This window comes from Georgenia sp. Z1344 (genome assembly GCF_049856295.1).
Taxonomy (GTDB): Bacteria; Actinomycetota; Actinomycetes; order Actinomycetales; family Actinomycetaceae; genus JB111.
In genome coordinates this window covers 115,344-173,014 of sequence record NZ_JBNDMZ010000011.1, presented here as the reverse complement: position 1 = coordinate 173,014, position 57,671 = coordinate 115,344, and the positions used below count along the sequence as shown (strand labels likewise).

Genomic DNA, 57,671 nt, shown 5'->3' with positions numbered 1-57,671 from the left:
GGCGCGGGCGCGCTCTGCGACGTCGGGGTCGATCGTCACCTCGTGTCGCATCTCCTCCAGCGCGACCCGGATGTTGCCGAGGTTGTTGCGCTTCATGTGTGGGCACAGGTTGCAGGGGCGGACGAACTCCACGCCGGCGGAGGCGGCGGCGATGTTGTCGCTCATCGAGCACTCGGTGATGAGCGCGACCTGGCGGGGCCGGCGGTCCTGGACGTAGTCGATCATCTGGGCGGTGGAGCCGGACATGTCGGAGACGTCGACGACGTCGGGCGGGCACTCCGGGTGGCTGACCACGACGACGCCGGGGTAGTCGCGGCGGACCTGGGCGATGTCGCCGGGCGTGAAGCGCTCATGCACCTCGCAGCGGCCGGCCCACGTGATGACCTCGACGCCGGTCTGCCGGGCGATGTTCTGGGCGAGGTACTCGTCGGGGATCATGATCACCCGGTCCACGCCGAGGGACTCGATGATCTTCACGGCGTTGCCGGACGTGCAGCAGATGTCGGACTCGGCCTTCACGGCGGCCGAGGTGTTGACGTAGGTGACGACCGGGACGCCGGGGTGCTGGGCCCGCAGGCCGCGCACGTCGGCGGCGGTGATGGACTCGGCCAGCGAGCAGCCGGCGCGCAGGTCGGGCACGAGCACGGTCCGGGACGGGTTGAGCAGCTTCGCGGTCTCGGCCATGAAGTGGACGCCTGCCAGGACGATGACGTCGGCGTCGACGTCCTGGGCCTCGCGCGCCAGGGCGAGGGAGTCCCCGACGATGTCGGACACCCCGTGGAAGATCTCCGGGGTCTGGTAGTTGTGCGCGAGGATCACCGCGTTGCGCTCGGCCTTGAGCCGCCAGATCGCCGCGACGTCGTCCTCCATCGTCGCCCACTCCACGCTCGGCACGGACCCGCGGACCCGCTCGTAGAGGGCGTCGGTGCTGATGCTGACCGTCGTCATGGTGCCTTCCCTGCCTGGTCGTCGGTGACCACTAGTGATGCTCAGACTGAGCATTAGTGATGCTCGAGGTGAGCATAACCAGAGGGGCAGCGCGGTGCAAACGACTCGGCGTCGTGTCGTGCCGCGGCATTCTCTGTGGCTCAGCGGGTTCGGGACGTGCCCACCGCCGCTCGTCCGGCCATCAGCCGTGCCGGCTCGGCAGATGGCTACGCTCGCGGCGTGGAGCTGACGGGCGAAATCGGGCGTGGGGTGTGGCTGCTCGAGCGCGTCGGCAGCTGGGGCAGGGTCGGGGGCTCCGCGGGAACCGGGTTCGAGGCGTACGCACGGATCCTGCACCCCGTCGACGCACGCCGTGTGGTCTCGCCGGACGCCGACGAGCCGGGCGAGCGCACGGCGATCGACGCTGCCCGGTGGACGTGGGCGGAGGTCGCCGCCCGCAACGGCCGGGTGATGCACCCGCTCGTGCAGTGGTGCCGCCTCACGGACGACGAGACGGCCCTGTCCTTCGCCGACGGTTGGCAGGTCTCGCCGAGTGTCGAGGGGATGCTCGAGCCCGACCAGCTCGCCGCCCTGACGGAGCATCTGAGGCTCTCCACCGCCGCTGCCGATGATGTGACCGCCGGCGTCTGGAACGGGTGGGGCGAGCTCCACGGCAACGGTGCCGTCTACGTGTTCGTCGACGCCGACGCAGACCCGGTCGAGAGGGCGACCGAGCGTGCTCGAGCTGAGGCGGAGCGGAGGGATTCCGTCTGCGCTGACGTCCGTCGCGCGGCGGTGTCGGGGCCGTTCCTCGAATGGCCGGGCCGGGACTTCCTGCTGTTCGGCACGAGTCTGACCGAGCTCGCCGACCTGAGGCGGGTGAGTGCCGGCGAGTGTGATCCGGGCTGGGGGATCGGAGGAGTGCTGCCCCAGCTGCTGTGGCCTGCGGACCGGTCGTGGGTGGTGGCGAGCGAGATCGACTGGGACTCGACGATCGTCGCCGGCTCCCGCACGCTCGTCGAGGAGATCCTCGCCGACCCGCGGTTCGAGGCGTACGAGGTGGACGAGGACTCGGACCTCACCTGGGACGGCGACACTCTCAATGCCGAGACATCCGCTCGTCGACCCGACCTATAAGCGCACAGGTAACGGCGTGACGGAGCGACTGGGTCCGGGGCTGACCGGAGCGCTTCGGCCGGACCGTGCAGGTCGCAGGCGTCAGCGCGAGCGGACGATCGGCAGCTTCGTCCCCGCGGCCTCGCGCTCGTCGAGGACCTCGCGGCGGAACCGGAACAGCTTGGCGGGACGCCCGCCTGTGGAGTGCTCCACCTCGCCGGTCTCCTCGACCAGCTCCTGGTGCTCGACCAGCCGGCGGAAGTTCTGCTTGTGCAGGTGGTGGCCGGCCACCGCCTCGACCGTGGACTGGAGGCGGCCGAGCGTGAACGACTCCGGGACGAGCTCGAAGATCACCGGCCGGTACTGGATCTTGGCGCGCAGCCGACCGATCCCGGTGGCGAGGATCCGCCGGTGGTCGCGGTCCATCGGCCGCCCGGTCACCTCCGGGTCGGCGCTCGCACCGGCCTCCGGGACGAGCCCCGCCTCGTAGAGCAGCTCGTAGCGCTGCAGCGCCATGCCCGGCAGCCACGGCTGGCCCTCCAGGCCGAAGGTGACGGCGCACCGCAGGCGCCGGCGCTCGGCCAGCTCACGGTCCGGCGGCTCGTCCGCCCAGCGGCTCAAGGCTGGCGCGAGGTGGGCGTCGACGAGGTCGTCGCCCGCGCGTCGGTCCTCCCAGGGGAAGTACTCCAGCCAGCTCACCCACGAGTCCGTGGGGGAGGCGACCGTCGTGAGCCCGAGGTAGGAGATCTCCAGGGCCGGGTGGGGCGCGCGCCGCCGGTCGGCGAACGTGTAGAGCTGCTCGACGTACCCGAGGTCGTGGCCGGTCTGCCGGGTCACCCACGAGCGCATCCCGGCCTGCATCGACCGGTGCTCGGTCTGCAGGGGCCCCGACGGCAGCCGTCGCCCGTCCTCGGTGGTCAGGGCCAGGGGTTCGCCGTCGTGCACCGCCGTGATGACGGCGACCAGCTCGGCCTCCACCTGCTCGGCCACCTCGGTCATAGACCCTCCCGTCGTCGGACCGGGACCATCATGCCGCCTGTGGAGACACCGGGGCGCCGTCGGCCCGACTGACCGTGCACCTGTGCCACCTGGTCGCATGTTCGCCGGATTGACGGAAGAGTGGCCCCATGAGCGACTGGAGCGAGCACGCGATCTGGTGGCACGTGTACCCGCTCGGGTTCACGGGCGCCCCGGTGCGACCCACCGAGGAGGAGCGCGCCGCCGTCGAGGCCGAGCCCGCCCACCGCCTGGGCCACCTGACCGCGTGGCTCGACCACGTCGTCGAGCTCGGGACCAACGGGCTGCTCCTCGGCCCGATCTTCGCCGCCGAGACCCACGGCTACGACACCACCGACTTCTTCCGCATCGACCCGCGCCTCGGGGACGAGTCCGACCTCGATGACCTCGTCGCCGAGTGCCGCTCCCGCGGGATCCGGGTCCTGCTCGACGGCGTCTTCAACCACGTGGGCCGCGCCCACCCGCTGTACGAGGCGGCGCTCGCGGCGGGCGAGGGCTCGACCGAGGCCGACCTGTTCCGCATCGACTTCTCCGGGGACGAGCCCGTCGCCGAGGACTTCGAGGGGCACGACGCGCTCGTCGAGCTCAACCACGCGAGCCCGGCCGTCGAGGACCTCGTCGTCGAGGTGATGACCCACTGGCTCGCCCGCGGCGTCGACGGATGGCGCCTCGACGCCGCCTACTCCGTGCCGAACGACTTCTGGGCCCGCGTCCTGCCGCGCGTGCGCGAGGAGTTCCCGGACGCCTGGTTCATCGGCGAGGTCATCCACGGCGACTACGCGGAGTTCGTCGTCGAGGGCACGGTCGACGCCGTCACCCAGTACGAGCTGTGGAAGGCCACGTGGAGCTCGCTCAAGGAGGGCAACTTCTTCGAGCTCGACTGGACCCTCCAGCGGCACGACGAGTTCCTCGACGCCTTCGTCCCGCAGACCTTCATCGGCAACCACGACACCACGCGCATCGCCAGCCAGGTCGGCCAGGACCGGGCGGCGCTCGCGGCCGTTGCGCTCCTGACGGTCGGCGGTATCCCGTCGATCTACGGCGGCGACGAGTACGGCTGGGAGGGCGTGAAGGAGGAGCGAATCGGGGGCGACGACGAGGTCCGCCCGATCTTCCCGCCCACCCCCGAGGACCCCGACGAGCTCGACCCGGTCCACGCGCGGATGCTGCGCACCCACCAGGAGCTGATCGCCCTGCGCCGGCGCCATCCCTGGCTGACGACGGCGCGCACCGAGACCGTCGAGCTCACCAACGTCCGCTACGTCTACGAACCGGTCGGCGCGGAGGGGGAGCGCCTGCGGGTCACGCTCGACATCGAGGGCGCCCCGTGGGCGGAGATCGCCGACGCATCGGGCGAGGTGCTGCTCGTCGTCGGTCGCTGAGACCGACTCCCGTCCGCGGAGGGCCTGTGCAGTATTCGCGTGATCGCAGTGGAAGCGTCCTCGTAGCCTGACGACATGCACGCAGCACTCCCGCACGCGGACTGGCGGCCGCTTGTCGCGGCGCTCGCCAACCCGCACTGCCGACTCGTGTTCGCACAGATCGTGGTCGGCGAGTCGCCGGACAGCATCGGCGCGGACCTCGGGCCGACACGGCGGCGGCGCACGATCGACGCTCTCGTACGATCCGGTCTCGTCCGCGAGGAGGCCGGCACGTTCGAGGTCTGCGGCGACGTGCTGACCGACGCCCTGGCAGCCGGTGCGCCGGACCGGCCCGCGGGCCCCGAGAGATTTCTCGACGGCGACGGTCGCATCGATCGCTACCCCACCGACCTCGATGAGCGCCGCGCCCTGCTCCTGCTCCTCGCGAGGAAGACGGTCGGCGAGGGTGAGGTCATCCCTGAGCGGGAGCTGACCGACCGGCTGACGGCGGTCACCGACGATCCGGCCCGACTCCGGCGCGAGATGATCGACCACGAGGTGATGGAGAGGACCCGGTCCGGGTCCGAGTACGCGCGAGTCCGCGACGACGGGCACGTGGATCCTGATGCGAGCGCGACCAGCGGAGCCACGGCAGGCGGCGTGAGCAATCAGGGCTCGGACGAGCCCTCGCGGTAGATCTTCGCTCCCGAGATGAGGCCGTCGGCGATGTCGAGGACGGCCACGAGCGCGGCAGTCCGTGTCTCGTTCTCGTGCGTCCACCGCTCGGTCATCTCGACGGCGATCGCGCGCCCACCGTCGATCACCCGATGCAGGGTCAGCCGGGGCCGCAACGAGCGCATCGCGCCCCGGAAGAACTCCTGGAGCTCCCCCGCCGGTGCCGAGTAGTCGCCGGTCACCCATGTGGCATCGGGCGTGAAGTCTGCGAGCAGGCGGTCCGCATCGCCCTCGTTGAAGGCGTCGACATGGCGCCGGGCCAGATCTTCGGCTGTCGTCATCCCGGAAATGTAGCTGCCGGACCGCAGGCGGCCCTGACCGGCGCTCCGCCGTCGCCGTCCTGCTGCTCCCGACCGCATTCTCGACGCAGGGAGGGCACGTGGAAGGATCAGCAGGTGAGTGCAGCCGGTGGAACCCCGAACCCGCACGACGTCGCACCCGACGACGTGCTCGAGGCCGGTGGCGCCACGTACCGCATCGGCCGGGCGAGCGCGGAGGACGTGCCGGCGATCGTCGACCTGCTCCGCGACGACGAGCTCGGCGCCACACGCGAGCAGCACGACCTCGCCGTCTACGAGCAAGCGTTTGCGGCCATCGACCGCGACCCGAGCCACTACCTCGCGGTCGTGAGGGACGGGGAGGGCGTCGTCGTCGGGGTCATGCAGCTCACGCTCGTGCCCGGGCTCTCGCGCGGGGGAGCGCTGCGGCTCCACATCGAGGCTGTGCGGGTGGGCGCAACGACCCGAGGATCCGGCCTCGGGCGCGCGATGTTCGCGTGGGCGCACGACTACGGCCGCAGCCGGAGCGCCCGCCTCGTCCAGCTGACGTCAGACAAGTCGCGCACGGACGCGCACCGGTTCTACGACCGGCTCGGCTACCGCGCGACCCACGAGGGATACAAGCTCTCGTTGGAGTGATGGGGAGTGGGAGAGGCGGTGAGGGGCAGGTGGTCCTGGCCGTACAGCAGACCCCCGCACGTCGACCGTCCTGCCGCTCCCAACCGCAATCTCGACGACGACGAACCGCAATCTCGACGACGACGAACCGCAATCTCGACGAGCACCAACCGCAGTCTCGACGACGGGGTGGGGGCGGCGCGTGGGAGGATCGAGCCGTGAGCACTCCCGGCGGACCCCAGAGCCCCGACGACGCCGACACGCCCGACGAGTCGGCGATCAGCGAGTCCTTCCCGACGATCGACGAGGCGATCTCGGCCGCGGAGGACGACGCCGACCCCGAGCTCGCCGAGCGCATGGCCGAGGCCCGCGCCGAGGACGACGAGCGCGAGGCCGACCTCCAGGTGGTCCTGCGCTCGGGCCTGTTCGGCGGGCCCGACGACGACGTCGTCCGCGAGATCGCCGGCGACGCCGGCCGGGACGCGGAGTTCGACGACGACTACGAGGAGCTGTTCGTCAGCGACGACGAGCGGATCGACCCCGACGACGCGCACGTCCCCGACGACGACCCCCACGCGCCCCACGACGACGACCTCCCCTCCGGCGGCCCCGGGTCCTCGGACAACCCGACCGGCGAGGGCACGCCCGAGGAGGAGGCCGCGCTCGCCGAGCTCACCGCGCAGATCCTCGCCCGCACCCCGGAGCACGCCCCGCAGCCGAGCCTCGAGCGCGTCCGCGAGGCGCTCGACCTGCTCGGCAACCCGCAGGACTCCTACCCGGTCGTCCACCTCACCGGCACCAACGGCAAGACCTCGACCGCCCGGATGATCGAGGCGCTGCTGCGCGAGCGCGGCCTGCGCACCGGCCGCTTCACGTCCCCGCACCTGCACACGGTGCGCGAGCGGATCGCCCTGGACGGCGCGCCGATCTCCACCCCGGACTTCATCTCGGCCTACCACGACGTCGCGCCCTACCTCGATCTCGTCGACGAGCGGAACGTGGAGAACGGCGGCGTCCGCCTCAGCTTCTTCGAGCTCCTCACCGTGCTCGGCTACGCCGCGTTCGCGGACACCCCGGTCGACGCCGCCATCGTCGAGGTCGGCCTCGGCGGACGGTGGGACGCCACCAACGTGGCCCGCGGTCAGGTCGCCGTCCTCACCACCATCGAGCGGGACCACATGCGCTGGCTCGGCTCCACGCTGACCGAGATCGCCAACGAGAAGGTCGGCATCATCGAGGAGGGCGCGACCGTCGTCGTGGCCCGGCAGCACGAGGAGGTCGAGGACATCGTCCTCACCGCCGCGGCCACCGCCGGCGCCCGCCTCGTCCGCGAGGGCACCGAGCTCGAGGTCGTCGACCGGGAGACCGCCGTCGGCGGGCAGGTCCTCACGCTGAGCACCCCCGCGGGCGTCTACGAGGGGATCTTCCTCCCGCTCCACGGCGAGCACCAGGCCCGCAACGCGCTCCTCGCGCTCGCCGCCGTCGAGCAGTTCTTCGGCGGGGCGGCGCTCGCGGGCGACGTCGTCGAGCAGGCCTTCGCCGGCGTCTCCTCGCCGGGTCGCCTCGAGGTGGTCCGCGCCTCGCCGCTCATCATCGTCGACGCCGCGCACAACACCGCCGGCGTCGAGGCCCTGCGGGAGGGGCTGGCCGAGGCGTTCGACCTCGAGCACGTCGTCGGCGTCGTCGGCGTCATGTACGACAAGGAGGCGGAGACGATGCTCGGCGAGCTCGAGCCCCTCCTCGACGAGGTCGTCGTCACCGACGCCGGCACCGACCGCGCGATGCCCGCCGAGGAGCTCGCCGAGATCGCCCGCGACGTGTTCGGCGAGGACCGCGTCCACCTCGTCCCGCGCCTCGACGCCGCCCTCGACCGGGCCGCCACGCTCGCCGAGGCCGACCAGGAGGAGATCGTCACGAAGACGGCGGTCGTCGTCGTCGGGTCCGTGGTGCTCGCCGGCCGCGCGCGCGAGGTCACGGGACACACGCGCGGCTGAGAATCCGTCCACCGCCGACCCGCGGGAGTGACGCCGCCCCCGCGAGGCGGCAGGATGGTGCCCACCAGCCATCGAGGGAGATGCCATGAAGAAGTTCCTCAACGACCCGGCCCAGTTCGTCGACCAGTCCGTGGCCGCGTTCGGTCTCGCCCACGCCGACATCCTCAGCGTCCACCCCGACCCCCTGTACGTCGTGCGCAACGGTGCGCCGGTCGCCGGCCGGGTCGGCGTCATCTCCGGCGGCGGCTCCGGCCACGAGCCGATGCACGCCGGGTTCGTCGGGGAGGGCATGCTCGACGCCGCCGTCCCCGGTCCCGTCTTCACCTCGCCCTCGCCCGACCCGATCGAGGCCGCGACCCGCGCCGTCGACTCCGGCGCCGGCGTCCTCCACATCGTCAAGAACTACACGGGCGACGTCCTCAACTTCGAGACGGCCGCCGAGCTCGCGGACGACGTCGAGATCACCACCGTGCTCGTCAACGACGACGTCGCCGTCGAGGACTCCCTCTACACGGCCGGCCGACGCGGCGTGGCCGGCACGATCCTCGTCGAGAAGATCGCCGGCGCCTCGGCCGCCCGCGGCGACGACCTCGCCACCGTCACCGCCCTCGCCCAGCGCGCCGCGGACAACGTCCGCTCGATGGGCCTCGCGCTCGACTCGCCCGTCTCGCCCAGCACCGGCGAGCACTCCTTCGACCTCGGCGACGACGAGGTGGAGATCGGCATCGGCATCCACGGCGAGCCGGGCCGCCGTCGCATCCCGATGACGACCTCGGACGAGCTGACCGACCAGCTCACCGACCCCGTGATCGAGGACCTCGCGCTGACCGGCGGCGAGAAGGTCGTCCTCCTCGTCAACGGCATGGGCGCCACGCCCGACTCCGAGCTCTACCTCATCTACGGCCGCGCCCGCGCGCGCCTCGAGGAGAAGGGCGTCGAGGTCGTCCGCTCGAAGGTCGGCAGCCTCGTGACCAGCCTCGACATGGCCGGCGCCTCGGTCACCGTCCTCAAGGTCGACGACGAGCTGCTCGCCCTGTACGACGCCCCGGCCACGACCGTCGCCTGGACGCAGGGCTGAACGACGCCGGTCCGGCTGCCTCGGTGGCCGGGCCGGCGCACCGGCGCGGGTCGCCCGCGCCCACCGACGACGCGCACGCGGCAGGACCCCTGGCGGGCTGCGCACACCGACGACGCACGTGACGACCGACCGGAGGAGAGACATGAGCACGCTGGGCACGGACTGGGCGCTGGACTGGGTGAGCAGGGCGACGGCGACGATCGCCGAGCACCGCATCGAGCTCATCGACCTCGACCGCGCGATCGGGGACGCCGACCACGGCGAGAACCTCGACCGTGGCTTCTCCGCGATCGCGCCGCGCTTCGAGTCCGGCCCGCCCACCACGGTCCCCGAGGTGCTCAAGGGGGTGGCCAGCACGCTGATGTCCGTCGTGGGCGGCGCGGCCGGCCCGCTCTACGGGACGGCCTTCCTGCGCGGCTCGAAGCAGATCGGTGAGGAGGTCGACGCCGCCGGCGTGGCCGCCTTCCTCGAGGCCGCCCTCGAGGGCGTCAAGGCCCGCGGCCGCGCGACGGCGGGGGAGAAGACGATGGTCGACGCCCTCGTCCCGGCCCTCGAGGCCGCCCAGAAGGTCGCGACCGACGGCGGGGACGCCGCCGCCGCGCTCGAGGCCGCCGCCACCGCCGCCCAGGAGGGCGCCGAGGCCACCGTGCCGCTCGTGGCCACCAAGGGCCGCGCGTCCTACCTCGGCGAGCGCTCCGCGGGCCACATGGACCCGGGCGCTCGCTCGACGGCGCTCATCATCCGGGCGGCCGCCGACGCCGCCGCGGCACAGGCGTCCTGATGGGCCGCGTGGCGCTCGTCGCCGTCTCGCACTCGAAGGGGCTGGCCGACGGGGTCGTCGAGCTCGCGGCCCAGATGGCGGCCGACGTGCGGGTCGTCGGCGTGGGTGGCACGGACGACGGCCGGATCGGGACGAGCTTCGACGCCGTCGAAGCCGCCGTCACCGACCTGCTCGACGACGCTGAGGTGACCGGGGTCGTGCTCGTGGCCGACCTCGGGTCGGCGGCGATGACGATCGACTCGGTCCTCGAGATGCACGACGACGAGCCCGTCCGGCACGCCTCCGGTCCGCTCGTCGAAGGCGTCGTCGCGGCCGCCGTCGAGGCGCAGGGCGGCGGGGACCTCGCGGCCGTGGCCGGAGCGGTCGCGGCTGCGGCGCGCAGCCTCGTCGAGAGTGCGGGTGGGGACGACGCGGGGCCGGCCGGAGCCGACGGGGCCGAGGTCTCGACCGGTGACTCCGACGACGACGCGGGCTCGGCACCCGCGGGAGACGCCGTCACGGAGACCGTCGTCATCGAGGACCCGATGGGCATGCACGCGCGTCCCGCGGCAGCCATCGCCACGACCGCCGCCGGGTTCACCGCGGCCGTGACGATCGACGGCGCCGACGCCCGCAGCGTGCTCGCCCTCATGGCGAAGAACATCAAGGCCGGCACCGAGCTCACCGTCCAGGGCACCGGGGCGGACGCCGCCGAGGCCGTCGCCGCCGTCGTCAAGGTGATCGCGGACGCCACGGGCTGACGGACGGTCAGCCGTCGAGTGCGGCGTAGACGATGAAGTTGTCCTCGAGCATCCCGGTCTCCGGGTTGAGGCCGTCGCAGGTGATGAGCCGGAGCTCGGGCCCCGGCGTGTTCCCGTAGACGTCGAGCGTGGGGAACTCCTGCTGGTAGAACTGCTCGGTCCGGTAGACGGTGAAGGTCGCCACCGAGCCGTCGTCCCGCGTGACCTCCACGGTGTCGCCGACCTCCGTGCTGGGCAGGTCGGCGAAGATCCCGGGGCCGCCCTCGCTGCCGTTGCGGTGCCCGAGGACGACGGACGGTCCGGCCTCGCCCGGGGTGGGCGAGTGGACGTACCAGCCGGCCGGCGACCCGAGGTTGTACGGCGGGACCTCGATGACCCCGTTGTCCTGGATCCCGAGGTCCATGACGTCGGAGTCGACGCCGAGGCCGGGGATCTCGATCCGGGCGGGCTCCGAGGCGGGTAGGGCGGCCGGCACGGCATCCTCCGGCGCACCGTCCTCGCCTTCCGCGCCCGCGCCGTTCGCGCCCTCGCCGCCGTCGCCCGGACCCGTCGACGGAGCCTCCGTCGCCGATCCGCTCCCGGACCCGGTGTCCGACTCGCTCCCGGGGGAGGGAGCAGGACCCGCCGACGCCGGCGGTGCGCCGGGGGTCGCGCCGTCGGTGGGCGAGTCCTGCTCCCCGTCCGGGGCGCTCGACGACGACGGGCCGACCGGGTCGGAGTACTCGGGCTCGTCGGCCCCCGAGCAGGAGCCGAGAGCCAGGAGCGCGGCCGCCGCGCAGGCCGTGAGGCCCACGCGGCGGCCGTGGATGCGAGGCATCGTCAGTCGCTCCTCGTCGCTCAGGCGGTGGCGGCGCGACGCTTGAGCGCCCAGGCTCCGCCGCCGACGACGCCCAGACCCAGGACGCCCGCGCCGATCGCGAGGGCGGCGCCGTCGTCGGACTGCTGCACCGGCGAGCCGGTGTCGGCCCCGCCGTGCGGCATCTCGCCGACCTGCGAGACCGTCACCGCGCCGCAGGCGGCGGGCAGGGTCGCCGCGAGGGGCAGCGCCGGGTCGAGCTCGCTCTGGGCGCCGGCCGCGGCGTCGGACAGGTTGGCGGGGTCGACGCCGTGGACGACCACGACGGCGGTCCCGTCCGCGAGGGCGGCCACGGTGTCGTCGTCGAGCTCGACGGTCCGCTCGTAGGTGTAGGACGAGCCGCCCGGGAAGCGGTCGACGGCGAGCCCCGAGTCAGGGCTCGTGTCGCCCTCGGTCGTCAGCGAGGTCGCGATCATCCCGTAGAACGGGTGTCCCTCCTCGACGTTGACGGCGTCGTCGCCGTTCATGTCCGCCTCGGGGCCGGGGCACACGCCCTCGGCGCCGATGTGGATGTGCTGGGCGTGCGGGAACGGGCCGTCCATGAACGTCTCGGCCGCGCCGGAGACGTTCATGGACACGGTCGCCTCGTGGCCGTCGAGCTCGAGCCAGAAGTCGCCCGTGGTGCCGCTGTTGTTGAGCTCGCCGAGGTGGGCCTGGCCGGACCACGTGCCCTCGGCGTGGCTCCCGCCGTCGCCGCTGCCGTCGTCGTGCCCGTCGCCGTGCGCCAGGGCGGGAGCCGCCGCCAGCGTGAGCGCGCCGAGCGCGAGGGCGGGTGCCGCCAAGAACTTCGTCGTTCGCATGATGAGCTCCTTCGTGTTCCGTCGATCGGACACTCAGGGTTCGGAGCGGGTGGGCATCCGGATGGGTCCGGATTCCACGCAGTTCTCGTGCGGCTCGACCGGGCGCTGCTCGCGTTCCTCGGCCTCGCCGGCTGACCACGCCCGGCCGCGCGGCGGGCAGCGAGCCTAGGATCGAGTTTCCGCCGACCCACTCAGGGAGCCCCCGTGCCCATGCCCGCCCTCGTCGCCTTCGACCTCGACGACACCCTCGCGCCCTCGAAGCAGCCCCTGCCGGACCCGATGGTCCGCGCCCTGGCCGATCTGCTCGCGCGCGTGCCGGTCTGCGTCATCTCGGGCGGCGACGTCTCGCAGTTCCGCACCCAGGTGGTCGAGCGGATGGCCGGCCACGACCTCACCGACCTCCACCTCCTGCCGACCTGCGGGACCCGCTACCTGCGGATCGAGTCCGGTGAGCTCGTGCAGGTCTACGCCAACGAGCTCGAAGCCGAGCTCCGCGCGGCCGCGGCCGGCTCCCTCGAGCGGCGCGCCCGCGAGCTCGGCCTGTGGGAGAGCGAGACGTGGGGGCCGATCATCGAGGACCGCGGGACCCAGATGACGTTCTCGGCCCTCGGCCAACGCGCCCCCGTGGACGCGAAGAAGGCGTGGGACCCGACGGGGGAGAAGAAGGAGCGGCTGCGTGCCGCCGTCGCCGCCGACCTCCCTGAGCTCGAGGTCCGCTCCGGCGGGTCGACGTCGGTCGACATCACCGCCCACGGCATCGACAAAGCCTACGGCATGACGCGGCTCGCCGAGCGGACCGGCATCGACCTGGCCGACATGCTGTTCGTCGGCGACCGCCTCGACGAGGGCGGCAACGACCGGCCCGTCCTCGACCTCGGGGTGCCCTGCCGCGCGGTCGAGGGCTGGGAGGAGACGGCCGAGCTCGTGACGTCCCTCGTGGCAGATCTGGACGCCGCCCGTCGCTCGGCCGGCTGACCAGCACCGCCGACTGCGCGACCACCACCTCCTGCCGATCCTGCCCGAACGGCCTACCGTGGACGCGGTTCCGACCGGGAGGGGTGACATGAGCACCGTTCGATCACCACGCAGGGCCGCGCTCGCCGCGGCCGCCGCCACCGCGCTCGTCCTCGCCGCGTGCGGCACGGGCGGGGACGACACCGACGCCGGGCAGGAGTCCGGCTCCGGCGGCGGGTCGGCGGAGTCCGAATCGGCCGACAACGTCGCGGAGAGCGTGGCACCGACCGAGTCGCTCGTCCTCGAGGGCGACGGCACCGCGCGCTCGGTCGCCGCCTCCGAGACCTACTTCGCCTCCTCGCCGATCGTCGTCCTCGCCCCCGACGGCGCACCCCGTTCCGTCGAGGCAACCTCCGCCGCCGTGCACCTGGGCGTCCCGGTGCTCGTGGACGGCGACGACGCCGCCGAGGCCGCCGAGATCGAGCGGCTGGGCGCATCGACGGTCGTCGCCGTCGGGCCGGTCACGGTCCCCGACGACGTCGACGTGGACGTCGCCGCCCCGGCCGACGACGCCGAGCTGGCCGCGCTCGTCGGCGGGCCCGAGCTCGCCGAGGTGGGCGCGGCCGACGCCGTCCAGACCGTCGCCGCGAGCGCCGACGAGCTCGCCGTGGCCGCCCACGACTGGGATCCGGCCGCGGCGTCGGACGCGTCCGAGGAGGGAGGCGGCGCACAGGACGGCGCCGAGACTCCGAGCGACGCGACCGACGGAGGCGCCACCGACGAGTCGCCCTCCGACGCTCCCGGCGAGACTGCGACCGACAGCGCTGACGGCGCCGACGCCACCGACGACGCCACGACCGACGGCCCCGCCGAGACCGGCGATCACGAGATCGTCACCCAGCTTCCCGACCTCGGCGACACGGAGCCGGCCGGGGCCGAGACCGTCGCGCTGGGTGGCGGGACGCTCGACGAGCTCGCCGTCGCTGCCACGGCCCGGGCGGCCGGTGCCAACGTCGTCGTCGCGAACGGGGGAGACCCGCGCGCGAGCGCGGCGGGCGTCGAGGCCGTCCATTCTCTCGCGAACGACCTCGGCCTGGCGTCCGGTGGGGAGAGCGACTCCGACGCGCCCGGAGAGTCGACGAGCGACGGCACGGGGACCGAGGAGTCGGACACCGGCGCGGACGAGTCGGCCTCGGACCCGTCCGGCCCCGGGGCGGAGGGCACGGACGCGGCGGGGCTCGTCGTCGTCGGGCTCTCTCCCGACCTCGGTGACGCCGAGCAGCTGAGGAGCCGCACCGAGTCGGCCGCCACTGGTGTCCAGCTCCCGGCCGGCGGGCAGCTCGTCCTGCCTGAGCCGTCCGGCGACCAGGCCGGCGCGATGTACGTCGCCCTCTACGGCAGCCCGGACGGGGCCGCCCTCGGCGTGCTCGGGGAGCAGGGGCCGGAGGACACGATCACGCGCGCCGAGGAGGTCGCCGCCGAGTTCGACGGGCTCACCGACGAGACGGTGGTGCCGACCCTCGAGATCATCGCGACCGTGGCCTCGAGCGAGGCGGGCGACGACGGCGACTACTCCAGCGAGACGCCCGTCGAGCGCATCCGACCGCTCGTCGACCTCGCCGCCGAGCACGGGATGTACGTGGTCCTCGACCTGCAGCCCGGACGGACCGACTTCGTCACGCAGGCGCGGTTGTACGAGGAGCTGCTGCTCGAGCCGCACGTGGGGCTCGCGCTCGACCCCGAGTGGCGGCTGAGGCCCGACCAGGTCCACCTCACGCAGATCGGTCAGGTGCCGGTCGAGGAGGTCAACGAGGTCGTCACCTACCTCGCCGACCTCACCGACGAGCACGACCTGCCGCAGAAGCTCCTCGTCCTCCACCAGTTCCAGGTGCGGATGATCCCGGACGTCGACCAGGTCGACCAGTCGCGGGACGAGGTGCGGGTGCTCATCCACGCCGACGGCCAGGGCGGGCAGGGCGACAAGCAGGCCACGTGGCGCACGCTGCTGGCCAACGCCCCGTCCGTGACGGCGTGGGGCTGGAAGAACTTCTACGACGAGGACACGCCGCTGCTCGGCCCCGATGGCACGATGGCGGTCCAGCCGACGCCGGACCTCGTGACCTACCAGTAGCCGCGCGGGACGGAGCGAGAGACCGCCTCACCTGTCGAGAGTGCGGCTCAGGACCGAGCTTCTCGTCGAGAGTGCGGGTCAGGCGGCGCCGTGGCCCTCCGCGACCTCCTCGCCCTCGGCCACCGGGCCCGGGGGAGTGCCGTCGCCGAACGGCCGCCCGCCGAGCGCCTCGCGGCCGTGCGGCGTCAGCCAGCTCCACAGGTCCGGCCCCTTCGGCACGATCCCGGACGGGTTGATGTCCGTGTGCACCTCGTAGTAGTGCTGCTTGATCTGGACGAAGTCGATCGTGTCGCCGAACCCGGGCGTCTGGAACAGGTCCCGGGCGTACCCCCACAGGGCCGGCATCTCGCGCAGCAGGTTCCGGTTGCACTTGAAGTGCCCGTGGTAGACGGCGTCGAACCGGGCGAGCGTGGTGAACAGCCGGACGTCGGCCTCGGTGATCGTGTCGCCCACGAGGTAGCGGCGCTCCGTCAGCCGGTCCTCGAGCGTGTCGAGGGCGGTCCACAGGCGGTCGTACGCGGCGTCGTAGGCGTCCTGCGAGCCGGCGAACCCGCACCGGTACACGCCGTTGTTGACCTCGGTGTAGACGTGCCGCATGACCTGCTCCATCTCGTCGCGGTGCTCCGCGGGGAGGAGGTCGGGCGCGCCGTCGCGGTGGTGCTCGGTCCACTCCGTCGACAGGTCGAGCGTGATCTGGCCGAAGTCGTTGGTGACGACCTGGCCCGTGCGCTCGTCGACGATCGCGGGCACCGTGATGCCGCGCGAGTAGTGCGGGTCGCGCGCGAGGAAGGCGTCCTTGAGGCGCGGGATCCCGAGGACGGGGTCGACGCCGCCGGGGTCGAGCTCGAAGGTCCACGAGTCGGCGTCGTGGGTGGGGCCGGGCTGCCCGAGGGAGATGACGCCCTCGAGGCCGAGGAGGCGGCGAACGATGACCGTGCGGTTCGCCCACGGGCACGCGCGCGCCGCGACGAGGCGGTATCGGTTCGGCTCGACCGGGAAGTCGCCCGAGTCGGGTGCCGGGTCGCGGACGATCCGGGTGGGGATGTAGTTCGTGTCCCGGGAGAACTCCTTGCCCGGGACGGAGTAGGTCCCGCCGGTGGAGTGCTCGGGACGGCTCTCGGACGGCTGCTCGCTCATCGCCCCAGCCTACGAGGGCGGGTCTGCCGGGGACGGGACGAGAGCAAGGGCCGGAGGACGCACGGCACCGGGAGACGACGAGAGCCGGGCGACACCGAGAGCCGGGAGACGACGAGGGCCGGGCGACGACGAGGGCCGCGGCCCGAGAAGCTCGTGCTTCCCGGGACGCGGCCCTCGACCGGCCCGACGGTTCGGTGTCCGAGCGCTACACGAGGCCCATGAGCTGCGGCAGCCACATCGACAGCTGCGGCACGAACACCACGAGGAACAGCATGGCGATGATCGCGAAGAGGAACGGCCACAGCTTGGCGATGACCGGCTCGATCCGGAGTCGCGCCACCCGGGCGCCGACGAACAGCACGTTGCCGACGGGCGGTGTGATCGTCCCGATCGACAGGTTCATGACGACCATCGCACCGAAGTGGATCGGGTCGATCCCGAACTCCTGCACGATCGGCAGGAAGACCGGCACGAAGATGAGGATCGCCGGCGTCGGGTCCATGAAGGTGCCGACGATCAGCAGCACGACCATCATCAGCAGCGACGGGAAGGCGCGCCACAGCACGAGCATCGCCTGGCGGAACGTCACCCGGTCCGCCGTCTTCAGCCTGCCCGGCTGGCGCACGGCATAGATCGCGACGACGATCATGCAGGCGGCAGCCCACAGGAGCCCCGGGATGAGGCCCGACATGAACAGCGCCGCGATCGACGTGCCGGAGACCAGCGAGTAGACGATGAACGTGTTCGACGGCGGGATGAGCATGCCGGACGGCGCGGAGGCGACGTTGACCGCAGCCGCGAAGCCGCGGTCGTACTTCTCGGCGACCATCCGGTTGTTCATCACGTTGCCGACGGCGGCGGCCGCAGCGACCGCGGCGCCGGAGACGGCCCCGAACATCGCGTTCGCCGCCACGTTCGTCTGGGCGAGCGAGGCCGGCATGCGTCCGATGAGCACCTTCGCGGCGTCCACGAGCCGCCCGGCGATACAGCCCGAGTTCATGATGACGCCCGCCAGCACGAACATCGGGATCGCGAGGAGCGGGAAGCTGTTGATCCCCGTGAACATGCGCTGCGCGGAGATGAGCACCGCCTGCTCGGAACCGAGGATCGGGATCGTCGCGAGGAAGGACGAGACGCCGATGACGACGGCGATCGGCACGGAGAGCACGATGCCGATGACGATCCCGCCGACGAGGATCAGGGCTGCGAGGGTCGTGGGGTCCATCACGCCTCCTTCGTCGGGCCGGCGGACGAGTCGCCGGGGGTGCCAGGACCGTCGGCCGCAGCGGCCGCGTCGTCGGACACGGACCGACGGTTGCCGGTGCCGTCGTCGGTGGGTGCCAGGACGATCGACTCGACCTCATCGGCACCGACCCGGACGTCGGGGTCGTCCTCGTCGGTGTGGTCGCCGTACGGCGCCTCGGCGCCGGTGGCGACCTGGAGGATGTAGTAGATCGAGTAGAACGCGATGAGCACGCCGGAGATCGGCAGCGCGAGGTACATCTGACCCAGCGTGAACGGCAGGGCCGACAGGTTCTGCAGCCACGCGTTGTCCGACGCACGCATCCCGCCCCAGATGAGGACGACGACGGCGAACGCCAGGACGACGAGCTGGACGACGATGGCCAGGACGCGCTCGGCGCCGCCGGGCAGCTTGCGGGCGAGGAACTCGACCGCGATGTGCCCGCGCTCGCCGAACACGAACGCCGAGGCGAACAGGCCGAGCCAGACGAAGGTCAGCCTGGCGCCCTCCTCCGTCCAGGTGGCGGGGTCGCCCAGCACCTGCCGGGTGAAGATCTGCCACACGAGGACCACGACGAGCAGGGCGAACAGCACCACCGTGATCCAGTACAGGGCTGTGTCGAGCACCCTATTGATGGCTCTCATGCGTCACCTCCTTCGGTCATGACTCGGCCTGTCCGGATCACTCGGCCGCTGCGCGCGCCGCGTCGTAGAGCTCGCGCTGCGAGTCGGTGGTGATGAACTCGTCGGCCAGGGCCTCGAGCGGCTCCGCGAAGGCGGCGTCGTCGACCTCGGTGAAGGTCGCGCCGCCCTCGGTGGCGCCGTCGATGGCCTCCTGCGTGGCGTCGGCCCAGAGCTGGGTGTGCTCCTCGTAGGCCGCGGTCCAGGCCTCGTCGAACGCGGCCCGGTCCTCCTCCGACATGCTCTCGAGCAGGTCGGTGTTGATGATGAGGTAGTCGAGGCCGACGAGGTGGTTGGTGTACGACCAGTACGGCGCCACCTCGTAGTGGCGCTGGGTGAAGTAGGAGACCTCGTTGTTCTCCGCGGCGTCGACGACCCCGGACTGCAGGCCCGTGTACAGCTCGCCGTAGGCCATCGGCGTGCCGTTGCCGCCGAGGGCCTCGGCCATGGCGATGTGGAGGTCCGACTCCTGGACGCGGATGTCCATGCCGGCGAGGTCCTCGGGCGTCTCGACCGGGCCCTCGGTCGTGTAGATCGACCGCGCACCCTGCGTGAAGCCGCCGAGGACGGTGAAGCCGTTGGACTCCTCGAGCGAGGTGTACAGCTCGCCCGTGATCTCCGGGTCGTGGATGACGTTCATCTGGTGCTCGACGTCGTCGAAGACGGGGGGGAGGTTGAAGGTGACGAAGTCGTCGTTGAGGTTCTCCAGCTGGGTGCCGGAGACGATCGCCATGTCGACGCTGCCGTCGGAGACGAGCTGGAGGGCCTCGGCCTGCGCGCCGAGCGTCTAGTTGGGGAAGACCTCGATGTCCCAGCCGTCGGTGTTCTCCTCGAGGTAGGTGCCGAAGTTGTCGAGCGCCACGTAGGAGGGGTGGTCCTCGGTCTGGTTGAGCGCCAGGCGCATGCTGGAGCCTGAGGCGTTCCCCTCCTCACCACCGCCGTCCCCGCCGCCGCACGCCGCCAGGAGCAGCGCGGCGCCCGCGGCGCCGGCCACAGCGATGACCGAGTTCTTGTGGTTTCTCGTGAGATGTCCGTCCTTGGCTCGGGGGAGACTCCGTCGTCAGACCCTGGGTGTGGCGTACCTTGCCGCGTCGTGCGTCCCGGGCGGGCAGCGATGCCGTGCCCCGATCGAAGGGGCGGCTGGCCGACGGAGGTGCAGCTGTTGTCGGTGGACGACATTCAGTCAGATCGACGGCGACGACGAACACCGGTTGCCACGAGTTGTCAGACCCGCGGCATCGACGGTATCGCCCCTCGACGGGCCCACGACGGTCACGCTCCCGGAGGACCTACGACGCGCGTGGACCGTCCGGTCGGTCAGGGCGCCGTGATCTGCGCGGCCAGGTGACCGGCGCCGTACCCGTTGTCGATGTTGACGACCGCGACCCCGGGGGCGCACGCGTTGAGCATGGCGAGCAGCGCGGCCACGCCCCCGAACGACGCGCCGTAGCCCACAGACGTGGGGACCGCGACGACGGGAGCCGCCACGAGGCCCGCGACGACGCTCGGCAGCGCCCCGTCCATCCCGGCCGCGACGACGATCGCCGCCGCCGAGCGCAGGAGCTCGAGCCGCCCGAGCACGCGGTGGAGGCCGGCGACCCCGACGTCGACGACGAGCTCGGTCCGACGCCCCAGGTGCTCCGCGGTGTGCCGGGCCTCGAGCGCGACCGGCAGGTCCGACGTTCCCGCACTGAGGACGACGACGAGACCACCCGTGGGCTCGGGCGGCTCCGGCGGCCACGCGAGGAGGTTGGCCTCCGCGTGGTGCGCGGCGTCCGGGAGCGCCTCGAGGACCGCGCGGGCGCGCGCGTCGTCCGCACGGGTGAACAGGGCACGGGTGCCGCGCTGCGCGACCTCCGCGGCGATCGCGGCGACCTGGCTGGGCGACTTCGGCCCGCACAGGACCGCCTCCGGGTAGCCCCGCCGCTCGGCCCGCTCGTGGTCCAGGTACGCGACGGCCTCGAGCTCGGGCCCCGGCCGCCACCCGTCGCCCCCGGGAGCGCGGTCGGAAGCCGGGGGTTCGACGTCGGGCACGCCGGAATTCTCGTCAGCGGCCATGGGTGACGTCGACGAGGGGGAGGGTGAAGGCGCCGGACTGGATGCCCCGCAGGTCGACGGCGGCGAACCGGAAGCCGGCCGCCGTGACGGCCGCGTGGACCTCGTCGTGGAGCTCGGCGGCACGGACGATCTCGTCGGCCGGGAGCTCGATGCGGGCGACCTCTCCGTGGTGCCGCACGCGCCCGTCGGAGAAGCCGAGCCGGCGCAGCGCGCTCTCGGCGGCGTCGACCTGCGCGAGCTTCTCGGGGGTGACCTCCTCGAAGTGCGGGATGCGGGAGGCCAGGCACGGCGCCGCGGGCTTGTCCGCCACCCGCACGCCGAGCTCGCGGGCGATTCGGCGGACGTCCCGCTTGGTCAGTCCGGCCTCGGCCAGCGGGCGGAGCACGCGGTGGTTCGTCGCGGCCTGCGCGCCGGGGCGGTCCGGGCGCAGCGCGTCGTCGGCGTTCTCCCCGTACGCGACGGCGGCCAGACCGAGCTCGACCACGAGCTCGTCGGAGATGCGGGTGAACAGCTCGTCCTTGCAGTGGAAGCAGCGGTCGGGCCCGTTCGCCCGGTAGGCGGGGTTGTCGCCCTCGTGGGTGGCGACCTCGACGACGCGCGCGCCGATCTGCCGCGCGGTCTCGTGGGCGGCCGTGCGCTCGTCGGATGCGAGCGACGGCGAGACGCCGAGGATCGCGACGACGCCGTCCGCGCCGAGGGTGCGCACCGCGACGGCGAGCAGCGTGGCGGAGTCGACGCCGCCCGAGTAGGCCACGCCGAGCGGGGCGTGGCCGGACAGGAGCCGGCCGACGCGCTCGACGTCGCCGGGCAGCAGCTCGCCGGCTCCGGAAGCCTCGCCGGCCGGTTCGCCGCCGGCGTCGCGGACTGTGGCGGACGGGACGGAGCTCGTCGTCGCAGGGGTGCTCATCGCTGGTCTCCCTCGTTCTTCGGCGCGCCCGTCGTCGGATGCGCCACGGTACCCATGACCGGCATCGTCACCGAGCCCGCATGCCTCACCAGCCTCGTTGCCACGGGTTGCCATCCGGTTGCCGCGCGACCGCCTCGGCGTCCCCGCTGCCTGACGGACACCGCCCGGCTACCGTGTGGACATGGAGAAGGAAGGGGTGCCGCCGAAGATCCCCACGATCTACGACGTCGCCGCCGCTGCCGGCGTGTCGCCGTCGACCGTCTCCCGCGCGCTCGCCCGTCCCGGGCGCGTGAGCGCGGAGACGGCGGAGCGCGTGCGCGCCGTGGCCGAGGAGATCGGCTACCGGCGCTCGGTGGTCGCGCCCGCGCTCGGTACGGTTCCCAGCAAGCTCTTGGCGATGGTGGTGGCGGACATCGGCAACCCGCTGTTCGTCGACGTCTTCCGGGGCGCCGAGGTGGCTGCCGGTCGCGCCGGCTACACCATGCTGCTGTTCGACGCCCGCGAGGCGGAGGCCCGCGAGCGCGCCGCCGCCGAGTCGTTCCTCGACTTCGTCGAGGGCTTCATCCTCGCCAGCCCGCGCATGTCCGACTCGGCCCTTCTCCGCCTCGCCAAGCAGCGGCCCGTGGTGGTCCTCAACCGGATCGTCAGCGGGTTGCCGAGCGTGCTGACCGACGGCGCACGGGGCGTGCGACGGGTGGCGGAGCACCTCGGGTCGCTCGGCCACACCGACGTGACGTACGTCGGCGGTCCGGAGGCGTCATGGGCCGACGGCGTGCGGTGGCGCGGTCTCCAGGAGGCGGGGGAGGAGCTCTCCCTGCGCGTGCGCCGGATCGGGCCCAACGAGCCCACGGTCTCCGGCGGTGAGATGGCCGTCGCGCGCTGGGCGCGGAACCCGGCCACGGCGGTGGTCGCGTTCAACGACGTCATGGCGATCGGGTTCGTCCGTGGCCTGCGGGCCCAGGGGCTCGAGGTCCCGCGGGACGTCAGCGTGGTGGGGTTCGACAACAGCCGCCTGGGCGCGCTCGCGACGCCCGCGATCTCGTCGGTGGCCTCGCCGCTCGCCCTCCAGGGCCGCACCGCCGTGGGCGACCTGCTCGCCATCGTCCGCGGGGCGCGTCCGCCGCAGCAGCCGGTCCTGCTACCGGTCAAGCTCGTACCGCGGGAGTCGACGGGTCCGGTCCCCGGCGGAGCGGTGCAGGTCGGGTGAGCCGGTCCGGTCATCCTGCCGGCGCGCGGAACGGTCCGGTCGGGTGACGCGGTCGCGTCAGCAGGTCGGTGCGGGTCGCTGGCAACATGTGGCCACCCGCACGCACCTGGCACTGCGGCGCCCATACTGAGGGCTGAGCACCGCAGAGTCGCCGAGGAAGGGACGACCCCTATGACCGTCAACGACACCACCGCGAGCGCGCAGATCGGGGTGATCGGGCTTGCCGTCATGGGCAGCAACCTCGCCCGCAACTTCGCGCGCAACGGCTACGCCGTAGCCCTGTACAACCGGACGACGGCGAAGACCGACGACCTCGTCGCCCAGCACGGTGGCGACGGGACGTTCGTGCCGTCGGAGTCCCTCGAGGACTTCGTCGCGAGCCTCGAGCGCCCGCGCAAGATGATCATCATGGTCAAGGCCGGTGGTGGCACCGACGCGGTCATCGAGCAGCTCATCCCGCTGCTCGAGGAGGGCGACATCGTCGTCGACGGCGGCAACGCCCACTACGAGGACACCCGCCGCCGGGAGAAGGCGCTGCGTGAGGTCGGCCTGCACTTCGTCGGCGCCGGCATCTCCGGCGGCGAGGAGGGCGCGCTCAACGGCCCGAGCATCATGCCCGGCGGCCCGGCCGAGTCCTACGAGACCCTCGGCCCGATCCTCGAGGCGATCTCGGCGAAGGTCGACGGCGAGCCGTGCTGCGTGCACATCGGCCCCGACGGTGCCGGCCACTTCGTCAAGATGGTCCACAACGGCATCGAGTACGCCGACATGCAGTTCATCGCCGAGGCGTTCGACGTCCTGCACTCCGCCGGCCTCACGCCCAAGGAGATCTCCGAGGTCTTCACGCAGTGGAACACCGGCGACCTCGACTCCTACCTCATCGAGATCACCGCCGAGGTCCTCGCGCACGTCGACGCCGCCACCGGCGCCCCGTTCGTGTCCGTCGTCGAGGACGCCGCCGAGCAGAAGGGCACGGGCCGCTGGACCGTGCAGATCGCGCTCGAGCTCGGCGTCCCGGTCAACACGATCGCCGAGTCCGTCTTCGCCCGCTCGACCTCGGGCCACGCGGCCCTGCGCACCGCTGCCCGCGCCGCGCTGACCGGGCCGCAGCGCTCGGCGGTCGACGCCTCCGAGCGTGAGGCCCTCGTGGAGAACGTGCGTCAGGCGCTGTGGTCGGCGAAGGTCGTCGCCTACGCGCAGGGACTCGACCAGATCCGCACCGCGTCCGAGGAGTTCGGCTGGGACGTCGACATCGCCGAGGTCGCGAAGATCTGGCGCGGCGGCTGCATCATCCGCGCCAAGCTGCTCGAGCGGATCCGCTCCGAGTACGCCGCCGGCAACCTCACCACCCTGCTCGAGGCCCCGTCCGTGGCCGCCGGCCTCGCCGACAGCCAGGACGGCTGGCGCGCAGCGGTCTCCCACGCGGTCGCCTCCGGCGTCCCGGTGCCGGGCTTCTCGGCTGCGCTCGCGTACTACGACACCGTCCGCGCCGAGCGCCTGCCGGCCGCCCTCGTCCAGGGGCAGCGCGACTACTTCGGTGCGCACACCTACCGGCGCAACGACCGCGACGGCGTCTTCCACACCGAGTGGTCGGCCGACCGGAGCGAGACCCAGCAGTCCTGACGAATGCGGGGAGAGTCCCTCACGAGTGAGGGGCCGGTTCCACGAGTGAGGGGACGGTCCTTCACGAGTGAGGAGCAGGTTCCACGAGTGAGGGGCCGATCCTTCACGAGTGAGGGGCCAGTTCCGCGAGTGAGCGGACGTCCTCCCGACGAGTGAGCGGGCTCAGGCCCGGCACGCACCGAGCGCTCCTCCACCTGACCACGGTGGGGGAGCGCTCGGTCGTTCGCGGGGAGCGTCCGACGGCGGCTCCTCGCCCGGGTGGGACGCGCACCTCGCGCAGGGGTTCGTCGTCGGGGGCCGTGCCGGCCAGGGACGGGCATCGTGCGGCCCGTCCCACGGTCGCCACGCCGGCCGTCCCGTACTGGTCGGCAACAGGCGGCAAGCGGGTGACCACCGCCGCGAGCCGGGCGATCGTCGACAGGTCGGTGAGGGGCAGCACCGAGGACGGAGCATCCCCCTCATCGTGCTTGCCGTGACCCCCGCGGCGAGGCAGGTCGACGACGACTGCAGGAGGAAACGATGTCCACAACCCCGAGGATGGGGCGGAGACGAGCGGCGATCGGAGCGGCGCTCGCCGTCCCGCTCACGCTGACCGTCGCGCTGGCCGGAGGAGCCGCCGCGACACCCGAGCCGACCGACGACGCGGCGGGCGACCAGGCACCCGCCGCCGAGCCGGCGCAGGAGCTCGAGCAGCCCGTGCTCGAGAGCCGGACCACCGAGATCATCGAGGTCGACGGGTACGAGTTCCGCGACCTCAACGACAACGGTGAGCTCGACCCCTACGAGGACTGGCGGCTCAGCGTCGCCGAGCGGACCGAGGACCTCGTCGGGCAGATGACGCTCGAGGAGCGCGCCGGGCTCATGCTCATCGACACGCTCAACGCGGCGTGCGTCGACGGCGTGCGCGGTGTGGTGCCGGAGAGCGGCACCGACTTCATCGAGAACCAGCACATGCACCGGTTCATCTTCCGCAACACGGTGACCAGCCCGGACGACGCCGAGTGCGGCGAGGCGGGCGGCGGCTTCAGCGCCTCCACCTCCGTCACGCCGGCCGAGGCCGCCGGCTTCACCAACGCGGTCCAGGAGATGTCCGAGTCCACCCGCCTCGGCATCCCGGTGCTGTTCAAGTCCAACGCCCGCAACCACATCGACCCCGACGCCCGCGCGGGCATCAACGAGTCGGCAGGCGCGTTCACCTCCTTCCCCAAGGAGGCCGGCATCGCGGCGGCGGCTCTCGGTGCCGAGGCCGCGGCCACCGGTGAGGACCCGAGGACGGGCGACATGTCCGTGGTCGAGGACTTCGCCGACGTCATGGGCGACGAGTGGGCGTCGATCGGGCTGCGCGGCATGTACGGCTACATGGCCGACCTGTCCACCGAGCCCCGCTGGTACCGCACCCACGAGACGTTCACCGAGGACGCCGAGCACGCGGCGGCGATCATGTCGACCCTCGTCGGCACGCTGCAGGGCGAGATCCCGGCCGACAGCGAGAACGGACTGGCGCTGAGCCCCGACACCCGCGTGGCCCTCACGCTCAAGCACTTCCCGGGCGGCGGCCCGCAGGAGCTCGGGCTCGACCCGCACTATGCGTTCGGCCGTGCGCAGGTCTACCCGCAGGGCCTCTTCGCGGCGCACATGCTGCCGTTCGAGGCGGCCATCGACGCCAGCGTCTCGTCGATCATGCCGTACTACGGCGTGCCGGTGGACGTGCCCGAGATCGGCAACGAGGACGAGGACTACCCGCTCACGGGCTTCGCGTTCTCCGACTCGATCGTCAACGGGCTGCTCCGTGACCAGCTCGGCTTCGGCGGCTACGTCAACTCCGACACCGGGATCATCAACGACCGGGCCTGGGGCCTCGAGGATGCCACCGTCCCCGAGCGCGTGGCGGCGGCCATCAACGGCGGCACCGACACGCTCTCCGGCTTCAACGACGTCCAGGTCATCATCGACCTCGTCGAGGACGGCCTCGTCACCGAGGAGCGCGTGGATGAGGCGGCCGTCCGGCTGCTCGAGCCGCTGTTCCGGCTCGGCCTGTTCGAGGACCCCTACGTGGACCCGGACGTCGCGACCGCCACGATCGGCAACGAGGAGAACCGCAAGGTCGGCCTCGAGACGCAGCGCGACTCGCTCGTGCTCCTGGAGAACCAGGAGACCGAGGACGGTCCCGTGCTGCCGCTGCAGGCGGACTCCGACGTCTACATCCTCGGTGACTTCACCGAGGAGACCGTCGAGAGCTACGGCTTCGACGTGACCGACGGCAACGTCGAGGAGGGCGAGGAGCGGCCCAGCGCCGCGGACAGCGACTACGTCCTCATCTCGATGACGGCCAGCGCCGACGGCTCGGACTACGTCAGCAACAGCGAGGAGTTCGGTCTCAACCCCGAGTTCGGCGTCAACCCGAGCGTCATCGACGGCATCCGCGGGCTCGACGGCGAGAGCCTCTGGGGCGCCTCCGACGCCTGCGTCACGCACGGCGCGGAGTCCTGCACCGACGACGGGCTGCGCTTCGGCGGCTCCTACCCCTGGGAGTCGATCATCCTCGACTTCACCGGCATGGAGGCCGCGGAGTCCTGGGAGGTCACGCCCTCGCTCGAGACCATCCAGGAGGTCATGGCCGAGGTCGACGACCCGAGCCAGGTCATCCTTCAGGTCTACTTCCGCCAGCCCTACGTCCTCGACGAGGAGAGCGGCCTGCGCGACGCCGGTGCGATCCTCGCCGGCTTCGGCGTCAGCGACACCGCGCTGATGGACGTCCTCACGGGCGAGCACGCGCCCCAGGGGCGGATGCCGTTCGCCCTCGCCGGGACGCCCGAGGCGATCCTCGAGCAGGACACCGACGCGCCCGGGTACGAGGAGACCACAGACGGCGCCCTCTACCCGTTCGGGTACGGCCTGACCTACGAGGACGACGACGAGGAGCCGGGTGAGCCGGTTCCGCCGTCGCCGGGTCGTGGGTTCTACCTCAACGACGGCTGGGACATCTGGGCGGACCACGAGTTCTCCTTCGGTCGCCCCGGCGACCAGGTGCTCGTGGGTGACTGGGACGGCAACGGGTCCGACACGCTCGCGGTGCGTCGCGGGAACGCGTATTTCCTGTCCAACTCGCTGTACGGCGGGAACGCGGACGTGGAGCTGACGTTCGGCCGCGACGGCGACACCGTCCTGGTCGGTGACTGGGACGGCGACGGCGTGGACTCCTTCGCCGTGCGGCGGGGCAACTCGTACTTCCTGACCAACTCGCTTGCGGGTGGGGATGCGGAGACCGAGCTGGATTACGGCCGCGCCGACGACGCCGTCCTCGTGGGTGACTACGACGCCGACGGCATCGACACCTTCGCCGTGCGACGCGGGAACACCTATTACGTGTCCAACTCGCTGAGCTCGGGCTGGGCGGACGAGGAGTTCGACTACGGCCGCGCCAACGACGAGGTCCTGGTCGGTGACTGGGACGGCAACGGGAGCGACACGTTCGCCTCACGTCGCGGGAACCTCTACCTGGTCTCCAACACCTTCGACGGTGGCTGGGCCGACCGCGAGGTCCGCTACGGCCGCTCGGGCGACGAGGTCTTCGTCGGCGACTGGAACGCCGACGGCAGCGACACCCTCGGGGTCCGGCGCTGATCCGACCTGACGGTCACGCGTGAGCGGGCCCTGCACCCATCAGGGTGCGGGGCCCGCTTCGTCGTCGTCGGAGGGGGTGGTGGTGAGGGGAGGTCTGCTCACTCGCCAGGCCGAAAGCCGCTCACTCGTGGCGTTCGTGGGTGGCGCGCTGGTCGAGCTTGGCGCGCGTCGACCACAGGCCGGCGGACGGGGTCGAGATGTAGAAGACGCGCTCGCCGTCGGGCATGGTGTTCCACCCGTCGACCATGACCTCCGGGTCGTACCGGGTCAGTGCCTCGTCGACGTCCATGTATCGGTACCCGACCCCCTCGATGTCCTCGCGCGTGAGCTTGCCCGGCGCGTAGGTGATGGTGAACCGGCCCTCGGACGAGCCGTGGGGGAGGTGCGCGGTCCCGTGGGGGATGTCCTGCATGTCGGCCTGGCTCTGATAGAGCTCGACCGCCTCGGACTGCGAGATGTAGCCGTACTTCCGGATGAGCGCGTCGACCTCGGGCTGCTCGCCGAACCGCTCGACGCCGGGGGCGATGACGAGGAGCTCCCCGCCGTCGGCGATGGCCATGCGCGTACGGTAGACGGCCTTGTTCGCCACCCACGTGGCCCGGAACTCGTCGGCCTGCATGACGGCGACGATCTTGTCGACCGGCTCGTCGAACTGGGTGATGTTCTGCTCCTGCGAGGCACGCGCGGCCTCGAGGTAGGTCTCGAGGTCGTCGCCGACGTAGACGCCGGTGTGCCGCAGCGCGCCGGAGTCGTCGTAGTCCATGACGACCTGGAGGTAGACGTCGGGCAGGTCGGCGAGGAAGTGGTCCTCGGCGTAGTTGAAGCACTGCCGCACGGGGGTGAGCAGGTTCCCGAGGTTGTTCTCGATGCCGTACACGGCCGAGGCCATGTGCGAGGCGCCGAGCAGGCGCTTTCCGCCGAGCCCGATGAAGTAGTTCTTGTTGTGGTTGGCGAACCCGAGGACCTCGTGGGGGACCACGTGGCCGACGTTGACCACGAGGTCCCACTGCTCGGTCACGAGCATCGTGTTGAGATCGACTGGCATCTCCCAGTCGACGGCGCCGCCGGTCGCCTCGCGCACGACCTCCGCCGGCACGGTGCCGACATTGGTGACCCCGTTCTTCCAGTCGTGCGCGTGGATGCGCTCCTCGGGGATCGAGCCGAACATCCACTCGTTGTCCTCGCGCGTGTGCGGCACGTGCTGCCCGAGGGTGGGGATGACGTGCACCTCGGCGCCGGCGGCGTCGAGCCGCTTGTACAGGTACTCCGTCATCCACCCCGTGCCGGAGTGCGCGCGCGTGAGGTCCGGCGGCAGCAGCAGCACGCGCCGCAGCTCGGCGATCGAGAGCCGGTCGACGGCCTCGTCGATCATGCGGTCGCACAGCTCCTCGATGCGCTCGCGGGAGAGGAACCGGGCTTCGTCCTTGAACCACGTCATGCGGGAGAGCATGGCCCGAGCGGCGCCCGTCGCGCCACCGGTTGGCAACGGTTGGCAACGTTGTGGCCATCCCCGTGGGTCTTCGGGACGATGCTGGCATGAGCGACGACGCCCACGACTCCATGCTCGCGCACCCCGACCGCCTGCTCCCCGCCGATCCGGCCGTGCGGGACGTGGCGCGACGCCTCTACGCGAGCACCAAGGACCTGCCGATCATCTCGCCGCACAGCCACGTCCCGCCGGCCTGGCTGGTCGACGACGAGCCGTTCCCCGACCCGGCGTCGCTGCTCCTCGTCCCCGACCACTACGTGCTGCGGCTCCTCCACGCGAACGGCGCGGAGCTCAGCGACCTCGGCCGCGGGCCCAACGGGCCGCTCGAGCTCGACGAGGCGGCGGCGCGCAAGGCGTGGCGCATCCTCTTCGAGAACTACCACCTCTTCCGCGGCACGCCGGTGAAGTACTGGTTCGACACCACGTTCGCCGACGTCTTCGGGATCACCGAGGCGCCGTCCGCGGCCAACGCCGACGCGGTCTACGACCAGGTCGCCGAGGCCCTGACCACGCCCGAGTTCCGCCCCCGTGCGCTGTTCGAGCGGTTCGGGATCGAGGTGCTCGCCACCACGGACGACCCGCTCGACGACCTCGCCGCCCACCGCGCGCTCGCCGCCGACCCGACGTTCACCGGCCGGGTCGTCCCCACCTTCCGACCGGACCGGTTTCTCGAGCCCGCCCGGGGCGACTGGCCGGACCTCGTCCGCCGCCTGGGGGAGTCCGCGGACACCGACACCGGCACGTACGCCGGGTACGTGGCCGCCCTCGAGGCCCGGCGCCGGTACTTCAGGGACAACGGGGCGGTCTCTTCGGACCACTCGCACCTCGACCTCGGCACGGAGCCGCTCGCGACCCCCGACGCCGAGCGGATCTACGCCGCGGCGCTGCGCGGCGAGGCCACGACCGACGAGGCGACGGCGTTCCGCCGCCACATGATGAGCGAGACCGCCCGCATGGCAACCGAGGACGGCCTGGTGATGACGCTCCACCCGGGCGTGCGCCGGGACCACGACGTCGACAACCTCGCCCGGTACGGGCACGACGTCGGCTCCGACATCCCCGTCTCAGTCGAGGTCACCGACTCGCTGCGCCCGCTGCTCGGGCGCTACGGCAACCACCCGGACCTCCACCTCGTCCTGTTCACCATCGACGAGACGGTGTTCTCCCGCGAGATCGCCCCGCTGGCCGGCTTCTACCGGTCCTTCTACGCGGGCGTCCCGTGGTGGTTCATCGACGCCCCGGAGGCCATCCGCCGCTTCCGCGGCGCGGTCACCGAGACCGCCGGGTTCTACCGGACGTCCGGCTTCATCGACGACACCCGGGCCTTCCTGTCGATCCCCACACGCCACGACATGTCCCGCCGGCTCGACGCCGCCTACCTCGCCGAGCTCGTGTCCACCCACCGCCTCACCGAGGAGGAGGCGGCAGCGACCGCCCTCGATCTCGTCACCACGATCCCGAAAAAGGTGTTCAAGCTGTGAGCGCTCGGCTCTCCCGCGGCCCGGAGCACCCGGCCGCCCCGGTCCGCCTCGTCCACGTGGGGCTCGGCAACTTCTTCCGCGCCCACCAGGCCTGGTACACCCACCACAGCCCCGACTCCGCCGACTGGGGCTACGCCGCCTTCACCGGCCGGAGCCCCGCCGCGGCCGAGGCGCTCGCCCCGCAGGGCGGCCGCTACACACTCGTCACCCGGGGGCCCGACGGCGACGAGCTCGAGGTGATCGATTCCGTCGTCGCCGTCCACGCCGCCGACGACCACGACGCGTGGCTCGGCTACCTGCGCGACCCCGACGTCGCCGTCGTCACCCTCACCGTCACCGAGGCCGGCTACCTGCGCGGCCCCGACGGCGGGCTCGACCTCGCGCACGAGGGCGTGGCCGCCGACGTCGAGGCCCTGCGCGCCGACCCGACCGCATCCGTCGGCACCGCACCCGGCCGCCTCGCCGCGGGCCTCATCGCCCGGCGCGCCGCCGGCGCCGGTCCGATCACCCTGCTGTCCTGCGACAACCTGCCGGGCAACGGCGAGGTCCTGCGCCGGGTCGTCACCGACCTGCTCGCGGCTCTCGGCGCGGACCCGTCGGTCGCCGAGGGGGTCGACTTCGCGGCCTCGATGGTCGACCGCATCACCCCCGCCGCCACCGACGACGACGCGGCCCTGGTCGAGCGCGAGCTCGGCGTCGTCGACGCGTCGCCCGTGACCACCGAGCCGTTCAGCGAGTGGGTCGTGGCCGGGACGTTCCCCGCCGGACGCCCGCGCTGGGAGGACGCCGGGGCAACGATCGTCGACGACGTCGAGCCGTACGAGCGGCGCAAGCTCCTTCTCCTCAACGGCGCGCACTCGCTCATGGCCTACGCGGGCCCGGTGCTCGGCCACGAGACCGTGGACCAGGCGTTCGGCGACCCGCAGGTGCGCGCGTGGGTCGAGGAGCTGTGGGACGACGCGTCCGAGACGCTCGACCTGCCGTCCGACGAGCTGGACGCCTACCGGGCCGCCCTGCGCGATCGCTTCGCCAACCCGCGGATGCGCGACTCCCTGGCCCGCATCGCGATGGACGGCTCCCAGAAGCTGCCGGTCCGTCACGTCCCCGTGCTGCGCTCCGCGCGCGAGGTCGGCCGCCTGCCCGGTGGTGCCGTCCTGGCCGTCGCCGCCTGGATCACCCACCTGCGCGGCTGCGGGGTCCCCGTCAACGACGTCCACGGCGACCGCTGGCGCGAGCTCGCCGCGGGACCGGCCGGCGAGGCGGTCGCCCACGTCCTCGGCGAGCTCGTCCCCGACCTCGCCGGTGACGACGAGCTGCAGGCCGCAGTCGCCCGCGAGCTCGAGGCGCTCGAGGCGCCCGGCGGTCCGGGCGACACCTCGGCGGGGAGGGGGACGACGCCGTGGGAGTGATCGTCGGCCTCGACGTCGGCACGACCGCGGCCAAGGCCGTCGCGGTCGACCCGGCCACCGGCTGGCGCACGGCCGCGACCGCCGAGTACCACCTCGCCTCCCCGCACCCACGGTGGCAGGTACAGGACCCCGGCGAGCTGCTCGGCGCCGTCGACTCGGTCCTCGCCCGGGTGGTCGCCGCGGCCGGTGACCGGACGGTCGACGTCCTCGGCGTGGGCACGGCCATGCACGGGCTCATCGGGCTCGACGACGGACTGCGCCCCGTCACCGACCTCATCACCTGGGCGGACACGCGCTCCCACGCGGAGGCGGCCGAGCTGCGCCGCGAGGGCCGGGCGGCGGGGCTGCTCGCCCGCTCCGGCACTCCCGTGCACCCGATGAGCCCGCTGACCAAGCTCATGTGGTTCGGCCGCAACGACGCCGCCACGCTGCACGGCGCCTACCGCTGGGTCGGCCTCAAGGACCTCGTCCTGCTCCACCTCACGGGCTGGGTCGTCACCGAGCTCTCCACCGCGTCCGCCACAGGCCTGCTCGACCTCACCACGCGCGACTGGTCGCCGGCCTCCCTCGAGCTCGCCGGCGTGGAGCGTGAGCAGCTCCCCGACATCCTCTCGACGACCGCGCTGCTCGAGGTCTCGCCCGACGCCGCGCGGACCACCGGCGTCCCGGCCGGCACGCCCGTCAACGTCGGCGCCACGGACGGGCCCCTCGGCAACCTCGGCACCGGAGCGATCCAGCCCGGCGTCGCCGGCATGTCCATCGGCACGAGCGGCGCCGTGCGGACCGTCGTGCCCGAGCCGCGCACCGACGAGCGCGGGCGCCTGTTCTGCTACGCCCTGACCGACGACGCCTGGGTGGTCGGCGGCGCCATCAGCAACGGCGGCGTGGTCGCGCGGTGGGCGGCGGAGAGCTTCCTCCCGCAGGCCGACGGCACGGCGCGGGATGCCGAGGCCCTCGCCCTGGCGGCCACCGCCCCGCCCGGCAGCGACGGCCTCGTCATGCTGCCCTACCTCCTCGGCGAGCGCGCCCCCCTGTGGGACCCCGACCTCACGGGCGCCTTCCTCGGAGTGCGGCACGGGCACGGCCGCCAGCACTTCCTCCGTGCCGCGGTCGAGGGAGTGTGCCTCCAGATGGCCGACCTCGTCGACGTGCTCGACGGCGTCACACCGGTCACGGAGGTCCGCTGCACCGGCGGGGTCTTCCGCTCCGAGCTGTGGCGCACGAGCATGGCGGGCGCGCTCGGGCGGCCGCTCGTCCCCACCGACGACGCCGAGGGCTCCGCCCTCGGGTCCGTGGCCCTCGCGGTCCTGGCCACCGGCCGCGCGGACGACCTCGCCGGCGCCCTCGCCCAGGTCGCGCCCCCGGGCGGGGTGGACGCGCCGGTCGAGGTCCCCGCCGAGGACGTCGCGACCTACGCCGACATGCGCGGCCGCACCCTCGACCTCCTGCGCGCCTACGGGGAGCTCGCCGAGCACCTCGGGGCGCTGGCCGGCGCACGGGGCTGACTCACGCGCGCATCGCGCGCAGCCCGATCCCGAGGCCGACGACCAGCGTGAGCACGGTCGCGACCACCCCCGTGGCGACGTCCCGGGACAGGAGGTCGCCGGCGGCGAGCGCCCGCTCGGCGTCGATGAGGTGTGTCAGCGGGTTGACGGCGGCGGCCCCCTGCATCCAGCGTGGCCCGTCCTCGAGCGGCAGCAGCATTCCGGACAGGAGCAGCAGCGGGAAGATCATCGTCTGCTGGATCGCCCAGAACATCCATTCCGTCGAGGCCGTGGCGACCCCGAGGGCGTAGGACAGCGACGCGAGCCCGACGGCGAACAACCCGAGCAGCACGAGGCCGAGCAGTGTGCCGACGACGTCCGCCCGGTAGCCGAGGAGAACCGCTACGACGAGGAGGACCGCGCTCTGGGCCAGGACGGGAGCGAACTCCTTGAGCGCCCGCCCCACGAGGAGGGCGGAGCGAGGGACCGGCGTGACCAGCGTCCGTTCGTGACTGCCGGCGTGGATCTCGAACTGGAGGTTCGAACCTGTCATCCCGACGCCGAACAGGACGATCATGCCGAGCACCCCCGGCACGAACCAGGTGAGCGACTCGGCGAGCGGAACTCCGACGGTCCCGGCCAGGAGCGGCCCGAACAGCAGGAGGAACGTCAACGGCTGGACGAGGTTGAAGGTGACGGAGAACGGGTCGTGCAGGACGGGTCGGAGCTCGCGGAGCATGATTGTCCAGGTGGCCTCCACCAGACCCGGACGACGAGGCGTGAGGGTGGGCGGCGTGTCGTGCGTCGCGGTCATCGTGCACCTCCCGAGGTGACGGCCTCGGCGGGCGTGTGCTCGCCGTCGCGGAGCGACCGGCCCGTGAGGCCGAGGAAGACGTCGTCGAGGGTGGGGTGCTCGGCCCAGGCCCCGACGACGCCGCGGCCGGCGAGATCGGCGACGAGCGTCGGCAGGGCGGCGCGCGCGTCGGGGACGGGCACGCTGATCGTCGTCGTGCCTGTGCCTGTGCCTGTGCCTGTGCGTGTGCCTGTCGCCGTCGGGTGGTGGCCGGCCACTCTCAGGCCGGCCGAGACCTCGTCCAGACGCGCGGACTCGACGTCGAGGTGGATGCGGTCGCTCGCGAGGTCGCGCTTGAGGGACTCGCCGGTGCCGTCGGCGACGATCCGACCGCCGTCGACGACGAGGACGCGCTCGGCGTAGCGGTCCGCCTCCTCCAGGTAGTGGGTCGTCAGCAGGACGGTCATGTCGTCCTCGCGCCGCAGCCGCGTGACGTGCTCCCAGAGGTTGGCGCGCGCCTGCGGGTCGAGCCCCGTCGTCGGCTCGTCGAGGACGAGAAGGCGCGGCGCCGGGACCAGGCCGAGGGCGATGTCGACCCGGCGGCGCTGACCACCCGAGAGCGTGAGGACCTGGCGCTCGGCGAGGCCGGCGAGGTCGAGGGCGTCGAGGAGGTCGTCCACCCGTCGGCGGACGGCACGGGCGGGAAGGCCGAACAGCGCGCCCTGGGCGAGCAGCTCGTCGCGCACCCGCTGGTTCTGGCTGGCGCCGTGCTTCTGACCGACGTAGCCGATGCGGGCCCGGACCTCGTCCGGGTCGCGGCTGACGTCGAACCCGCAGACCCGGGCGGCGCCGGAGGTGGGGGTGAGCAGCGTGGTGAGCATGCGCATCGCGGTCGACTTGCCGGCGCCGTTGGGGCCGAGGAAGGCCGTGAGGGTGCCGGGGGCGACGTCGACCGTGAGCTCGTCGACGGCGCGCACGGGCGTCCCGCCGCTTCGGTCGAAGACTTTGCTGAGCCGTTCTGTGCGGATGATGGGTTCCATGGGCTCGAAGCTACGAAGGTATGCGGCCACATCCTGACCGCGTCGGCGGGCAGGATTCAGGTATGACCGATCCGACGAGGCGTGCCCTCCGGCTGCTCGACCTCCTGCAGGCGCGGCGCAGCTGGACGGGCGCCGAGCTCGCGGGCGAGCTGGGTGTCTCGCCCCGGACGGTGCGGCGCGACGTCGAGCGCCTGCGCGACCTCGGCTACGCGGTCGAGTCGACGCCGGGGGAGGAGGGCGGGTACCGACTGCAGGCCGGCAACGCGCTGCCCCCGCTGCTGCTCGACGACGAGGAGGCGCTCGCGCTGGCGGTCGGACTGCGGACCGCTGCCGTCACCGGACGTGGGCCGGAGGCGGCGGCCCGCACGATGGCGAAGATCGACCAGTTCCTGCCCTCCCACCTGCGGCGCCGCGCGGCTGCGCTCACCGACCACGTCGTCGAGATCGGTCCCGGACCGCGGGCGGACGCCACGCTCCTCGGGGAGCTCGCGCTCGGCTGCCGCCTGGGCGAGCGCGTGAGGTTCACCTATCGCGACGTGCAGGGGACGGTGTCCGGCCGGCACGTCGAGCCGCACACGCTCGTGGCGCGCCACGGCCGCTGGTACCTCGTCTGCTCCGACCTCGACCGGGACGCCTGGCGCACCTTCCGGCTCGACCGGATGACGGACGCGCGCCGCACCGGCGCGACCTTCCGCCCCCGCGAGCTGCCCGAGGGCGGGATCGCCACGCTCTTCCGGCGCGACGAACCGGTGCAGCACCGCGCCGAGGTGACGATCGAGGTCGGGACCGACGAGCTGATGGCGTCGTTCGGACGATGGATCCGGCGGGACGCGGTCGAGGAGCTCGGTACCCACCGGGTCCGGTGGACGATCGAGGCGCCGTCCGCCGTCGAGATCCTCGGCCACGTGCTGTGGCTCCCGCCGCAGTGGGCGTGGTCGATCCGGTGCGACGAGGACGTCGCGACGGCGCTGACGGCCGTCCGCGACCGGCTCTCCGCGGTCGACGTCGAGCGGTGGTAGCGCCCGGGCGCGCAGGGCATGCGTGTCCGACGCGGACGGCGTTCTCACCGGTCCGTACCGGGTGCAACCGTGTTCGCCGAGAGCGGCTCGACCTGCGCGGCTCCCGCCGCCCGCCTAGGTTGAGGAGGTGACGGACGTAGGAAACGCGAGCTTCCGGTACCGCGACACCGCGGTGCTGTCGGTGACGCACATCGAGGCGCCGGTCAGGGTGCCGTCGCGCCATTTCGAGGACGAGCTGGCGGAGACCCGCAAGCGGCTGCGGATCCCGGACCACCTGCTCGAACGGGTCTCCGGCGTCGTCGAGCGCCGCTGGTGGGAGCCCGGGACACTGTTCGACGACCCGGCGATCGAGGCCGGAGCGAAGGCGCTCGCCGACGCGGGAATCGAGCCCTCGCGCGTGGGCCTGCTCATCAACACGTCGGTCACGCGCACGCACCTCGAGCCGTCGGTCGCCGTGCGGATCCACGACGGGCTGTCGCTGCCGAGCTCTGCGATGAACTTCGACCTCGCCAACGCCTGCCTCGGGTTCGTCAACGGCATCATGCTCGCCGCCACGATGATCGACGCCGGTCAGATCGAGTACGCCCTCATCGTCAACAGCGAGGACCCGCGCGAGACCCAGCGCACGACCATCGAGCGCCTCGGCCGCCCCGGTGCGACGCGCGAGGACTACCACCGCGAGTTCGCCTCCCTCACCCTCGGCGCCGGGGCTGCGGCCGCCGTCCTCGGGCCCGCCGACCGGCACCCCGGCAGCCACCGGGTCGTCGGCGGGGTGAGCCGCGCCGGCACCGAGCACCACGAGCTGTGCGTCGGCGACCTCGACGGGATGTTCACCGACACCAAGGGGCTCCTCGACGGCGGGCTCGCCCTCGTCACCGATGCCTGGCGGGAGGCCCACGACGTCGGTGGCTTCGACTGGACCGACATGGACCGGTACGTCACCCACCAGATCTCCACGCCGTACACCAAGGCCGTCATCGACGCGATCGACCTGCCCGCGGACCGCGTGCCGATCACGTTCTCCCACTGGGGCAACGTGGGTCCGGCGTCGTTGCCGATGACCCTCGCCGCGCAGTCGGAGAAGCTGGAGACCGGCGACCGCGTGCTGTGCATGGGCGTGGGCTCGGGACTCAACACCGCGATGCTCGAGCTCGCCTGGTGACGCGCGCAGTGCCCGACCTGATCGACCCGAACGACCGACCCGACCCGCGCGACACGGCCCCCTCGACCGACCGACCGCGCCTGCCCGACCTCCCGGGACTGGATCCGCGCTGGAGCCGCCACGTCACGGAGCCGGGCCCGCCGGGGGAGCGGCCCACCTCCTGGCACGTCCTCGACAACGCGGCCGACCTCGTCGGCCCCGCCCGCGGCACCCTCCTCGCCGTGCACGGCAACCCGACGTGGTCCTACCTGTGGCGCGACCTCCTGCGGGAGGGCGCCGAGACGGGGTGGCGCGTCGTCGCCGTCGACCAGCCCGGCATGGGGTACTCGGCGCGCGACGGCCGCCGGCGCGGCCTCGCCGACCGCGTCGCCGACCTCGGCGCGCTCACCGACGAGCTCGGCCTCACGGCGCCCGTCGTCACCGTGGGCCACGACTGGGGCGGCGTCGTCTCGCTGGGCTGGGCGACCGACCACCCCGACCTGCTCGCCGGCATCGTCCTCACCAACACGGCCGTCCACCACGACGGCGCCGCACCGATCCCCGGCCTCCTGCGCCTCGCGGGCCACCGCGCGGTCCACGGGTGGGCCACCCGCGGCACGACCGCGTTCCTCGACGCCACCCTCTCCCTCGCCGACCCGCCGCTGCCGCCCGAGGTCCGGCGGGCCTACCGCGCGCCCTACGGCACGGCCGACGAGCGGGCCGCGATCGCGGACTTCGTCGCCGACATCCCCGCGACCGCCGACCACCCGAGCCGCGCCGAGCTCGACCGCATCGCCGCGGGCGCCGCTCGGCTGCACGTCCCGGCGCTCGTCATGTGGGGCCCGCGCGACCCCGTCTTCCAGGAGCGCTACCTGCGCGACCTGCTCGCCCGCCTCCCGCACGCCGACGTCCACCGGTTCGAGGGGGCCGGCCACCTCCTACCGGAGGACGCCGACGTCGCCGGCACCGTGGTGCGCTGGCTGGGCGCGACCTACGGCGACCGCCATGGGGCACCTACCCGCGCGTCCGAGGGCACGCCCGCGGAATCCGTCGACACCACGCCCCGGCTCGACGACGACGCGGCCCGCGACGGTGCGCCGACCTCCGGCGCGACGACAGGAACGGCAGCCGACCGCACCCCTGCGTACCGACCGCTCACCGCGGTCCTCGACGAGCACCGGGACAGCGATCATCCCGCCGTCGTGTCCCTCTCTCCGGCGGGTACCGACACGGTGAGCTGGCGCGATCTCGCCACGCGGGCCCGCCACCTCGCGCTCGGCCTCCACGACCTCGGGGTACGACCCGGTCAGCGGGTCAGCCTGCTCGTCACTCCCGGCGTCGGCCTGACAACCGCCCTGTTCGCCTGCCTGCGCCTCGGCGCGGTGGTGGTCCTCGCCGACCAGGGCCTCGGCCTGCGCGGCATGAGCCGGGCCCTGCGCGGCGCCGACCCGGATCTGATCATCGGCATCGAGCGCGGCCTCGTCGGCGCGCGCCTGCTGGGCTGGCCCGGCCGGCGCGTGGCCGCCACGGAGCTGTCTCCCGCCCGGACGCGCGTCCTCGGGGCGGAGAGCGACGTCGAGACCCTCGTCGCCCGTGGCGCGCAGCTCGAGCGGACCGGCGCGGTGCTCCCCGGCGCCCCCGACCCCGACGACGACGCCGCCGTCCTCTTCACCTCCGGGTCGACCGGCCCGGCCAAGGGCGTCGTCTACACCCACCGCCGGCTCGCCGGCATGCGGGACGCCCTGGCCGCGACCTACGACCTCGGCCCGGGCGCGTCGTTCGTCGCCGGGTTCGCCCCGTTCGCGCTCATCGGTACCGCGCTCGGCTCGGTCGCGGTGACCCCGGACATGGACGTCACCGCGCCGGCCACGCTCACGGCGACGGCGCTGGCCGATGCCGTCGCCGCGGGGCGCGCCACCGCCGTCTTCACCTCGCCGTCGGCACTCGAGGGGGTCCTGCGGACGGCGGACGCCCTCGACGACGACCAGCGCGCCGCGCTCACCGGCGTCGGGCTCTTCCTCTCGGCCGGTGCACCGATCGCCCCCGAGCTGCTCGCGCGCGTCGCCGAGGTCATGCCGTCCGCCGCCGTGCACACCCCCTACGGCATGACCGAGATGCTGCCGGTCACCGACATCGACCTGCCGGGCATCCGGGCGGCCGCCGACGACGCCGTGGCCGCCACGGCCACCTGTGACACCACGCGCGCCCCTGACATCACGGCCACCCACCTCGTCGTCGGCGCCGGCGGCGGTACCTGCGTCGGCCGGCCCGCCGTCGGCGCCGAGGTCCAGATCGTCCCGCTCGACGCCGCGGGCGACGCCACGGGGGAGCCGACCACCGCGCCCGGCGTCACCGGCGAGGTCCTCGTCACCGGCCCCCACCGCAAGGACCGGTACGACCGGCTCTGGGGTACCCAGGCCGCGAGCGCCGACCACCCGGGATGGCACCGCACCGGCGACGTCGGGCACCTCGACGCGACGGGCCGGCTGTGGATCGAGGGGCGCCTCGGCCACGCCGTCACCACGCCCGCCGGGGTCGTCACGCCGGTCGCCGCCGAGCAGGCTGCGCAGCGGGTGCGGGGCGTGCGTCGGGCCGGCGTCGTCGGGGTCGGGCCGGCCGGGGTGCAGCAGGTCGTCGTCGTCCTCGAGACCGATCCGGAGATCGACCCGCGCGCCGGGGCGCGCCCCGCCCTCGCGACGCCCGGCCTCACGCGGGCCATGCGTGGTGCCGTCAGGGACGACCGGGGCATCGACGTCGCGGCCGTGCTGCGGGTGCCCGAGCTGCCGACCGACGTCCGGCACAACGCCAAGATCGAGCGCGGCCGGATCGGGCGGTGGGCCGAGGCGTTCCTCGCCGGCGAACGGGCAGGCACGCCGTGAACCGCGTCGGGCACACCCCGGACACGGGGTACGAGGAGCACACCGCGAGCCGCGGTGTGCTCACGTCGGAGGTCGGCGCACCCGCACGCTCCGCCGCTGCCCGCGTCCTCGTCACCGGCGCCAGCGGCATGCTCGGGCGTCGCACGGCCGAGCGCCTCGTGGCCGCCGGCCACGACGTCCGCACCTTCCAGCGCAGGCAGGCAGGTGTCCCCGGCGCCGCCGACTCGCTCGGGTCCCTCGCCGACGACGACGCCGTGCGCCGCGCCGTCGAGGGCCGCGACGCCGTCGTGCACCTCGCCGCGAAGGTCTCGGTGAGCGGGCCGCGCCGCGAGTACGAGGAGATCAACGTCGAGGGCACCCGGCGGCTGCTCGCGGCGGCGCGGGCCGCGGGTGTCACCCGGTTCGTCCAGGTGTCCTCACCCTCGGTCGCGCACGCCGGCGACTCCCTCGTGGGTGTCCCGGCGGGGCGCGCGGAGCCGGAGCTCGCTCGCGGCCACTACGCGCGCACGAAGGCTGCGGCGGAGCGGCTTGCGCTCGCGGCCGACGGGCCGGGCCTCGCCGTGGTCGCCGTCCGGCCCCACCTGGTCTGGGGGCCGGGGGACACCCAGCTGGTGGGCCGGATCGTCGAGCGGGCCCGCGCGGGCCGGCTGCCGCTGCTCGACCAGGGGGCCGCCCTCATCGACTCGGTCTACGTGGACAACGCCGCCGACGCGCTCGTGGCCGCGCTGGACCGTGCCGAGGACGCCCACGGCGAGGCCTTCGTCGTCACCAACGGCGAGCCGCGGCCCGTGGGCGACCTGCTCGCCGGGATCTGCCTCGCCGCGGGCGTGCGACCGCCCGCCTGGCGCGTGCCCGCTGTGGTCGCTCGTGCGGCCGGGGCGCTCGTCGAGGCCGTGTGGGCCGTGCGCCCCGGCCCGGACGAGCCGCCGATGACCCGGTTCCTCGCCGAGCAGCTCTCCACGGCGCACTGGTTCGACCAGCGGCGCACCCGCGCGGGGCTCGACTGGACCCCGGCCGTGACGATCGACGAAGGCTTGGCGCGCCTCGCGGCGCACGAGCGCGGCGCCTGACCCGCCGACCTGGTACCTCGCGCCGCCCGGTGCCCCGCCTTGCGGCGGAGCTCCCGACGTGCGGCGGACGTCGCGCCTCGTGGCGCACCGGCGGGCCGTCCGGCTCGCGGCCGGCCCGCCGGGTGGAGCGTCAGCCCGCGAAGCGCTCGGCCCGCTCGACTACGCCGCCCTCGCGCGTGTAGACCTCGCGGCCCGCGATGAGGGTGCGCTCGACGTGCGCGGTCGTGTCGAGCGGGTCGCCGCTCCACACGACGACGTCGCCGTCGCGCCCCACCTCGAGGGCGCCGACGCGCTCGTCGAGGCGGAGGAACTCGGCGGGGTTCGTCGTCAGTGCGCGCAGCGCCGTCTCCGGGTCGAGCCCGTCCTTGACGGCGAGGCTGGCCTGGAGGACGAGCAGGTTGATCGGGACCACCGGGTGGTCGGTGGTGATGGCGACCCGGACGCCGGCGTTCGCGATCTGGGCCAGGTGCGGGGTGGCGCGGTCGACGATCTCCACCTTCGAGCGGCTCGTGATCATCGGCCCGTAGATCACCGGGATGTCGCGCTCGGCGAGGACGTCGGCGATCTTGTGCGCCTCGGTGCCGTGGTTGAGGACGAGGCGGTACCCGAACTCGTCGGCCAGGCGCACCGCGGTGGCGAGGTCGTCGTGCCGGTGCGAGTGCTGGTCCCAGGCGAGGGTGCCGTCGAGGACCGAGGCGAGCGCCTCCATCGTCACGTCCCGCTCGAACGGCTTGCCCTCGGCTGCGGCGTGATCGCGCTTCGCGGCGTAGTTCTGTGCGGCGACGAACGCCTCGCGGATGATCTTCGCGACGCCGAGCCGGGTCGACGGCGTGACCTTCTGCTCGCCGTAGACGCGCTTGGGGTTCTCTCCGAGGGCGGACTTCACGGACACGGCGTCCGAGATCACCTGCTCGTCGACCGTGCGGCCGCCCCAGGTCTTGATGGCCACGGTCTGGCCGCCGATCGGGTTCCCGGAGCCGGGCTTGATCACCGCGGTCGTCACGCCGCCGGCGAGCGCGTCGCGGAAGCCCTCCTCGTCGATGTCGATCGCGTCGATCGCGCGGACGCCGGCCTGGTTCGGGCCCGTCATCTCGTTGACGTCGTTGCCGGCCCAGCCGCGCCCCTCCTCGGACACGCCGAGGTGCGCGTGCGACTCGACGAAGCCGGGGACCACGACCTGGCCGGTGGTGTCGATCCGCGTGACGCCGTCGGGGATCTCGACCTCGCCGACCGGACCGACCGCGGCGATGACGCCGTCGACCACGAGCACGGTGCCGGACTCGATGTCAGGGCCGGATACGGGGCGGACGAGCCCGCCGGTCAGGGCCACGGTCGCGCCGGGGCGGTCGGAGGTGGGCACGGGGAAGAACGGGGTCGCAGAGGTCATGCCCTCGATCATCGCACCGGCGCGCTCACGGCTGTGGCATCGGTCGAGCTGCCGCGACGCTCATGGCCGCGTCACCGACCGCAGCCGCCGCGCTCACGGCTGCGGCACCGGCCAGAGCGCCACGGGGGTGTTGGTGTCCATGTTGCGGCGGTAGTCGGCGAGCATCTTGGCGATCGCGACCTCGCGGGTCACCCCGCCGGCCTCGTACGCGCTCACGGCGGCGACCTGCCAGGACGCCCCGTTCTGCCGCCGCTCGATCCGCTGCGCGATGACGCCGAGGTAGTGCTCGGCCACGTCCTTGTCCACCCCGAGGCTCGCCAGCCCCGACCGCGCCATCGGCAGCAGCGTCCCCTCGATGAGCGACAGGCCGTCGATCTCCAGCTCGCCCGGCCAGCTGAGCCGGGCGTCGATCCCGTGCCGGGCGGCGGCCTCGAAGTTGTCCCGCGCCGCGGAGAACGGCATCCGCGTCCACGTGGGCCGGTCCTCGCGGACGAGGGCCTCGACGGCGCCGTAGAAGAACGCCGCGTTGGCCACGGTGTCCACGACGGTCGGCCCCGCCGGCAGCACCCGGTTCTCCACGCGCAGGTGCGGCCGCCCGCCCGCCACGGCGTAGATCGGCCGGTTCCACCGGTACACGGTGCCGTTGTGCAGCGTGAGCTCGTCGAGCGTGGGCGTGCCGCCGGCGGCGATGACCTCGAACGGGTCGTCGTCGGTGGTCTCGGGCAGCAGCGCCGGGTAGTAGCGGACGTTCTCCTCGAACAGGTCGAAGATCGAGGTGATCCACCGCTCGCCGAACGTGACGATCGGCCGTACGCCCTGGTGCCGCAGCTCCGGCGCGCGCGTGTCCGTGGCCTGGAGGAACACCACCGGCCGCGTCTCGGCCCACAGGCGGTGCCCGAACAGCAGGGGCGAGTTGGCGCCGAGCACGAGCTGCGGCCCCGCGAGCAGCTGAGCCGAGTTCCAGTAGCGGGCGAACTGCTCCGGCCGCACCTGGAGGTGGAGCTGGGTCGACGTGCACACCGACTCCACCGCGATCGACTCGAACGTGGCGGCGAGCGGCTCGGGCCCGGCGATCTCGAGGGAGATGTCCTCGTGCCGCGCCATGCGGATGGCGGTGTCGAGCGCGAGGTACCGCTCGTCGTCGGAGATCCAGTCCCGCTCGGCGTGCTCGGGACCGAGGGTGGGCAGGATGCCGGTCATGACGATGTCGGTGCCGAGTGCGCGCGCCCGGTCGCGCGCGTGGTTGAGCGTGGCGCGCAGGTCCGCCTCGAGGTCCGTGAGCGCCGTGCCGGACAGGACCCGCGGCTCGACGTTGAGCTCGATCGTGTACCGGCCCAGCTCGCTCTGGTAGCTGGGGTCGGCGATCTCGGCGAGCACCTCGGCGTTCGCGTTCGCCGGCGACCCGCTCTCGGTGACGAGGGCGAGCTCGATCTCCAGCCCCGTGCTCGCGACGTCCTCCGCGAAGTGCCCGCGCGCGAGCATGACCTCGAGCGCGTCGAGGCACTGCGCCACCTTGGCGCGGTAGCGCGTCCGGTCGGCGCCGGAATAGCTCGTCTGCGTGATCTCGCGTCCCATGACCAGATGCTCCCACCGCGGGGCCTCCCGCGCGCGACCGATCGACCCGCCCGCTCCGTGGGCACCTGACGCTCGCCCCTAGACTGCAGCGATGACCTCGGACGACGCGGATCGCGCGCGCCGGACATCGTCCGACGACGAGAAGCGCCCTGACGACGAGCTTCCCGACGACGACCGGTTCCGCCCGGAAGAGGACCGCGTCGAACGGTCCGAGCGGGTCGAGGAGCCCGACGACGAGCGCACTGACGGTGACCACCTCGACGGTGCGCCCGACTACGAGAACCTCGATGAGGCACGCCACGACGACGACGGGCGCGCCGAGGAGCCCGTGGCCGAGCTGCACGCGCGACGGGCCGGCGAGCTGCGCCGCCCGATGCCCTGGTGGGCGGCCGGCGTCGTCGTGCTCCTCGTCGTTCTGGGTTCCCTCGCGATCGGCATCGGGACCGCCCACGTCGAGACCACGGTGGGCCCGCACCGCGCGGAGGTCGAGGTCACCATCGACTCCGACATCACGATCGACCTGGGGCCGGCGGGGGACGTCGTCCTCGCGTCGCCGCTCCCGGCCGGGCTCGGGGTCACGGCGGTCATCAAGGAGCTCCCGGCGGACGCCACGATCGGCACCGACGGCGGGCTCGTGCCCGGCCTGCTGGCGGACGCCGAGTCCTACGCGCGTCTCATGGCCTACCCCGAGGCGGCGTTCGCCGAGCCGACCCGAGCGATCGTCACCGACGCCCTGTCCCGCGCCGCCCTCATCGCGACGCTCACCCTCGCGGGGATCGCTGCCGTCCACGCCGGCCTCCACGGGGCGTGGTCTCAGTCGTTCCGCGTCGTCACCGACCGCCCCGTCGTCGGCTTCCTCACGGGGACGGCCGTCGCCGTAGGGGCCCTCGCTGTGATCATCCCCGCGACCCGCAGCGACTCGCCGCCGGGCGTGACGATCGCGTCGTTCCACGGCACGCCGCTCGAGGACGCGACGATCTCGGGCCGGCTGGGGGACCTGCTCCAGGCCTACGGTCCGACGATCCGGCTCTTCTACGACGGCAACACCGAGTTCGCCTCGGACGCCGCCGCGTCGCTCGAGGCTGGCCTCGAGGAGCAGGGACGGTGGTCCACCGGGCCCGGCGGCGAGCAGCCCGAGGGCGTGACGACGGCGATGTTCTACACCGACGTGCACTGCAACGTCGGCGCGGCCGAGGTCGTCGGGCACGCGGCGGACCTCGTCGAGGCGGACATGGTCATCGACGGCGGTGACACGACGATCGCCGGGACCGCCATCGAGCAGTTCTGCGTCGACGCGATCGAGAGCTCGATGCCCGAGGACACGCCCTACGTCGTGGCGGCGGGCAACCACGACTCGATCGTGACCGTCGACCAGATGCGGCGGGCCGGCTGGACCGTGCTCGACGGGTCGATCGTCGAGGTCGGCGGCGTCCGGATCATCGGGGACACCGACCCGCGGATCACCACGCTCGACCAGCCCACCGTCCAGGAGCGGTCCGAGACCTGGGAGGAGACGGCCGAGCGGATCGCCGCTGACTCCTGCGAGGCGCTCGCCGACGAGGACCCGGTCGACCTCGCCGTCATCCACGACGCGTTCGGCGGACGACGCGTGGCGTGGACCGGCTGCGTGCCGCTCACCCTGTCCGGGCACATCCACACGCACGTCGGTCCCGAGGTCGACGGGCTCGGGGTGCGCTGGGTCGAGGGCGCCGCGGGCGGACAGGGCCAGGGGGTGCCGACGCTCGGCGCGGTGCGCGAACCCGCGCCGATGGGGCAGATCGAGTTCGACTCCGAGACCGGCGAGGCGCTGCGCTACCGGCGGATCGTCCTGCAGCCCGACTCGAGCGTCGAGGTGAGCGACTGGACGGACATGCCCGCCAACCTGCCCATCCCCAAGACGGACGTCGACGGCGACGAGCTCGACTCCGAGAGCCGGTCGGGCGGGCCGGGGGAGAGCCCGAGCGGGTTCGGCGACGAGGTGCCCTCCGAGGGCCCCCCGCCGACGGACGAGCCGTCGGACGGGGACGGCGGCGAGACCTCGACCTCGGGCGGCTGACGCACTGGTCGTCGAGCCGGCCGATGAGCCGGCCGACCGACTCAGGACGGGTGGGCCGCGGACGGCTGTCTCACGTCAGCCTGGACGAATCGGCCCGGCACCGGACGAGGGCACATGCGGAGTCATACTGTCCGCGTGAACCCACGCAGTGCCCGCCGCCCCGGCGACACCTCTCCCGCCGGCCGCCGGAACGGGACCCACGACGACGCGCGCGGCGTCGTCGGCGGGGATCGTCAGCGGGATGCCCACGACGACGACGACCTCGGCGACGACGACTTCGACGACGAGGACTACGACGACGAGGTGGGCGACGTCGTCGACCGCGCGGCGCCGAGCGCGGCTCAGCTCGCCGGCGGCGCCCCGCGCGAGCTGTCGATCCTGCTGGTGATCGCCGGCCTCGCGGGACTGTGGGCGTCGATCCAGCTCGTCCGCTCGGAGCTGCTCGTGGCGGCGGATCCGAACGCGGCCCTCGGCTGCGACATCAACATCCTCATCGGCTGCGGCACGTTCATCACCACGTGGCAGGCGCACGCGCTGGGGATCTCGAACGCGATCCTCGGGACGGCCGCGTTCGGGGGGCTGCTGGCGACCGGACTCGTCCTGCTCTCCGGCGGGCGGCTCGGCCGGTGGTTCTGGTGGCTGCTGACCGCCGGCGTCGGGTTCGCGCTCGTCGCGCTCGTGTTCTTCGTCTACACCGCGTTCTACGAGATCCGCGCGCTGTGCCCCTACTGCCTCGTGGTGTGGGCGGTGGTCGTCCCCCTCGTCGTCCACGTGCCCGCCCGGGCCGCGCAGGCCGGGCACCTGCGGCTCGGCGAGCGGCTCACCCGCACCCTCGTGCTCGACCGGTGGATCATCACCGGCGCCCTCTACGCGGTCGTCGTCCTGTACGCGCTGGTTCATTTCTGGGACCAGTGGATGCTCATGGCGCGCTGAGCGTGTTCCCGTCCGGTGGCACGTCGGCTCCGAACCCCGTGTGACGATGACCCACCGACGCGACGGCGAGGAGCCGCACATGACCCGCACGACCGAGGTCCGGACACGGGCCGTACGACCGAGGTCCGGACACGGGCCGTACGAGCGAGGTCCGGACACGGCGGGCACGTGCGTGGGCCGGGCATGACGGACGCGAACGGGAGCCGTGGCGACGAGACCCGCGCGGAACGTGCGCGCCGCCTCGCCGACCTCGTGGCGCGGGTCGCGACCGGCGACCAGGCGGCGTTCGCCGAGCTCTACGACCAGACGGCGCCCATGGTCCACGGGACGTGCCTGCGGGTCCTGCGCGACCCCGACCTGGCCGCCGAGGTCACGCAGGAGGTGATGCTCGAGGTGTGGACGCGGCCCCACCGGTTCGACGCCTCGAGGGGGACCGTGCCGGCGTGGCTGGCCACGATGGCGCACCGCCGGGCGATCGACCGGGTGCGTGCCGTCCAGGCGCAGCGGGACCGGGACGAGACCGCGGGCGTGCGGGGCTACGGGCGCCCGTACGACGACGTGAGCGAGACCGTCGAGCGACGCGACGACCGGGAGCTGCTGATGGAGTGCCTGGGCTCGCTGACCGACGTCCAGCGCGATGCCGTGGAACGCGCCTACTTCGGCGGCCGGACCTACCGGGAGGTCGCCCGCGACCTCGGCGCCGCGCTGCCGACCGTCAAGTCGAGGATCCGGGACGGCCTCGCGCGGCTGCGGACCTGCCTGGGGGTGGCGTGATGAGGGGAGACGCGATGGACGACGACGCGGCGCGGCGCGCGGGCGACCGTGCGGACGTGCGCGGGCGGGACGGCCGCGAGCCCGCGGACGCGAGCGACGACGTCGACGCCCTGCTCCACGCGTGGGCGCTCGACGCGGTCGACGACGCCGAACGCGCGCGAGTCGAGCGTGCGGTGGAGGACGACCCCGAGCTCGCGGCGGAGGCCCGCGCCCTGCGCGAGACGGCGGCCCTGCTGGCGAGTGCGGGCAGCATCGAGCCCCCGGCCACGCTGCGCGACCACGTGCTCGACGCCGCCGCGCGGACGCCGCAGGAGCGTGACGACACCGACACCGGTAGCGACACCGCTGCCGACGGCACTCCCGTTGCGCCCGCGGACGACCCCGGCGAGCACCGGGGCGCGCGGGAGCCGAACACGTCTGCGCGTGGCGGCGCGGCAGGAGACCGGGCCGGCGACGCGCCTCGGGACGAGCTCGCCGAGGCCCGCCGTCGTCGGCGCCTGCCGCGCGTGCTCGTAGCGGCGGCCGCCGCGGTCGCCCTCGTCGTCACCGGCGCGATCGCGGTGCAGCAGTACCGGCGCGCGGAGGAGGCGCGGGACGAGATCGCGGCGATCCACGACCTGCTCGCGAGCCCCGGGAGCGAGCTCGTCGTCGCGGAGGTGGCCGGCGGCGGGACCGCGGGCGCGGTGGTCGCGGACGGTGAGGCGGTGTTCGTGGCCGCCGGGCTGCCCGAGCTCGACGACGACCGCGACTACCAGCTGTGGGTGATCGACGCCGCCGGCGCACAGTCGGCGGGCGTCCTCACGTCCGACGACGGCCGGGCACGCACCGAGGTGCCCGCGGTCGACGACGGCGACACGCTCGGCGTCACCGTCGAGCCGGCGGGAGGCTCCGACGCCCCCACGACCGACCCGATCGTCACGCTCGCGGGCGGGTAGCGCGCGATACGGATGTGCCGGGCCCGGACCGGGACCCGGGCGCGAGGGCGGAGGCGTCACCTGGGCGCAGCCACGGGACGTGGCCCTGTGCGTGACCGCCGTCGCCCCGGGTCAGGGTTCGTCCCACGTGTAGGTCACCTCGGGGCGCCCGCTCCCGCCGAGCCGTTGCCCGCGCTGTGCCCGGCCGGAGTCGGCGAGGTACTGCAGGTAGCGGCGCGCGGTCACGCGTGAGACCCCGACCTCGTCGCCGACCTGGGAGGCGGACAGGCCGTCGCTACCGCCCGCGCGCAGGGCGGCGATCACCGTGTCGAGCACGCCGCCGACCAGTCCCTTGGGGGCGTTGTCGGTCGCGAGCACGGGGCGGCGCAGCTCGCGGAAGATCGCGTCGACGCCGGACTGGCTGGCGGCGTCCGAGGAGTCGAGGCCCTCCCGGTACCGGCGGTAGGACTCGAGGCGGTCGCGCAGGTCGGCGAACGTGAAGGGCTTGAGCAGGTACCCCACGCCGCCGAGCGAGACGGCGGCGCGCACGAGCTCGATCTCGCGGGCCGCGGTGATCGCCATGACGTCCGCCGGGTGGTTCGCCGTGCGGATGGCCCGGGCGATCTCGAGCCCGTGCCCGTCCGGCAGGTTGAGGTCGAGCAGCACGAGGTCCACCCGTGCGCTGCCCAGGAACCGCAGGGCGTCCTGCTTCGTGCGGGCCGTGCCCGCCACCCCGAAGCCGGGGATGCGCCCCACGTACGCGCTGTGGCCGGTCACCGCGACGTCCTCGTCGTCCACGATGAGGACCTGCAGGTCATCCACGGTCCGCCCCCGTCGTCGTGCTCGTCGTCGTGCCTCGGTCCGCGACCGGCGCCCCCGGCGACGGTGTCCTCGTCGTCCTGCCTCGTGCCCCCGCGGGCACCCCGAGAGGTGCTCCGCGAGGGGCGCCGAGCGGCACCCGTACCTCGAAGGTGGCTCCCGGCGGGTCGTCGACGGCGATCCGACCGCGCAGCGACTCGACCGTCTGCCGCACGAGCGCGAGTCCGATCCCACGGGCGGCGTGCGGGGCGTCCTTGGTGGTCCACCCCCGGTCGAAGGCGCGCTCCGCGGCCTCGGCCTCCAGGCCCGGGCCGGTGTCGCTCACGGTCAGCAGCACCTCCTCGGGTCCCACCTGCAGGTCGACCGTCACCCGGCGCTCGGCGGGGGCCGGCAGGTCGGCCACCGCGTCGATGGCGTTGTCGACGAGGTTGCCCAGCACGGTGACCGTCTGCCGCGGTGGCATCACGTCCGCCGGCAGGTGTGCGTCCGGGTCGAGCTCGAGGGTGACCCCGCGCTCGGACGCCTGCGCGACCTTGCCGAGCAGGAGCGCCGCGACCGCCGGTTCCTCGATCGCGGCGTTGATCCGGTCGCGCTGGTACTGGGTGGCCCGCAGCTCGTCGGTGGCGAGGTGGAGGGCCTCGTCGGTGCGGTCGAGCTCGATGAGCGTGATGACGGTGTGCAGCCGGTTCGACGCCTCGTGGGCCTGCGCCTGCAGCGCGTCGGCGAGGCTGTGCACGGTGCCGAGCTGGCCGGTCAGCTGCTCGAGCTCCGTGCGGTCCCGCAGCGTGGTCAGGGTCGCGATCCGTTCCCCGTCCCGGACCACCCCGGTGGACGAGACCAGGAGGATCCGGCCGCCGTGGACCTGCGCCTGGTCGTGCTGGTCCGAGCCGGCAAGCGTGTCCTGGAGGTCCGCGGGGATGTCCAGCTCGTCGACGAGCCGGCCCACCACGTCCTCGTCGAGCTCGAGCAGCCGACGGGCCTCGTCGTTGGCGACCTGCACCCGGCCGCGGGCGTCGGTGATGACCAGCCCCTCCCGGACCGCGTGCAGCACCGCCTCGTGGTGGTCGTGCAGCCGGCGCAGCTCGACGTGGTTGAGACCGAGGGTCTCCCGGCGCACGCGTCGCGCCACCACGACGGCGGCCCCCGCGGCGACCGCTCCGGCCGCGAGGCCGATGAGCAGCACCCGGGGCACGGCGTCTCGCAGGTTGTCCGCGACCCGGTCGCGGGTGATGCCGACCGCGACCAGGCCGACGACCTCGCCGTCCTGCAGGACCGGGACGACCGCCCGGGTCGAGGGGCCGAGCGTGCCCGTGTACTGCTCGAGCACGATGCCCCCGCGCTGGGCCTCGGCGATGGTGCCGATGAACTCCTCACCCACCCGGTCCGCGGTGGGGTGGGTGTAGCGGGTCCCGTCCGGCGCCATGATGACGACGAAGTCGGTGGCGGTGCGCTCGAGCTCGCGGGCGGCGAGACCCTCGAGCGCGGCCGCGGGATCGGGGGAGGACAGGCCCTCGAGGACGTCGTCGGTGGCGGCGATCGTCTCGGCCACCATCGTCACCTTGGTGGCCGCGGTCGCCTCCACCTCCCGACGCGCGGAGTCGTAGGCCGCCACCAGCGAGATCGCCATCATCAGCACCGCCACAGCGCTGAGCACGACGAGCACCTCGGTCGCGACGCTCCGCGAGCGCGCGTGCGTGGACTTAGTGAACACAAGCGTGCGCCCCCCTGGAGCCGGTCGGCAGCCTTGGCCGACGTCGCGCCGACGCGGCACCGAACAAGGAGGTCGGAATGATAGCCCTGCACACCGCGATCGCCATCGTGGCGATCATCGCGCTGATCATCAGGTTCAAGGTCGACCCCATCATCGCGCTGGTGCTCGGCAGCTTCTACCTCGGCCTGGCCACCGGGGTCGGGTTCGAGGGCACGGTGGGAGCGATCACCGGCGGCTTCGGCGAGATCATGGCCGACATCGGTCTGCTCATCGGGTTCGGCGTGCTCATGGGCTCGCTGCTCAACCGGATGGGGGCCTTCCGCGCCCTGGTGGATGCCCTGGTCCGCCTGGTGCCGCCGGGCGGCCTGCCCTACGCGCTCGGGGTGGCGCTGAGCACCGTGGCCCCGTCGATCTACGTCGACGTCCAGGTGGTCCTCGCCGCACCGGTGGCCCGCTCGTCCGCCCCGCACGTGGGCAGGCACGGGCTCGCGTGGCTCGCCGGCGCGCTCGGGACCGGCATCTTCTGCGGCTACGTGTTCGTCATCCCCGGCCTCGCCGCACTCTCGGTGGTCTCCCTGCTCGGCGTCGAGATGGGGACCTACCTCATCTACGGCATCATCATCGGCCCGGTCACGGCCGTGGCGACGATCTGGATCTTCCGGCGCATGCTCGGCCGCGGCTGGTGGAACGCCGCGACGGACGAGGAGGAGTCCGACGCGCTGCAGCAGCAGGAGGCCGCGGCCAGGACCACCGACGACGGCGACCGGCGCCCCCCGCTGTGGCTGGCCCTCATGCCCATCGTCGTGCCGCTGCTGATGATCGCCTTCGGGGCGTTCGCCGGCCTCGCCGGGTGGGAGAACTCGTTCGTCGCCTTCCTCGGCGACGCGACCGTCGCCCTGTTCGTCGGCCTGCTCGGCGCGTTCGTCATGAGCCGCGTCCTCGTCGGCGCCGAGAAGACCGACTCCGCCCTCGGCGACGGTCTGCGCACGAGCGGCGAGATCCTGCTCGTCACCGGCGTCGGCGGCTCGCTGGGCGCGGTCATCGACGCGAGCGGCCTGGCCGACGTGCTCGGCGGCCTGTTCTCCGTGGGCCAGGGCGTGACCGTCGTCGTCAGCATCCTGCTGGCCTGGGCGGTCGCGGCCCTCATGCACCTCGCCATCGGCTCGGTGTCCGTGGCGGCGATCGCGGCCGCCGGCGTCATCGCCCCGATCCTCGGCTCGCTCGACGTCGCCCCCGTCATCATCGCCCTGGCCATCGCCTCGGGCGCCCTGTTCGCACTGCAGGTCAACAGCAACTTCTTCTGGCTGTTCAAGTCCCTGCTCGGCCTGTCGACCAAGGGCACGCTGAAGACGATGACGACGGTGACGTCGATCGCCGCCGTCGTGTCCCTCGTGCTCGTGCTCGGGGCGTCGCTCCTGCCCGTATAGCCGGGTGGCGTGGCTCGCGGCGCTCGGGCGTCGGCCCGGCCCGGACAGTCGAATCGCCCGCCGCCCGCCACGCGGGCCGAGCCTCTGAGCCGCCCTGCCGAGCTCAGGCCCGGTCGCCCGGCTCCGCCGGTACGTTCGACGGGAACCCGGTCTCGCGGATCGCGGCGCGCAGGCGGGCGGCGGCGGCGTCCATCTCGTCGTCGGGCACGTCCGAGCGCGCGACCGCGGGGTTGATGACCGACTCGTCCCACGCCGGATACACGTGGACGTGGAGGTGGGGCACCTCGAAGCCGGCGACGGCGACGATCGCCCGGGGCGCACCCGTCGCGACACGCTGGGCGGCGCCGATCCGCCGCGCCACGACGGCGAGGTGGGCGACGAGCGCGTCCTCGGCGTCGAGCAGGTTGTCGATCTCGAGGCGGGGGACGACCAGCGTGTGGCCCTCCGTGTGCGGGCCGGTCGAGAGGAAGGCGACGCACAGGTCGTCGCTCCAGACGAAGCGTCCCGGGATCTCGCCGTCGATGATGCGGGAGAAGATGGTGGCCATGTCACCAGGCTAGGGGTCCGGCCCGGCAACAGCATGGTCGAGAGTGCTGGCAGGGCTGGTCGAGAGTGCGGCACGGACGGGCCCCGCGCCCCTCGACTATCGTGCGCATCTCGGGGAGATCGAAAGGACTATCGGGTGGATACGACGCGCGCAGGGGACGGGGACGAGGAGACCCCGGACCGGGGGATGCGCCTGACGAGCACCACCTGGGAGGCGCTCCTGCGGGCCGAGGTCTCGCTCATGCGCACGTACGAGGCGTCCGGCGACTTTCACCCGCTGTCGAAGACCGAGTACGACGTCCTGTTCATCCTCGCCTCCGCGCCGGACCACAGCCTGCGCATGCGCGACCTCAACGAGCAGGTCCTCATGGCCCAGCCGAGCCTGAGCCGGATGGCGGACCGCCTCGGCCGCAAGGGATTCCTGCGCCGGACGCCCGCGATCAACGACGCCCGGGGCACGAACCTCGTCCTCACCGAGGCGGGGCTGGCGATGCAGCGCGAGATCGGTCGGCGGCACGTGCGGACCATCCACTCGACGATGTCGGTCCTCGACGACGACGAGCTCCTCGAGCTGCGCCGCCTCCTGCGCAAGGTGCGGGTCGAGTCGCCCGTCGCGATGCCACGCACGCCCCGGTACCGGTGAGCGTTCCGTCGACAGGCGGCGCTGAGCCGCACTCTCGACGACGACGAACCGCAATCTCGATGAACAGGGCGGCTCCCAACCGCAGTCTCGACGACGACGAACCGCAATCTCGATGAGGGCGGCGCGAGGCCCGGTGGTAATCTGCCGGGCATGACTTTCGTGCTGCTCCTTACCGGGCCGCGCTGAGCAGTCCACCGCCCGGACGGGCCGGTGGCTCGGCGCGGCGGACCTCCCATGTCGGGAGGTTTTTTTCTGCCCGGAGGCGAGCGATCCACGAACGAGACGAGCTGAGGACATGACGACCGAGACCCCTGCCGCGCACCCGACCGACGACGCCACTCCGCCGCACCGCTACACGGCGGCGCTCGCCGGCGAGATCGAGCAGCGCTGGCAGGACCGCTGGGCCGCGGAGGGCACGTTCCACGCTCACAACCCGACCGGGCCGCTGGCCGGCCCGCGCGCCGAGCGCCCCCGGTTCTACCTCCTCGACATGTTCCCGTACCCCTCGGGCAAGGGCCTGCACGTCGGGCACCCGCTCGGTTACATCGCGACCGACGTCGTCGGGCGGTTCCGCCGCATGCGCGGGGACAACGTCCTGCACACCCTGGGCTACGACGCGTTCGGCCTGCCGGCCGAGCAGTTCGCCGTGCAGACCGGCCAGCACCCCCGCATCACCACCGAGGAGAACATCGCGACGATGCGCCGCCAGCTGCGGCGCCTCGGGCTCGGGCACGACGAGCGCCGCTCGATCTCCACCACGGACCCGGACTACGTCCGCTGGACCCAGTGGATCTTCACGCAGGTCTTCAACTCCTGGTACGACCCGACCCACGTCCGCCCCGACGGCGGCACCGGCTCGGCCCGCCCGATCGCCGACCTCGTCGCCCAGCTGGAGTCCGGGGAGCGACAGGTCCCTGGCGGCCGCGCCTGGGCGGAGCTCACCGAGCTCGAGCGCGCCGACGTCGTGGCCGGGTACCGACTGGCCTACGTCTCCGACCAGCCGGTCAACTGGTGCCCCGGCCTGGGCACGGTGCTGGCGAACGAGGAGGTCACCGCCGACGGCCGCTCCGAGCGCGGAAACTTCCCCGTCTTCACGCGCAACCTGCGCCAGTGGACGATGCGCATCACCGCCTACGGCGACCGCCTCATCGAGGGCCTGGACTCGATCGACTGGCCCGAGAAGGTCAAGACGATGCAGCGCAACTGGATCGGGCGCTCCGAGGGCGCGCGGGTCCGGTTCGAGGTCGCGGGCCACGGCCCGCTCGAGGTCTTCACCACGCGCCCCGACACGCTGTTCGGCGCCACCTTCATGGTGGTCTCGCCCGAGCACCCCGTGCTCGACGGCGACCTGCCGACCTCCTGGCCCGCCGACGTCCCCGAGGTCTGGACGGGTGGGGCCACGGACCCGACCACCGCCGTCGGGCAGTACCAGGCGCAGGCCGCCGCGCGGACGGACGAGGAGCGGACCGACGACGCACGGGCGAAGACCGGTGTCTTCACGGGCCTGTTCGCGACGAACCCGGTCGACGGCCGCGAGATCCCCGTCTTCACGGCCGACTACGTCCTCATGGGTTACGGCACGGGCGCGATCATGGCCGTCCCCGGCGGTGACCAGCGCGACTTCGAGTTCGCGACCGCGTACGAGCTGCCGGTCATCCACACCGTCGAGCCGCCCGCGGACCACGAGGGCGGCGCGTGGACCGGCGACGGTGCGGTGACGCGCTCGAGCAACGACGAGATCAGCCTCGACGGGATGACCGTCGAGGATGCGAAGGCCGCGATCACCACCTGGCTCGAGGCCAAGGGCCTGGGCGAGGCCACGGTGACCTACCGGCTCCGGGACTGGCTGTTCTCCCGCCAGCGGTACTGGGGCGAGCCCTTCCCGGTCGTCTACGACGAGGACGGCGTCGCGCACACGCTGCCCGAGGAGATGCTGCCCGTCGACCTGCCCGAGGTCGAGGACTACTCGCCGCGCACCTTCGCTCCCGACGACGCCGACTCGACCCCCGAGGCGCCGCTGGGCCGCGTGCCCGAGTGGGTCGACGTCGAGCTCGACCTCGGCGACGGCCGCGGCGTGCAGACCTACCGGCGGGACACGAACACGATGCCCCAGTGGGCGGGCTCGTGCTGGTACGAGCTGCGCTACCTCGACCCCACCAACGACGAGCGCTTCGTCGACCCGGCCATCGAGCAGTACTGGATGGGCCCCCGCACGGCCGGGGGAGTGGGCGGCACCGACCTGTACGTCGGCGGCGTCGAGCACGCGGTGCTCCACCTGCTCTACGCGCGGTTCTGGCACAAGGTCCTGTTCGACCTCGGCCACCTGTCGAGCTCGGAGCCGTTCCACGAGCTGTTCAACCAGGGGTACATCCAGGCGTACGCGTACGTCGACGAGCGCGGCCAGCACGTCCCGGCCGACGAGGTCGAGGGCGACGAGTCCGCCGGCTTCACGTGGCAGGGCGCGCCCGTCACGCAGGAGTACGGGAAGATGGGCAAGTCGCTGAAGAACATGGTGACGCCCGACGAGATGTACGCCGCGTACGGCGCCGACACCTTCCGGCTGTACGAGATGTCGATGGGGCCGCTCGCCGACTCGCGCCCATGGGACACGCGCGCGGTCGTCGGTTCGCTGCGCTTCCTCCAGCGCCTGTGGCGCAACGCGGTCGACGAGACCACCGGCGCGCTCACGGTCACGGACGAGGAGCCCGACGACGAGACCGCCCGCCTCGTGGCCCGCACCGTCGCCGACGTGACGGACGAGCTCGAGGGGATGCGCGTCAACACCGCGATCGCCCGGCTGATCGTGCTCAACAACCACCTCACCACGCTCGAGCGCGTGCCGCGTGCGGCGATCGAGCCGCTCGTGCTCATGCTCGCGCCGATGGCCCCGCACGTGGCCGAGGAGCTGTGGGAGCGCCTCGGGCACGCCGAGTCGCTGGCCTACGAGCCGTTCCCGGAGGCGGACCCCGACCTGCTGGTCGAGGACACGGTCACCGCGATCGTCCAGGTCAAGGGCAAGGTGCGGGCGAAGCTCGAGGTGTCGGCCTCGATCGGCGAGGACGAGCTGCGCGAGCTGGCGCTGGCCACGGGGCCCGTGGTCAAGCAGCTCGACGGCGCCGAGCCGCGTCGCGTCATCGTGCGCGCACCGAACCTCGTCAACGTCGTCCCGTAGCGGCGATCGTCGGCGTCACGCCCCGAACGGCGCGTCGCCGGCCC

At 73.1% G+C, this 57,671-nt stretch carries 46 protein-coding genes and 1 pseudogene (1 of these 47 only partly in view); 27 read left to right on the top strand and 20 right to left on the bottom strand.

The window, feature by feature from the left end; all coding sequences use genetic code 11:
• Nucleotides 1–948, bottom strand: the 5' portion of a protein-coding gene (gene nadA / locus ACPYO6_RS13365; protein WP_425715235.1) for a quinolinate synthase NadA. 30 nt of this gene lie to the left of the window's left edge; the window shows 948 of its 978 coding nt (coding positions 1–948); the start codon lies at nucleotides 946–948; its stop codon lies off the left edge, out of view.
• A gap of 219 nt (nucleotides 949–1,167) precedes the next feature.
• Here nadA and ACPYO6_RS13360 point away from each other — a divergent pair, with 219 nt between their 5' ends.
• Entirely contained in the window at nucleotides 1,168–2,064 is an 897-nt protein-coding gene (locus ACPYO6_RS13360; protein WP_425715234.1) for a hypothetical protein, read from the top strand.
• 81 nt (nucleotides 2,065–2,145) lie between these two features.
• Here ACPYO6_RS13360 and ACPYO6_RS13355 read toward each other — a convergent pair whose 3' ends face one another.
• Nucleotides 2,146–3,042 carry an NUDIX hydrolase gene (locus ACPYO6_RS13355; RefSeq protein WP_425715233.1) on the bottom strand — a complete coding sequence of 299 codons (897 nt, stop codon included), beginning with the start codon at nucleotides 3,040–3,042 and terminating at the stop codon, nucleotides 2,146–2,148.
• A 128-nt stretch (nucleotides 3,043–3,170) separates the two neighbouring features.
• Between ACPYO6_RS13355 and ACPYO6_RS13350 the strand changes: the two genes are divergently transcribed.
• Complete coding sequence (locus ACPYO6_RS13350; RefSeq protein ID WP_425715232.1) at nucleotides 3,171–4,442, top strand: alpha-amylase family protein; 1,272 nt, start codon at nucleotides 3,171–3,173, stop codon at nucleotides 4,440–4,442.
• Nucleotides 4,443–4,517: 75 nt separating this feature from the next.
• Complete coding sequence (locus ACPYO6_RS13345) at nucleotides 4,518–5,117, top strand: DUF2087 domain-containing protein (RefSeq protein ID WP_425715231.1); 600 nt, start codon at nucleotides 4,518–4,520, stop codon at nucleotides 5,115–5,117.
• Here ACPYO6_RS13345 and ACPYO6_RS13340 read toward each other — a convergent pair.
• Nucleotides 5,090–5,437 carry a nuclear transport factor 2 family protein gene (locus tag ACPYO6_RS13340; protein WP_425715230.1) on the bottom strand — a complete coding sequence of 116 codons (348 nt, stop codon included), beginning with the start codon at nucleotides 5,435–5,437 and terminating at the stop codon, nucleotides 5,090–5,092. The genes ACPYO6_RS13345 and ACPYO6_RS13340 overlap by 28 nt on opposite strands.
• A gap of 114 nt (nucleotides 5,438–5,551) precedes the next feature.
• On the opposite strand from ACPYO6_RS13340, the gene ACPYO6_RS13335 reads away from it, so the two are divergent.
• The 5 genes from ACPYO6_RS13335 (at nucleotide 5,552) to dhaM (ending at nucleotide 10,645) form a co-directional block, all read left to right on the top strand.
• Nucleotides 5,552–6,073 (top strand): GNAT family N-acetyltransferase, encoded by a 522-nt coding sequence (locus tag ACPYO6_RS13335; RefSeq protein ID WP_425715229.1) that lies wholly within the window; start codon nucleotides 5,552–5,554, stop codon nucleotides 6,071–6,073.
• 197 nt (nucleotides 6,074–6,270) lie between these two features.
• Complete coding sequence (locus ACPYO6_RS13330; protein ID WP_425715228.1) at nucleotides 6,271–8,046, top strand: bifunctional folylpolyglutamate synthase/dihydrofolate synthase; 1,776 nt, start codon at nucleotides 6,271–6,273, stop codon at nucleotides 8,044–8,046.
• Between the two features lie 85 nt (nucleotides 8,047–8,131).
• Nucleotides 8,132–9,124 (top strand): dihydroxyacetone kinase subunit DhaK, encoded by a 993-nt coding sequence (gene dhaK / locus ACPYO6_RS13325; protein WP_425715227.1) that lies wholly within the window; start codon nucleotides 8,132–8,134, stop codon nucleotides 9,122–9,124.
• Nucleotides 9,125–9,266: 142 nt separating this feature from the next.
• Nucleotides 9,267–9,905, top strand: a complete 639-nt coding sequence (gene dhaL / locus ACPYO6_RS13320; protein ID WP_425715225.1) for a dihydroxyacetone kinase subunit DhaL — start codon at nucleotides 9,267–9,269, stop codon at nucleotides 9,903–9,905.
• Complete coding sequence (gene dhaM / locus ACPYO6_RS13315) at nucleotides 9,905–10,645, top strand: dihydroxyacetone kinase phosphoryl donor subunit DhaM (protein ID WP_425715224.1); 741 nt, start codon at nucleotides 9,905–9,907, stop codon at nucleotides 10,643–10,645. The genes dhaL and dhaM overlap by 1 nt, the downstream gene beginning before the upstream one ends.
• A gap of 7 nt (nucleotides 10,646–10,652) precedes the next feature.
• On the opposite strand, the gene ACPYO6_RS13310 is transcribed toward dhaM, so the two are convergent.
• Nucleotides 10,653–11,462, bottom strand: a complete 810-nt coding sequence (locus ACPYO6_RS13310; protein ID WP_425715223.1) for a class F sortase — start codon at nucleotides 11,460–11,462, stop codon at nucleotides 10,653–10,655.
• Nucleotides 11,463–11,482: 20 nt separating this feature from the next.
• Nucleotides 11,483–12,301 carry a hypothetical protein gene (locus ACPYO6_RS13305; protein WP_425715222.1) on the bottom strand — a complete coding sequence of 273 codons (819 nt, stop codon included), beginning with the start codon at nucleotides 12,299–12,301 and terminating at the stop codon, nucleotides 11,483–11,485.
• 210 nt (nucleotides 12,302–12,511) lie between these two features.
• On the opposite strand from ACPYO6_RS13305, the gene ACPYO6_RS13300 reads away from it, so the two are divergent.
• Both ACPYO6_RS13300 and ACPYO6_RS13295 read left to right on the top strand, forming a co-directional pair.
• Nucleotides 12,512–13,276, top strand: coding sequence for an HAD-IIB family hydrolase (locus ACPYO6_RS13300; protein ID WP_425715248.1), 765 nt, complete (start codon nucleotides 12,512–12,514; stop codon nucleotides 13,274–13,276).
• 88 nt (nucleotides 13,277–13,364) lie between these two features.
• Entirely contained in the window at nucleotides 13,365–15,386 is a 2,022-nt protein-coding gene (locus ACPYO6_RS13295; protein ID WP_425715221.1) for a hypothetical protein, read from the top strand.
• A 78-nt stretch (nucleotides 15,387–15,464) separates the two neighbouring features.
• Here the strand turns inward: ACPYO6_RS13295 and ACPYO6_RS13290 are convergent, their stop codons facing one another.
• The 7 genes and pseudogenes from ACPYO6_RS13290 to larE form a co-directional block, all read right to left on the bottom strand.
• The gene (locus ACPYO6_RS13290; protein WP_425715220.1) at nucleotides 15,465–16,523 is read right to left on the bottom strand and encodes a glutathione S-transferase family protein; all 1,059 of its coding nucleotides are present in this window, start codon (nucleotides 16,521–16,523) and stop codon (nucleotides 15,465–15,467) included.
• A gap of 205 nt (nucleotides 16,524–16,728) precedes the next feature.
• A complete protein-coding gene (locus tag ACPYO6_RS13285) occupies nucleotides 16,729–17,748 on the bottom strand; it encodes a TRAP transporter large permease (RefSeq protein ID WP_425715219.1) in 1,020 nt (339 codons plus the stop codon).
• The gene (locus ACPYO6_RS13280) at nucleotides 17,748–18,410 is read right to left on the bottom strand and encodes a TRAP transporter small permease (RefSeq protein ID WP_425715218.1); all 663 of its coding nucleotides are present in this window, start codon (nucleotides 18,408–18,410) and stop codon (nucleotides 17,748–17,750) included. The genes ACPYO6_RS13285 and ACPYO6_RS13280 overlap by 1 nt, the downstream gene beginning before the upstream one ends.
• Before the next feature lie 37 nt (nucleotides 18,411–18,447).
• Nucleotides 18,448–19,221: pseudogene (locus tag ACPYO6_RS13275) on the bottom strand (TRAP transporter substrate-binding protein); the annotation flags it as partial.
• A gap of 12 nt (nucleotides 19,222–19,233) precedes the next feature.
• Nucleotides 19,234–19,440 (bottom strand): hypothetical protein, encoded by a 207-nt coding sequence (locus ACPYO6_RS13270; protein WP_425715217.1) that lies wholly within the window; start codon nucleotides 19,438–19,440, stop codon nucleotides 19,234–19,236.
• A gap of 323 nt (nucleotides 19,441–19,763) precedes the next feature.
• Nucleotides 19,764–20,480: a nickel pincer cofactor biosynthesis protein LarB gene (larB, locus tag ACPYO6_RS13265; RefSeq protein WP_425715216.1), complete on the bottom strand. Its 717-nt coding sequence runs from the start codon at nucleotides 20,478–20,480 to the stop codon at nucleotides 19,764–19,766.
• Nucleotides 20,481–20,493: 13 nt separating this feature from the next.
• Complete coding sequence (gene larE, locus ACPYO6_RS13260; protein WP_425715215.1) at nucleotides 20,494–21,411, bottom strand: ATP-dependent sacrificial sulfur transferase LarE; 918 nt, start codon at nucleotides 21,409–21,411, stop codon at nucleotides 20,494–20,496.
• Nucleotides 21,412–21,592: 181 nt separating this feature from the next.
• On the opposite strand from larE, the gene ACPYO6_RS13255 reads away from it, so the two are divergent.
• The 3 genes from ACPYO6_RS13255 (at nucleotide 21,593) to ACPYO6_RS13245 (ending at nucleotide 27,865) form a co-directional block, all read left to right on the top strand.
• Nucleotides 21,593–22,618: a LacI family DNA-binding transcriptional regulator gene (locus ACPYO6_RS13255; RefSeq protein WP_425715213.1), complete on the top strand. Its 1,026-nt coding sequence runs from the start codon at nucleotides 21,593–21,595 to the stop codon at nucleotides 22,616–22,618.
• 171 nt (nucleotides 22,619–22,789) lie between these two features.
• Nucleotides 22,790–24,241 (top strand): NADP-dependent phosphogluconate dehydrogenase, encoded by a 1,452-nt coding sequence (gene gndA, locus ACPYO6_RS13250; RefSeq protein WP_425715212.1) that lies wholly within the window; start codon nucleotides 22,790–22,792, stop codon nucleotides 24,239–24,241.
• Between the two features lie 519 nt (nucleotides 24,242–24,760).
• Nucleotides 24,761–27,865: a glycoside hydrolase family 3 N-terminal domain-containing protein gene (locus ACPYO6_RS13245; protein ID WP_425715211.1), complete on the top strand. Its 3,105-nt coding sequence runs from the start codon at nucleotides 24,761–24,763 to the stop codon at nucleotides 27,863–27,865.
• A 121-nt stretch (nucleotides 27,866–27,986) separates the two neighbouring features.
• Here ACPYO6_RS13245 and ACPYO6_RS13240 read toward each other — a convergent pair whose 3' ends face one another.
• Entirely contained in the window at nucleotides 27,987–29,303 is a 1,317-nt protein-coding gene (locus ACPYO6_RS13240; protein ID WP_425715210.1) for a lactate racemase domain-containing protein, read from the bottom strand.
• Between the two features lie 98 nt (nucleotides 29,304–29,401).
• Here ACPYO6_RS13240 and uxaC point away from each other — a divergent pair, with 98 nt between their 5' ends.
• Genes uxaC through ACPYO6_RS13225 form a run of 3 tightly spaced genes read left to right on the top strand, consistent with a single transcriptional unit; the run spans nucleotide 29,402 to nucleotide 33,749 of the window.
• The gene (gene uxaC, locus ACPYO6_RS13235) at nucleotides 29,402–30,835 is read left to right on the top strand and encodes a glucuronate isomerase (protein ID WP_425715209.1); all 1,434 of its coding nucleotides are present in this window, start codon (nucleotides 29,402–29,404) and stop codon (nucleotides 30,833–30,835) included.
• A complete protein-coding gene (locus ACPYO6_RS13230; protein ID WP_425715208.1) occupies nucleotides 30,832–32,244 on the top strand; it encodes a mannitol dehydrogenase family protein in 1,413 nt (470 codons plus the stop codon). The genes uxaC and ACPYO6_RS13230 overlap by 4 nt, the downstream gene beginning before the upstream one ends.
• The gene (locus ACPYO6_RS13225) at nucleotides 32,235–33,749 is read left to right on the top strand and encodes a gluconokinase (RefSeq protein ID WP_425715207.1); all 1,515 of its coding nucleotides are present in this window, start codon (nucleotides 32,235–32,237) and stop codon (nucleotides 33,747–33,749) included. Before ACPYO6_RS13230 ends, ACPYO6_RS13225 begins: the two co-directional genes overlap by 10 nt.
• Nucleotide 33,750: 1 nt before the next feature.
• Here ACPYO6_RS13225 and ACPYO6_RS13220 read toward each other — a convergent pair whose 3' ends face one another.
• Complete coding sequence (locus ACPYO6_RS13220) at nucleotides 33,751–34,542, bottom strand: ABC transporter permease (protein WP_425715206.1); 792 nt, start codon at nucleotides 34,540–34,542, stop codon at nucleotides 33,751–33,753.
• Nucleotides 34,539–35,561 carry an ABC transporter ATP-binding protein gene (locus ACPYO6_RS13215; RefSeq protein WP_425715205.1) on the bottom strand — a complete coding sequence of 341 codons (1,023 nt, stop codon included), beginning with the start codon at nucleotides 35,559–35,561 and terminating at the stop codon, nucleotides 34,539–34,541. Before ACPYO6_RS13215 ends, ACPYO6_RS13220 begins: the two co-directional genes overlap by 4 nt.
• Nucleotides 35,562–35,623: 62 nt before the next feature.
• Here ACPYO6_RS13215 and ACPYO6_RS13210 point away from each other — a divergent pair, with 62 nt between their 5' ends.
• From ACPYO6_RS13210 to ACPYO6_RS13195, 4 genes are all read left to right on the top strand, one after another.
• Nucleotides 35,624–36,580: a helix-turn-helix transcriptional regulator gene (locus tag ACPYO6_RS13210; protein WP_425715204.1), complete on the top strand. Its 957-nt coding sequence runs from the start codon at nucleotides 35,624–35,626 to the stop codon at nucleotides 36,578–36,580.
• Between the two features lie 127 nt (nucleotides 36,581–36,707).
• Nucleotides 36,708–37,742: a 3-oxoacyl-ACP synthase III gene (locus tag ACPYO6_RS13205; RefSeq protein WP_425715203.1), complete on the top strand. Its 1,035-nt coding sequence runs from the start codon at nucleotides 36,708–36,710 to the stop codon at nucleotides 37,740–37,742.
• Nucleotides 37,739–40,600, top strand: a complete 2,862-nt coding sequence (locus ACPYO6_RS13200) for an alpha/beta fold hydrolase (protein ID WP_425715202.1) — start codon at nucleotides 37,739–37,741, stop codon at nucleotides 40,598–40,600. Before ACPYO6_RS13205 ends, ACPYO6_RS13200 begins: the two co-directional genes overlap by 4 nt.
• Before the next feature lie 56 nt (nucleotides 40,601–40,656).
• On the top strand, nucleotides 40,657–41,670 hold the full coding sequence (locus tag ACPYO6_RS13195; protein ID WP_425715247.1) for an NAD-dependent epimerase/dehydratase family protein: 1,014 nt from the start codon (nucleotides 40,657–40,659) through the stop codon (nucleotides 41,668–41,670).
• A gap of 130 nt (nucleotides 41,671–41,800) precedes the next feature.
• Here ACPYO6_RS13195 and ACPYO6_RS13190 read toward each other — a convergent pair whose 3' ends face one another.
• Both ACPYO6_RS13190 and ACPYO6_RS13185 read right to left on the bottom strand, forming a co-directional pair.
• Nucleotides 41,801–43,057 carry an amidohydrolase gene (locus tag ACPYO6_RS13190; RefSeq protein WP_425715201.1) on the bottom strand — a complete coding sequence of 419 codons (1,257 nt, stop codon included), beginning with the start codon at nucleotides 43,055–43,057 and terminating at the stop codon, nucleotides 41,801–41,803.
• A gap of 93 nt (nucleotides 43,058–43,150) precedes the next feature.
• The gene (locus tag ACPYO6_RS13185; protein ID WP_425715200.1) at nucleotides 43,151–44,632 is read right to left on the bottom strand and encodes a glutamate--cysteine ligase; all 1,482 of its coding nucleotides are present in this window, start codon (nucleotides 44,630–44,632) and stop codon (nucleotides 43,151–43,153) included.
• A 91-nt stretch (nucleotides 44,633–44,723) separates the two neighbouring features.
• Here ACPYO6_RS13185 and ACPYO6_RS13180 point away from each other — a divergent pair, with 91 nt between their 5' ends.
• The 4 genes from ACPYO6_RS13180 (at nucleotide 44,724) to ACPYO6_RS13165 (ending at nucleotide 49,330) form a co-directional block, all read left to right on the top strand.
• A complete protein-coding gene (locus ACPYO6_RS13180; RefSeq protein ID WP_425715198.1) occupies nucleotides 44,724–46,688 on the top strand; it encodes a metallophosphoesterase family protein in 1,965 nt (654 codons plus the stop codon).
• 135 nt (nucleotides 46,689–46,823) lie between these two features.
• Nucleotides 46,824–47,621 carry a vitamin K epoxide reductase family protein gene (locus ACPYO6_RS13175; protein WP_425715196.1) on the top strand — a complete coding sequence of 266 codons (798 nt, stop codon included), beginning with the start codon at nucleotides 46,824–46,826 and terminating at the stop codon, nucleotides 47,619–47,621.
• A gap of 183 nt (nucleotides 47,622–47,804) precedes the next feature.
• Nucleotides 47,805–48,395, top strand: a complete 591-nt coding sequence (sigK, locus tag ACPYO6_RS13170) for an ECF RNA polymerase sigma factor SigK (protein ID WP_425715194.1) — start codon at nucleotides 47,805–47,807, stop codon at nucleotides 48,393–48,395.
• 14 nt (nucleotides 48,396–48,409) lie between these two features.
• Nucleotides 48,410–49,330 (top strand): anti-sigma factor domain-containing protein, encoded by a 921-nt coding sequence (locus tag ACPYO6_RS13165; RefSeq protein ID WP_425715192.1) that lies wholly within the window; start codon nucleotides 48,410–48,412, stop codon nucleotides 49,328–49,330.
• A gap of 111 nt (nucleotides 49,331–49,441) precedes the next feature.
• Here the strand turns inward: ACPYO6_RS13165 and ACPYO6_RS13160 are convergent, their stop codons facing one another.
• Nucleotides 49,442–50,131, bottom strand: a complete 690-nt coding sequence (locus tag ACPYO6_RS13160; protein ID WP_425715190.1) for a response regulator — start codon at nucleotides 50,129–50,131, stop codon at nucleotides 49,442–49,444.
• Complete coding sequence (locus ACPYO6_RS13155) at nucleotides 50,124–51,782, bottom strand: sensor histidine kinase (protein WP_425715188.1); 1,659 nt, start codon at nucleotides 51,780–51,782, stop codon at nucleotides 50,124–50,126. The genes ACPYO6_RS13160 and ACPYO6_RS13155 overlap by 8 nt, the downstream gene beginning before the upstream one ends.
• A 134-nt stretch (nucleotides 51,783–51,916) precedes the next feature.
• Here ACPYO6_RS13155 and ACPYO6_RS13150 point away from each other — a divergent pair, with 134 nt between their 5' ends.
• On the top strand, nucleotides 51,917–53,266 hold the full coding sequence (locus tag ACPYO6_RS13150; protein WP_425715186.1) for a GntP family permease: 1,350 nt from the start codon (nucleotides 51,917–51,919) through the stop codon (nucleotides 53,264–53,266).
• A gap of 103 nt (nucleotides 53,267–53,369) precedes the next feature.
• Here ACPYO6_RS13150 and ACPYO6_RS13145 read toward each other — a convergent pair whose 3' ends face one another.
• Complete coding sequence (locus ACPYO6_RS13145) at nucleotides 53,370–53,813, bottom strand: HIT family protein (protein WP_425715184.1); 444 nt, start codon at nucleotides 53,811–53,813, stop codon at nucleotides 53,370–53,372.
• Between the two features lie 135 nt (nucleotides 53,814–53,948).
• Here ACPYO6_RS13145 and ACPYO6_RS13140 point away from each other — a divergent pair, with 135 nt between their 5' ends.
• Together ACPYO6_RS13140 and leuS are read left to right on the top strand one after the other, a co-directional pair.
• Nucleotides 53,949–54,455: a MarR family winged helix-turn-helix transcriptional regulator gene (locus tag ACPYO6_RS13140; RefSeq protein WP_425715182.1), complete on the top strand. Its 507-nt coding sequence runs from the start codon at nucleotides 53,949–53,951 to the stop codon at nucleotides 54,453–54,455.
• A 295-nt stretch (nucleotides 54,456–54,750) separates the two neighbouring features.
• Entirely contained in the window at nucleotides 54,751–57,627 is a 2,877-nt protein-coding gene (leuS, locus tag ACPYO6_RS13135; RefSeq protein WP_425715181.1) for a leucine--tRNA ligase, read from the top strand.
• The last annotated feature ends 44 nt before the right edge of the window (nucleotides 57,628–57,671 follow it).

Coding starts and splice junctions, on each gene's coding strand:
- ACPYO6_RS13295 (WP_425715221.1), top strand. CDS start 13,365: ATGAGCACCGTTCGATCACCACGCAGGGCCGCGCTCGCCGCGGCCGCC.
- sigK (WP_425715194.1), top strand. CDS start 47,805: ATGACGGACGCGAACGGGAGCCGTGGCGACGAGACCCGCGCGGAACGT.
- ACPYO6_RS13345 (WP_425715231.1), top strand. CDS start 4,518: ATGCACGCAGCACTCCCGCACGCGGACTGGCGGCCGCTTGTCGCGGCG.
- ACPYO6_RS13150 (WP_425715186.1), top strand. CDS start 51,917: ATGATAGCCCTGCACACCGCGATCGCCATCGTGGCGATCATCGCGCTG.
- ACPYO6_RS13305 (WP_425715222.1), bottom strand. CDS start 12,301: ATGCGAACGACGAAGTTCTTGGCGGCACCCGCCCTCGCGCTCGGCGCG.
- ACPYO6_RS13310 (WP_425715223.1), bottom strand. CDS start 11,462: ATGCCTCGCATCCACGGCCGCCGCGTGGGCCTCACGGCCTGCGCGGCG.
- ACPYO6_RS13180 (WP_425715198.1), top strand. CDS start 44,724: ATGACCTCGGACGACGCGGATCGCGCGCGCCGGACATCGTCCGACGAC.
- ACPYO6_RS13340 (WP_425715230.1), bottom strand. CDS start 5,437: ATGACGACAGCCGAAGATCTGGCCCGGCGCCATGTCGACGCCTTCAAC.
- ACPYO6_RS13215 (WP_425715205.1), bottom strand. CDS start 35,561: ATGGAACCCATCATCCGCACAGAACGGCTCAGCAAAGTCTTCGACCGA.
- ACPYO6_RS13210 (WP_425715204.1), top strand. CDS start 35,624: ATGACCGATCCGACGAGGCGTGCCCTCCGGCTGCTCGACCTCCTGCAG.
- ACPYO6_RS13355 (WP_425715233.1), bottom strand. CDS start 3,042: ATGACCGAGGTGGCCGAGCAGGTGGAGGCCGAGCTGGTCGCCGTCATC.
- ACPYO6_RS13220 (WP_425715206.1), bottom strand. CDS start 34,542: ATGACCGCGACGCACGACACGCCGCCCACCCTCACGCCTCGTCGTCCG.
- leuS (WP_425715181.1), top strand. CDS start 54,751: ATGACGACCGAGACCCCTGCCGCGCACCCGACCGACGACGCCACTCCG.
- dhaL (WP_425715225.1), top strand. CDS start 9,267: ATGAGCACGCTGGGCACGGACTGGGCGCTGGACTGGGTGAGCAGGGCG.
- ACPYO6_RS13145 (WP_425715184.1), bottom strand. CDS start 53,813: ATGGCCACCATCTTCTCCCGCATCATCGACGGCGAGATCCCGGGACGC.
- ACPYO6_RS13255 (WP_425715213.1), top strand. CDS start 21,593: ATGGAGAAGGAAGGGGTGCCGCCGAAGATCCCCACGATCTACGACGTC.
- ACPYO6_RS13245 (WP_425715211.1), top strand. CDS start 24,761: ATGTCCACAACCCCGAGGATGGGGCGGAGACGAGCGGCGATCGGAGCG.
- ACPYO6_RS13240 (WP_425715210.1), bottom strand. CDS start 29,303: ATGACGTGGTTCAAGGACGAAGCCCGGTTCCTCTCCCGCGAGCGCATC.
- ACPYO6_RS13185 (WP_425715200.1), bottom strand. CDS start 44,632: ATGGGACGCGAGATCACGCAGACGAGCTATTCCGGCGCCGACCGGACG.
- ACPYO6_RS13190 (WP_425715201.1), bottom strand. CDS start 43,057: ATGACCTCTGCGACCCCGTTCTTCCCCGTGCCCACCTCCGACCGCCCC.
- ACPYO6_RS13350 (WP_425715232.1), top strand. CDS start 3,171: ATGAGCGACTGGAGCGAGCACGCGATCTGGTGGCACGTGTACCCGCTC.
- ACPYO6_RS13165 (WP_425715192.1), top strand. CDS start 48,410: ATGGACGACGACGCGGCGCGGCGCGCGGGCGACCGTGCGGACGTGCGC.
- ACPYO6_RS13285 (WP_425715219.1), bottom strand. CDS start 17,748: ATGGACCCCACGACCCTCGCAGCCCTGATCCTCGTCGGCGGGATCGTC.
- uxaC (WP_425715209.1), top strand. CDS start 29,402: ATGAGCGACGACGCCCACGACTCCATGCTCGCGCACCCCGACCGCCTG.
- dhaM (WP_425715224.1), top strand. CDS start 9,905: ATGGGCCGCGTGGCGCTCGTCGCCGTCTCGCACTCGAAGGGGCTGGCC.
- ACPYO6_RS13300 (WP_425715248.1), top strand. CDS start 12,512: ATGCCCGCCCTCGTCGCCTTCGACCTCGACGACACCCTCGCGCCCTCG.
- dhaK (WP_425715227.1), top strand. CDS start 8,132: ATGAAGAAGTTCCTCAACGACCCGGCCCAGTTCGTCGACCAGTCCGTG.
- ACPYO6_RS13290 (WP_425715220.1), bottom strand. CDS start 16,523: ATGAGCGAGCAGCCGTCCGAGAGCCGTCCCGAGCACTCCACCGGCGGG.
- gndA (WP_425715212.1), top strand. CDS start 22,790: ATGACCGTCAACGACACCACCGCGAGCGCGCAGATCGGGGTGATCGGG.
- larE (WP_425715215.1), bottom strand. CDS start 21,411: ATGAGCACCCCTGCGACGACGAGCTCCGTCCCGTCCGCCACAGTCCGC.
- ACPYO6_RS13280 (WP_425715218.1), bottom strand. CDS start 18,410: ATGAGAGCCATCAATAGGGTGCTCGACACAGCCCTGTACTGGATCACG.